The sequence below is a fragment of the Patulibacter ginsengiterrae genome, from assembly GCF_056269115.1.
Map to the genome: position 1 here is coordinate 1 of NZ_JBWDOG010000012.1, position 55580 is coordinate 55580.

The window sequence follows — 55580 nt, forward strand, 5'->3', positions numbered from 1 at the left end:
GGGCTGGTCCTGCCGACCGGGCTGGTCCTGCCGACCGGGCTGGTCCTGCCGACCGGGCTGGTCCTGCCGACCGGGCTGGTCCTGCCGACCGGGCTGGTCCTGCCGACCGCGCTGGTCCTGCCGACCGCGCTGGTCCTGCCGACCGGGCTGGTCCTACCGACCCGGGCCGGTCCTACCCACCGGGCTGGTCTGAGTCCGACCCCGGGCCGGTCCCGGAGCTCGGCGCCGTTTCACGCCTGGCAGGTCGGGTACACGAGAAAGCGTGAGCGACAAGGAGCCGATCTCGTGACCAGCGCCCAGACCTACGTGACCCGCAAGGCGGCCAAGGCGACCCTTCGCCACGCCCGTCACGGCACCATCTCCAAGGCTCGACGTCAGCCCCTGCGGGCGGTGACCCTGCTGACCGTCGGTGGACTGATCGGCGTGCTGGTGACCCTGATCGTCGACCCGCGACGGCGCGGCCATCGCCGCCAGCAGGCGGAGCAGGCCGCCGCCCAGGCCCGCCGGACGGCGAGCGGGGTCGCCGACGCCACGGCCCACGCGGCCCGCCGCGCCAAGGGCAGCGTCGCCGAGGCGACCGCCCCCGTTCGTCACGCCCTGCGCGAGGACCCGGACGGCCGCACGCTCTCGGACCGCGTCAAGAGCGAGGTGCTCCGGTCGCACGACCTGCCGAAGGGCGACATCGTGATCGATGCCGTCGACGGGATCGTGACCCTGCGCGGGGCGGTCGAGTCGGTCGAGCAGCGCGAGCAGCTGGTCACTGGGGCGGCCGAGGTCGACGGGGTCGACCGGGTCGAGTGCCTGCTGCACGTGCGGGGGCAGGGCGAGAACGGGGTGGGGCCGGCCGCGGCGTAGCGCGGGCCTTGGGTGCCTCGGGTTCGGGGGGGCGGGTTGGGCTTCGGGTTCGGGTTCGGCGCGCGTCCTCACGTGACGGCGCGGGGTTCGGGCGCGGGGCGCGTCGTGACGTCACGGCGCGCGCGGCCGATCGAGGCAGGCGGGGCCGTCACGGGGCGGCCCGGGGCGACTGATGCGGATTTACGGCCTATATGGCGGTAAATCCGCATCAGTCGCCCCTCCCGCGCCCCTCGTCCCTCAGCTCGTCCGGCGCTCGCCTCAGTCGCCGCTGACCGGCGCCGTGCCCGCCGCCGGGCCGCCGGCTTCGTCCGGCAGCGCCCCGACCGCCAGGTCGCGCGGGCGTCGCACCTGCCGCAGCGTGGCGACGCCGATCACGCCGACGACGCCCGCGGCGACGAAGTCCGCGGTGGGGGAGAAGCACATCGGCCGTCGATGATCCCCGAGCGGGCGGATGCTCGGCGTGACGACTTCGGAGACACCCCTGCTGACACCGGCGTCGCGTTCGTCGGTGCGGGGTAGAGTGCCCCGGGTGCAGAAGCATCCGTCGTCCGAACGTCGAACCGCTGCGGGGCGTCGACCAGGCCGACGCCGACCAGCGCTGATGCGTCTGCTGGCGCTGTTGGTCGCGCTGCTGGGGACGCTCGCGGTGAGCGCCCCGGCGCACGCCGCGTCCGCCTCGATCTCGGTGACGCTCTCCGCCGACCCGACCGAGGGGAAGCCGGTGACGGTGACGGTGACGGGAACGACCGCCGCGGCGCGCACGCTGTGGGTCTACACCTCGGCCAACGGCTGCTCGAGCTTCCCCGGTCCGACGCGGGGCGACGAGTTGACGGGGCCGCTCGGTGAGGCGGTAGTGGGCACCTTCTCGCGGTCGTACTCGATCACGGCTCAGCGTCAATGGCAGACGAACTACGTCTGTGCCTACGTCGGGGAGAACCGCATGGCCTACGCCGATGCGGACGCGTACGTCGAGGTCATGCCGCGCCCCGCCTACGGAGACGTCGCGGTCACGCTCGCGTCCGACGCAGCGGTGGGGAAGCCGCTGGCGGTGACGGTCTCGGGAACGACGGATGTCCCGCGGCAGCTGTGGGTCTTCTACTCGACCCTCGGGTACTGCGAGCCCCGGGTGCCCAGCGCGGGCGGGATCGAGCTGTCGCCGAAGGCCGGCGAAGCGGTCGACGGAGCGTTCACGAAGTCGTACTCGATCACCCCGACCAGCGAGGGGCAGCAGAAGGTCTGCGCCTACCTGGGAACCAACCGCACGGCTCCCGTCAACGCCACCGCGTCGGCCGAGCTCGTCTTCCCCCGGCCGCCGGTCGTCCCGCAGGATCCGCCGCCGGCGCCGCCCCAGATCCACGTCCCGGGACCGAAGACGCTGCCGCCGGCCGCGCTGGTGGCCCCCGCGAACGGCGTGGCCACGCCGCTGAACCTGAGCTTCGCCTGGACGAGCGCGGCGCCGGAACGCGACGTCCTGGTCCTGTCCCGCCAGGACCCCAAGCGCGGCTGGGTCCCCCGCCTGACGGTCGCCTCCTACGGGTACCGGGAGCTGGATCCAGCGAAGCGATACGCGACGGACAACCTGCTGACGACGTTGGGTCAGCTGCTGTCCCCGACCGAGGAGATCGCGAGCTTCGAGGTCGCGGGGCCGAACGTCGCGGTCCGGTTGGGCGCGTCGCTGGAGCCCGGGCGCTACCGCTGGTCGGTGCTCAACGGCACGACCACGCCGGCGGCCTCCGAGGAGCGGGAGCTCACGGTCCAGCCGCCGCTGCTCAGCACGCTGCGGGTCACGACGAAGGCCCGGTTCGGAAGCTCGCTCCGGTCGCCGGGGCAGACCGAGATGCGGGTGACCGTCACGCCCTACGCGCAGGTGCGCGTCGAGCTGCGCCGGAACGGCCGCCGGACCGCCACCCAGTTCGCCGGCGACAGCCGGAGCTCGCTGCGGTTCTCCGTCCCGTGGAGCTGCCGCAAGCCGGGCGGGAGCTACCGCTACAAGGTCACCGCGCGCGACGCGACGGGCAAGACGATGACCCGCTCGGGCTCGTTCCGCCCGATCACCACGCGAGAGTGCGGCCAGATGCGGGCCTTCGAGATTCGGCTTGCGCGGTACAAGGCGGCGTGCGAGCGGAGCGGCAGGCGGCTGAAGGAGACCCGCACGAAGAAGGGCTCCGTGTGGAAGTGCGTACCCCGCTGAGGTCGTGACGGCCGGCGACCGGGACCGATGCGGACCTGGCTTCGCGCGGAGCCATATCCGCATCGGCCCGCCTGGTCGCCCGAGGTGAGCCCCGCCCCCGCGCTCAGGCGTCGGGCGCCGGCTTGCGCGCCTCGCGTAGGGGGTCGCCGGCGGCGTCCGCGTCGAGCCGGCCCGGCCACGGGCCGGCCCAGTTGTCGCGGGCACCGTCGAGGGTCAGGACCGAGCCGCTGAAGAAGTCGCCCGCGGGCGAGGCGAGGAAGGCGACCAGCCAGCCGAACTCCTCGGCGGTGCCGAGCCGCTGGAGCGGGACCTGGCCGGCGGCGGCCTCGACCAGCGGCTTCGGGTACTTCGACATGAACGTGTCGGTGCCGAACTGGCCGGCGGCGATCGCGTTGAGCTTGATCCCGTAGCGCGCCCACTCGATCGAGAGCACCCGGGTCAGGTTCTCGACCGCCGCGCGGGCGGCCGAGCTGTGGGCCATGCCCGGCAGGCCCTGGTGCGGTGAGAGCGTGACGCTGACGATCTTGCCGCCGCGCGGGGCGCCGTCGTCGCCGGGCACGATCATCGCCTTGGTCGCGACCGCGTGGGTCATCAGCCAGGTGCCCTCGGCGTTCAGTCGCATCACCGTCCGGAAGCCCTTGGGGCTGATCGTCTCGGCCGGGGCGAGGAACTGGCCGCCGGCGTTGTTGACGAGCAGGTCGATCCGGCCGTGCCGCGCGAGGATCCCGTCGACCAGCGCGTCGACCTGGTCCTCCTCGCGGATGTCGCAGATCTCGGCCTCGCAGCGGTCGGCGCCGACCAGCGCGACGGTCTCCGCCAGCGGCTCCTCGCGGCGTCCGCAGACCACCACGTAGGCGCCGCCGGCCGCCAGCTCGAGCGCGGCGGCACGACCGAGCCCGGTGCCGCCGCCGCTGACCAGCGCGACCTGGCCGTCGAGGATGCCGGGCGCGAAGAGGGTCGAGCGGGGTGGCGTGGGGGCGGACATGCGGGTCTCCGTCGGGGCGGATCGCCGGTGGTCGGCGATCGGGGGTGGGGCGGGAGCGACCGGCGGACGGGCCGGTTCCTACGGGAGCGTAGCCGTCGCTGCTCGACCTGGGCCGGCTCCGGGGCCGCCGCCCGCCCTCAGCCGGTCAGGTAGCGGGTCAGCATCGTCACGGTCTCCTCGACGTAGACCTCCGGCGACGGCCCCGCGCGGGGGTGGATGACGAGCCCGTGGGTGACGCTCTCGGCGGTCTGGACCACCAGCTGCGCCGCCAGCCGCTGGTCGTGGACGGTCACCTCGGGGCGGGCGGCGAGGTAGGCGGCGACGGCGGCGACCGCGAGGTCGGTCGTCTGGTCGAGCCGTTGGCGCAGGGGCTCCGGCCGCGGCGCCTCCTCGAACAGGACCCGGTGGAGCGTCGGCTGGTGGCGGTGCAGCTCGAGCAGCGCGTGCAGGATCCGGCCGAGGCCGTCGGCGATCGGCGGCGGCGCGGTCGTGAGCTCGACCATCAACGGCACCAGCTCCGTGCTGGCCTGCTCGAGGTGGCGCTCGATCAGGGCGACGAGGATCGCGTCCTTGTCCGGGAAGTACTGGTAGAGCGTGCCGATCGAGACCCCCGCCCGCGCGGCGATCCGGTTGGTGGTGCCGGCGGCGTAGCCGTGGCGCTCGAAGACCTGAGCGGCGGCCTCGACGACCGCGTCGACGGTCTCGACCGAGCGTCGCTGGACCGGCTTGCGCCGGGGGTTCGCACCCCGCTCCGGGCTCACCGCGAACGCCGACCCGAACGCGAGTAGAAGAACCTGAGCATTTGCTCATACTAGAGGGGGACCCACCGAGAGGATCCCGATGACGAAGACCGTGGCCGTGACGACCGCGCTGCCGATCACCGCCGAGGCCGCCTGCGCCCTGGCCAAGAAGCCCGCGATGATCGAGCACGTGCTCTGGCCGTGGGTGGCGATGGTCCCGGACGGGCCGCTGCCCGAGGCGGTCGGCCCGGACGATGAGATCGCGACCCGCCTGCGGTTCTTCGGCGTCGTGCCCGGCTGGACCCACACGCTGCGGGTGCTGCGGATCGGCGAGCGCGAGCTGGCCACCCGCGAGTGGGGCGGGCCGGTCGCGGCCTGGAACCACACCCTCAGCTTCGCGTCGACGTCCGCGGACTCGTGCCGCTACACCGACCGCGTCGAGATCGGCGCCGGCCCGCTGACCCCGCTGCTGGCGCTGCTCGCGCGCGGGCTCTTCCTCTACCGCCAGGCGCGCTGGCGGCGGCTGACGCGGATCCTCGCCTGAGCCCGAGGGGCCACGCCTGGCGCGGCCGTATCCTCGACCCGGTGCGCTTCGCGAACAGGGGACGCTGGGTCGCCGCCGGTGGCGGTCTTCTGGCTGTCGCGACGATCGTCGTCGTGCTGTTGCTCGTCCTGCCGAGCCGCGAGCGCTTCCACGAGCCCGCGAGCGTCGACGACCTGGCCGGACGCGTCGATCGGGCGGTCGTGGCCGCGCTCCCGGCGGCGCACGTGCCCGACGCGCAGGTGGCGCTCGTCCACGATGGACGGGTGGTCTGGACCCGCGCCTACGGGCGGGCCGACGGACGCACGCAGTTCCGGGTCGGCTCGGTCTCCAAGTCGGTCGCTGCGCTGGGCCTGCTGCGTCTGGCCCGCGAGCGGGGCGTCGCGCTCGACCGGCCGCTGACGATCGGAGGTTGGCCGGCGTCGGCGCCGGTCACGCTCGGTCAGCTGCTCAGCCACACGGCGGGTCTCTCGGTCCCCGGCTACCTCGGCCTGCCGCCCGATCGGCCGCTGCCGAGCACCCGCGACGAGGTCGCGGGCCGGGGCGAGCAGCCGCGGCTGGAGCAGGTCGCGTCGCCGGGCGGCGGCTACCGCTACTCCGGGGGCGGCTTCACCCTCGCCCAGCTGTGGGCGGAGCAGGCGACGGGCGAGCCGTTCGATGCGGCGATGCGGCGGCGGGTCCTCGGGCCGCTGGGGATGCGGGACAGCAGCTTCGCGGCGGCCGAGACACCGGCGCGAGCGGCCCGCGGGCACGACGCATCCGGGCACCCGTCGCCGGACTACCGCTACGCCGCCACCGCAGCCGCCGGGCTCTGGTCGACGGCGGCCGACATCGGGCGGTTCGCCGCCGTGATCTCGTCGGCCGACCCGCTCGCGCGGGAGATGCGCCGGCCGGCCCCGGCGACCGACGGGGTCTACGGCCATGGGCTCGAGCTGCGGACCCTCACCGACGGCACCCGGATGGTCTGGCATCCCGGGGTCGACCGGGGCTGGCAGGCCCTGATCGCGGCGTTCCCGGAACGGCGGTGGGGCCTGGTCGTCCTCACCGACGGCGACGGCGGCGGCGCGGTCGCCGACGCCGCCCTCCGCACGCTCGTGCGCTGACCCGCCCGTCCGCGGAGCCGGGGCGTCGCCGCACGGCGAGTCGCTCGGGGCGGGGCTGCGGTCCCGACCCCGGTTTCGGGCGGGGTGGGCGACCGGGGCGGGGCGGCCCGTAGGCGGCCGTCGCGGGCGACCGGGACAGGCGCACGAACGGGGGTGAGCGGCGTGTGATCTAGCGCACAGTGTATGTCTATTCTCGGATCCAAGTCTGAGGCTGAATGGATCCCAACTAGGCCAAAAAGCCGAATCAAAAGAAGTCTTGACATCTGGATTGGATCCGAGATAGGTTCCGCCCAACGATGGTGGACCAGCAGATCGAGCTCTTCGTCAACGGCACCCTGATGCGCGGCCTGCCGCTGCACGGCAACCTCGCCGGGGCCCGTCTCGTGGCCGAGGCGGCGACCGCGCCGGCGTACCGGCTGTACGCGGTCGGGGACGTCCATCCGGCGATGGTCCGCGACGACCAGGCCGGGGCGGCGATCGCCGGCGAGCTCTACGAGCTGCCGCTCTCGACGCTCGCCGCGGTCCTCGACGGCGAGCCCGCCGGACTCGGGATCGGCGTCGTCGAGCTCGACGGCCTCGGCCGCCGGCTCGGGGTCGTCTGGGTCGCGGGGGAGCTGCCCGCCGACGCGGTCGAGATCACCGCGCTCGGAGGCTGGCGCGCCCACGTCGCCACGCTCGGCGGAGAGGCGGTGACCGCATGACCACGCGTCCGGTCGACGACGGCCCGCGCAACACGATCGGCGGCGGGATGCGGGCCAACGGCCCGACCCCGGAGGCGTTCGCCCCGCCCGAGTCGATGCGCCCGACGCTGGTCGGCGAGCGCTACATGGTCGCCGCCGGGCACCCGCTGGTCGCCCAGGTCGCGGCCCGGGTCTTCGAGCGCGGCGGCAACGCGATCGACGCCGGGGTCGCCGCCGGCCTCGCCAGCAACGTCGTCCAGGCCGACCAGTGCAACCTCGGCGGGGTCGCCCCGATCGTCGTCCGCGCGGCCGGCGACAGCACCGTCCACAGCGTCGCCGGGCTCGGCTGGTGGGGCGCCGACGCGACCACCGAGGCGTTCGTCGAGCGCTTCGGCAGCGACATGCCGCTCGGCGCCCCGGTCGGCGTCGTGCCCGCCGCGATCTCGGCCTGGATCCGGTCGCTCCAGCGGTTCGGGACCTGGACCTTCGCCGACTGCGCCGCCGAGGCGATCACGCTCGCCCGCGAGGGCTTCGTCGTCGACCGGCGGCTGGCCGAGTCGCTCGAGGTGATGGGCGGCGGCTTCGGCAAGTGGGAGGCGTCGGCCGCGATCTACCGGCCGAACGGGCGCCCGATCCGGACCGGCGAGCGGCTGGTCCAGGACGCGCTCGGGCGGCTGCTCGAGCAGCTCGCCGCCGCCGAGCAGGGCGACACCCGCGAAGCGGCGCTGGACGCGGTCCACGACGCCTTCTACCGCGGGGAGCCGGCGCGGATCATCGCCCGCTACGCGGCCGAGAACGACGGCTGGCTGACGGTCGAGGACCTCGCCGGCTTCGAGGCCGAGATCGAGCCCGCCGTCCGCCGCCGCTTCGGCGACTGGGAGCTGTGGACGCCGACCACCTGGTGCCAGGGCCCCGCGATGCTGCAGGCGCTGGCGATCCTCGACGGCTACGACCTCGAGGCGCTCGGCCACAACTCGCCGGAGTACGTGCACGTCGTCGCCGAGGCGACCAAGCTCGCCTTCTACGACCGCGAGCGCTACTACGGCGACCCGCGCCACGTCGACGTCCCGCTCGAGCGGCTGCTCTCCGACGAGCACGCCGGCGAGCTGCGCGAGCGGATCGAGCCGGGCCTCGCGATGCCGGGCCTCAGCAGCGGCGGCGACGGCTACGGCGGGCGCTTCGACACGACCTACCTCTGCACGATCGACGCCGAGGGCAACGCGTTCTCGGCGATGCCGTCCGACACCCTCGACGGCTCGCCGATCATCCCCGAGCTGGGGATGTTCATCTCCCCGCGCGGGGTCCAGAGCCGGCTCGACCCTGCCCACCCGGCGGCGATCGCGCCCGGCAAGCGGCCGCGGATGACGCCCGCCCCGGCGATCGCGATCGCGGCCGACGACGCCCCGGGCGACCCACGCGTGATCGCGTTCGGCTGCCCCGGCGGCGACGTGATCCTGCAGGGGATGCTCCAGGCGTTCCTCAACCTGACGACCTTCGGGATGACCCCGCAGCAGGCGGTCGAGGCCCCGCGCTTCGCGGCCTTCGCGTGGCCGGACTCGTTCTACCCCCACGGCGAGGTGCCCGCACGGGTCTCGCTCGAGGGGCGGGTCGACGAGGCCGTCGCCGAGGCCCTCACGGCCTGGGGTCACGACGTGCGCCGCTGGCCGGACTTCGAGTTCGACGCCGGGGCGGTCTCGATGGTGCTGGACGCGGAGCGGCCGGCGGACGGGCGGCGGGTACTGGCGGCGGGCGCCGACCCGCGACGGATCAACTACGCGCTCGGGCGCTAGGCAGACATCAAGGAGATGGCGATGGGACCTGACGGGATCAACCAGCGAATCACCCGGCGCGGAGCGCTGCGGGTAGCCGGTACCGGCGCCGCACTGCTCGGCGGCGGCAGCCTGCTGATGGCGTGCGGCGGCAACTCGTCGTCCGGCGGGGGCTCGTCCTCCGGCGGCGGCGGAACCGAGGTCACCGACCAGATGGGGTGGCTGAAGCTCTCCCAGTTCGCGGGCTTCTTCGCCGCCCAGGAGCGCGGCTACTACAAGGACGCCGGCCTGACGGTCGACATCCGCGCCGGCGGCCCGAACATCATCGCGTCGCAGATCGTCTCCAACGACAAGGCGACGGTCGGCAACGACGACAACGGCACCGTCCTCCAGGCGATCGCCAAGGGCACCAAGGTCGTGATCTACGGGACGATCTTCCAGAAGTCGCCGTACGCGGTGATGAGCCTGCCCGGCAACCCGATCCGCACGCTCCAGGACTTCAAGGGCAAGAAGATCGCTCTGACGCCGGCGACCCGGCCGCTGCTGCTGCCGCTGCTGAACAAGGCCGGCGTCAAGGCCGGCGACGTCAAGTTCCTGCCCGCCGGGCCCGACCCGTCGCAGCTGGTCAACAAGCAGGTCGACGGCTACTTCGGCTACGCGACCCAGCAGGGCGTCAGCCTCCAGGCGCAGGGCGTCGACGTCATCAGCGTGCTGCTCGACGACCTCGGCCTGCCCAACTACGGCAACGTCCTGATCACGACCCCGGACCGGATCGAGAACGAGCGCGACCTGCTGGTCAAGCACCTGCGCGGATCGATCCAGGGCTGGGAGTACGCGATCGCGCACCCCGACGAGATGGGCAAGCTCGTCGCCACCAAGTACGGCCCGAAGGGGCTCAAGGTCCCGACCGAGGTCGCGGTCAACAAGGCCCAGGCCCCGCTCGTCGCCAACCCCAAGGGTGTGATGCGGATCGACGAGGAGCGGATGCAGCAGATCATCGACTCGTACGTGGCGGCGAAGGCGCTCGCCAAGCCGCTGAAGGCGTCGGACGTGATGACGACCGAGATCGTCGACGCCGCCTTCGGCACCAAGACCACGCTCGCGGAGGCCTGATCCCGATGGTGATCGACGCGTACAACAACGCCTGGCCGGGCGCCGGCAACTCCGACTACCTGGCCGGCGACGGCTTCAGCGTCGAGCGGATGCTGGAGACGATGGACGCCGGTGGCGTCGACCGGGCCGTCGTCTGCTCGCTCGGGCAGATGATCGACAACGACTACATCCGCAAGATCCAGGAGCGCTTCCCGGACCGGCTGATCGGCTTCGGCCAGGTCAACCCGCGCGCGGAGGACGCGGTCGAGGAGATCGCCCGCTGCGCGGCGGCGGGCCTGCGCGGCCTGAAGCTGCACCCGACGATGCACGGGTACCACTTCTGCGACCACGCGCTGCTCGATCCGATCATGGAGGCGGCGGCCGAGCACGGCCTGATGGTGCTGGTGAACGCGCTCGACGACCCGTTCTGCGCGCCGCTCTCGATCGAGGAGATCGTCCGCGGCTTCCCGACGGTCCCGGTCCTGATCGCCCACATGGGCACGATCTGGAACCTGATGGAGGCGATCCTGGTCGCCAGCCGCACGCCCAACGTATACCTGGAGACCTCGGGCACCCAGCTGCTCGACGTGCGGACCGCCTACGAGCAGGTCGGGGCCGATCGGATCGTGCTCGGGACCGACTGGCCCGGCAACGACTTCGACCTCGAGCGGGCCAAGATCGCCCGCGCGATCCCGGACCCGGAGGACCGCGCCAAGGTCGAGGGCGGCAACCTCGCCCGGCTGCTGCGGATCGGAGAGGACTGAGCACATGACCAAGACGAAGCCGATCGACCGCGTCGACGGTCCGACCGCGGAGGCCGCCGTCGCGGCGATCGACGTCCACGGCGTCAGCCAGCGGTTCGACATCGACGGAGACACCTTCACGGCGCTCCAGGAGATCGCCCTCAGCATCCGGGCCGGCGAGTTCGTCTCGCTCGTCGGTCCCTCGGGCTGCGGGAAGTCGACGCTGCTGCGGATCATCGCCGGGCTGCTCGCGCCGACCGGCGGCGAGGTCCGGATCGGCGGCCAGAGCGCCGCCGCGGCGCGGACCGCGCGCGAGTTCGGCTTCGTCTTCCAGGACCCGGTGCTGCTGCCCTGGCGCACGGCGCTGGAGAACGTCGAGCTGCCGATGGTGGTGGCCAAGCAGGGCAACGCCAGCGAGCGTCGCGAGCGGGCCCGGGCGCTGCTCGACCTGGTCGGCCTGGCCGACTTCGAGCGGGCGGCGCCGTCGAAGCTCTCCGGCGGCATGCAGCGACGCGTCGGGATCGCTCGGGCGCTCGCGCTCGACCCCTCGATCCTGCTGCTCGACGAGCCGTTCGGCGCGCTCGACGAGATCACCCGCCAGCGGATGAACGCCGAGCTGCTGCGGATCTGGTCCGAGCGCCAGACGACCGCGCTGCTGGTCACCCACAACGTCGGCGAGGCGGTCTACCTCTCCGACCGGGTCTTCGTGATGGCCGCCCGCCCGGGTCGGATCGTCGCCGAGGTCCCGATCGAGCTGCCGCGCCCGCGGACGCTGGAGATGCTGGAGGGCGAGCGGTTCTTCCAGTACACCCGCGAGCTGACGCGGCTGCTGCTGCACGACGAATCCGGGGAGCAGGCACCGTGAGCCGGACCCGTTCGCGCCTGATCGCGGCGTCCTCCTACCTGCTGCTGTTCGCGGCCTGGTGGGGGCTGGCGCTGGCCAACGACCACCCCGGCACGCTCTGGCCCGCCCCGCCGGAGGTCGCCCAGGCGATCTGGGACGGGCGCTCGGCGCTGGCCGAGAACGCCGCCGCGACGATGACCGAGGCGGCGCTCGGGTTCGCCTGCGGCGTGCTGCTCGCGACCGTGATCGCGCTCGTCGCCGACCGCTTCCGGGCCGTCGGCGAGGGCCTTCAGCAGATCGCGCTGGCGGTCTACTCGCTGCCGCTGATCGCGCTCGCTCCGGTGCTGGTGATCTGGTTCGGCGCGGGGATGTCGACCAAGGTGATCATCGCCGCGCTGGCCTCGTTCTTCCCGGTCCTGATCAACCTCTCGCAGGCGCTCCGCCAGACCGACCCGCGGACGCTCGAGATGATGGCCGTCGCCGGGGGCAGCGGCTGGCAGGCGTTCCGCCGGATCAAGCTGCCCTACGCGCTGCCGCCGCTGTTCGCCGCCTTCACCGTCGCCGCTCCGGCCGCGATCGTCGGCGCGATGCTGGCCGAGTGGGTCGGGGCGGAGAAGGGCCTCGGCCTGATGATCCTGTTCTCGATGACGAGCTACGACGTGCCCGGGATCTGGGCCTCGCTGATCGTCGCCTCGGGGATCTCGCTCGCCGTCTACGGCCTGTTCGCGTTCTCCGGACGCCGCCTGTTCGGCTGGCATCCGTCCGTCCAGCCGATCCGCGTGGAGGCCTGAGATGAGCACCGTCGACGTCGCCGCCCCGCGCGGCCGGGCGCGCTCGCGCTCGCAGAGCCTCCGCCGGCTGCTCCCGAGCGCGCTCGCCGCGCTGTTCGTGCTCGGCGCCTGGGTCGGCGTCAAGCTGATCTTCCAGCCCGACGACCAGATCCTGCCCTCGCCGCTGGCCGTGCTCGACGAGGCCGGCGCCCAGTCCTCGACGCTGCTCTCGGCGGCCAAGACGACCCTGATCGGGGCCTTCGGCGGCTTCGTGGTCGGCAACGTGGTCGGGATCGCCGGGGCGATGATCGTCGCCGGCTCGGCGACCGCCGCCCGCGTGATCCTGCCGCTGGCGCTGGTCGTCCGCGTGATCCCGGTGATCGCGCTGGCGCCGTTCCTGACCCTCGTGCTGGGCAGCGGGGGCGCGACGGTGATCGCGATCTCGGCCCTGATCGTGTTCTTCCCGACCCTGATCAACGGGGTGCTCGGCTTCCGCTCGGTCCCCCGCGAGATGCTCGAGCTGATGGAGATCTCGGGCGCGAGCACCTGGGACGTCTTCCGTCACGTGCGTGGTCCGGCGGCGCTGCCGTACCTCTTCGCCGCCTTCCAGGTCGGCGCGGCCGCCTGCATCCTCGGCGCGATGATCGCCGAGTGGGTGACCTCGAGCGAGGGGCTCGGCTACTTGATCCTCCAGTCCGGCGTCCAGTTCGACGTCGAGCTGATGTGGGCCGGGGTCGTGCTCGCCGCGCTGCTGGCGCTGGTCGCCTTCGGGATCACCGGCTGGCTCGCCCGCCGCTACGCGTCGTACCTGGAGGACTGATGATCGTCGATGCCCACCAGCACCTCGGCGACTGCCGGGTGTTCGACGCCGACATCGCGGAGCAGACCGTGCTCGACTGCGTCGCCGAGCACGATCTCCACCGCGTGCTGGTGATGCCGTTCCCGGGGGCGGAGGATCCCGAGGGCGTCCACGACCGGATCGCCGCGCTCGGCGACCGCTCCGGCGGACGGGTCCGGGGGATCGTCAACATCAGCCCCCACCGCGACCGCGGCGCCTACGCCGCCGAGGCCGAGCGCTGCGTCCGCGAGCTGGGCTTCGTGGCGCTGAAGCTGCACACGATCGGCCACGCGGTCGAGCCGGACTCGCGCGACGGCCGGACGGTCTTCGCGGAGGCCGAGCGGCTCGGCGTGCCGGTGATGGTCCACACCGGCGGGGTCGGCGAGCCGTTCGCCAGCCCGACCCACTGCCTGCCGCTCGCGCGGGCCTACCCCGAGGTCACGATCGTGCTCGCCCACGCCGGCATGGGCGTGGCCACCCGGCAGGCGGGGATCGTCGCGATCGAGTGCCCGAACGTGGTCCTGGAGACCTCCTGGTGCCCGGTCCTCGACACCGGCTGGCTGCTCTCCGAGCTGGGGCCCGAGCGGGTGATGCTCGGCTCCGACGCGGTCGAGAACCTGCCGGTCGAGCTGGCCAAGTTCCGCGCGCTCGGGCTCGACGACGCGGCGCTCGAGCGCTGCCTGTCGGGCACGGCGATCGAGGTCTTCGGGCTGTGAGCGCCACGCTCCTGATCCGGGCGTCGGTCGTGCTGATCGACGCCGACGCGCCGCCGCTGCGGGAGGCGGCGGTGGTCGTCGCCGACGGTGCGATCGTCGCCGTCGGGCCGGCGGCGGAGCTGCGGGCCGCCCACCCCGAGGCGGCCGACGGCGGCCGCTTCGACGTCCTGCTCCCGGGACTGATCGACGCCCACTCGCACGCCCGCCGGACCCCGCTGGCGGCGCACGGGATCCACGGTGGACCGCTGGAGCGGTTCCTGGTCGCGCTCGGCACGATGACGCCGACCGACCCGGAGGACGAGGCGCTGCTGGCCGGGGCCGACGCGGTCGCGACCGGCGTCACCACGACCCAGGCGCTCGTGCACGGCTTCGGCGGACCGGACGACTACCGCGACGGTGCGCTGGCCGTGCTCGCCGGGCTCGGTGCGTCCGGGGCGCGGGCGCAGCTCGCGCTCGGGCTGACCGACCGCGACGAGTGGGGGCCGGACGACGTGCTCGCCCCGACCCGCGGCGTCGACCCCACGACCTTCACCGCGCTCGCCGGCGGGCTCCAGGGCCGCCGCGTCGGCCAGGCCACGATCGACGCCGTCGGCCCGGTCGCGCCGCAGTGGTGCTCCGACGCCGCGCTGCGCGCGATCGCCGCGGTCGGGGCCGCGCGGATCCACGCGCACCTGCTGGAGAGCCCGCGCCAGCGGCTGCTCGCCGACGTCGCCGGCGACCCGATCGCGCGGCTCGCCGCGGCCGGCCTGCTCGACGCGCGCACGTCACTCGCGCACGGGGTCTGGGTCGACGACGCGGGCGCCGAGCGGCTGGCGGCGGCCGGGGCGGTCGTCGTCCACAACCCGGGCTCGAACGAGCTGATCGGGGTCGGCACGCTGCCGCTCCGCGAGCGGCTCGACGCCGGCCTGACCGTCGCCTTCGGGCTCGACTCGCACACCCCCTCGGAGCCGCCGGACGCGTTCGCCGAGCTGCGCCGGAGCATCTCGGCGGCGGCCGGCCGCGGGACCACGGCATCCCCGCGCGAGGCGCTGCGGATGGCGTTGGCCGGCGGGGCGGCGGCGCTCCGTCGCGACGACCTCGGGCGGCTGGCCGCGGGCGCGCGGGCCGACATCGTCGGGTTGCGGCTGCCGGCCGCGGCGGAGACCGGCGACCCGCTGACGGTCGTCGTCGGCGCCGCCGACCGCGAGGCGATCGAGCGGGTCTGGGTCGACGGGGCGGTCGCGTTCCCGCGGCCCCCGGCGGTCGCCGCCGCGGTCGTGGCCGCCGAGGCCCGGATCGACGCCCGGCTGGCCGAGGATGCCGCGGGGCGCGAGGCACGGCAGGCTCGCGCCGACAGGACGTGGACGATGGTCGACGAAGCGTGGGGGCGTCTGGCCGAGCGGGCCGGGCGTCACGAACCAGGTGTGGAGGTCACGGAATGAGCAGTGAAGACCAGGGCAACGGGGAGTCGGTCGTGGAGCGGCTGACCGGCGAGATCGCGCACGCGATCATGGTCGGCGAGTTCGCCTACGGCACGTGGCTGCGGCAGGACAGGCTCGCGGGCCACTACGGCACCAGTCGTCAACCGATCCGCGAGGCGCTGCGGCGGCTCGAGGTGATCGGGATGGTCGAGTCGCTGCCCAACCGCGGCTCGCGCGTGACCGGCCCCGACCCGGCCTCGATCCGCGACGGCTACGTGATCCGGGCCGAGCTGGAGGCGCTCGCCGCCGGCCTCGCCGCCCAGCGGATCACCGGCGACGAGCTGGCCACGCTCGGCGCCGCGGTGGCCGCGTTCCGGACCGAGATCGTGCGCGACTTCGAGAGCGAGGGCACGATCCCCGAGGCCCGCGCCGCCTGGATCGCCGCCCACGACCGCTTCCACGAGCTGATCCTCGAGGCGTCGCACAACGAGCGGCTGGCGCACATGGTCCAGACCCTCAACGTCTCGCTGCCCCGCAACGTGACGATGGACGCGATCAGCGACCGCGGCGAGCTGGAGGAGGACGTCCGCCGGCACGAGGTGATCCTGCAGGCGCTCCAGCTCCGCTCCGAGCAGCTCGCGAGCCTGGCGATGCGCGAGCACGTCCGCCGCAGCGGCGTCCTGATCGCCACCTGGTTCTCGCGTCAACGCGACCTCGACGGTCGCTGATCCCGGACTCCGCATGACCACGCATCCCCCGACCGACCATCCGTCGACGACGTCGACGGCCACCCCCGGCGTGCCCGCGACCGAAGCGCGCCCGGCCTTCCGGCTGGCGCACTGCTCGCTGGCCGTCCGCGACCTCGACCGCGCCGTCGGCTTCTACGCCGCCGCCTTCGGGGCCGAGCTGGCCTTCGCCGACCACGGCATGACCGACCTGATCCGTCCGACCGTCGGGCTGCCCGAGGTCGTCTGCGACCTCGCCCAGCTGACCCTTCCGGGCACCCGTCAGCGGCTCGAGCTGATCGCCTTCCGCGACGTGCCCGCCGGGCGCGAGGACGAGGCCCCGGTGCGGGTCGGCCACGGCCACGTCTGCTTCGAGGTCGACGACCTCGACGTCGCGCTCGAGCAGGTCCGGGCGCTGGGGGCGGAGCCGATCGGGGAGGTCGTCCGGTTCCCGGAGGGCCGCGCCGTCTACGTCCGCGAGCCGGCCGGCAGCGTCATCGAACTCGAGGAGGTTCCGCAAGCATGAGCCAGACCACGCCCATCGACCGCTACCGCTGGATGGCCCGGATGCGGGAGTTCGACCTCGCCTGCCTGGAGGGCGTCCCGACCCGCGAGATCCACGGCGAGCTGCACACCGGGATCGGCCAGGAGGCGATCGCCGCCGGGATGGCCGGCGTCCTGCGCCCCACCGACGCGCTCGTCTCGACCCACCGCAACCACGGCCACGGGCTGGTCAAGGGGACCGACCCGCGGGCGCTGCTGGCCGAGATCTACGAGCGCTCGACCGGCCTCTGCGGCGGCTACGGCGGCCACATGCACCCGTTCGACCCGAGCGTCAACTTCTCGGCGACGGGGATCGTCGGCGCCTCGCTGCCGGTCGCCCTCGGCTACGCCTACGCGATCCGGCTGGAGGGGCGCGACGACGTCGCGGTCGCGCTGACCGGCGACGCCGGCACCAACCACGGCACCTTCCACGAGTGCATGACGATGGCCGCGGCCTGGGAGCTGCCGCTGATCATCGTGGTCGAGAACAACCGCTACGGGATCAGCGTCTCCAGCGACGACGTGATCCCGACCGCCACGATCGCCGAGCGCGCCGTCGCCTACGACTGCCTGGGGGAGACGATCGACGGGACCGACGCCGAGACCGTCGCCGAGGCGTTCGCGCGGCTGGTCGACGAGACCCGCCGCGACCCGGCGCCGTGCGTGCTGGAGGCGACCTGCTTCCGCTTCCAGGGCCACTACGAGGGCGACGCCCAGACCTACCGCACGAAGGACGAGCACGAGCGGATCCGCCGCGACGGCGATCCGCTGCTGATCGCCCGCGCCAACCTGACCGCCGCCGGGACCGCCGACGCGGCCGCGCTCGACGCGATCGACGGCGAGGCCCGCGCCGAGATGCAGGCGCTGCTCGCCGCCGTCCGCGAGGACCCGATGCCCGATCCCGCCCGCGCCCTCGACCACGTCTTCGCCGCATGACCCCCGGGAGCACCGTGACCGACCCGACCACCACCGTCGTCCGCAACCGGCCGACCTCGGCCTTCGTCGCCGAGGCGATCGGGCTCGAGATGGAGCGCGACGAGAAGGTCCTCGTGCTCGGCGAGGACGTCGGCCGGATGGGCGGCGTCTTCGGGTCGACCCGCGACCTCCAGAAGCGCTTCGGCGAGCAGCGGGTGCGCGACACCCCGATCGCCGAGATGGGCTTCACCGGGATGGGCGTCGGGCTGGCGATGGCCGGCTACCGCCCGCTGGTCGAGATCATGTTCGCCGACTTCATCGGCGTCTGCCTCGAGCAGGTCTACAACGCCGCGGCCAAGAACCGCTACATGTCGGGCGGCAACGTCGCGATGCCGATGGTCTTCAAGACCGCCGGCGGGATCCTCGGCGCCGGCGCCCAGCACTCGCAGTGCCTGTGGGGGACGTTCGCGCACCTGCCGGGCCTCAAGGTCGTCGTGCCGTCGTGCCCGTACGACTACAAGGGCCTGATGGCGGCCAGCCTCGAGTCGCCCGATCCGGTCGTCTACATCGAGCACAAGAGCCTGCTGGTCCGGCGGGCCGACCAGTTCCGCCACGGGGCCGCGGTGCCGGAGGAGCGCTACACGGTCCCGCTCGGCCAGGCCGCGGTCGTCCGCGAGGGGAGCGACGTCACGATCGCGACCCTCGGGTTGAGCGTGACCAGCGCCCTGGAGGCGGCCGAGACGCTGGCCGCCGAGGGGATCGAGGCCGAGGTCGTCGACCTCCGGACCGTCGTCCCGCTCGACGTCGAGACCGTCGCTGCCTCGGTCGGGCGGACGGGGCGACTGCTGGTTGTCGACGAGGACTACCGCAGCTTCGGCCTCTCCGGCGAGCTGATCACCCGGGTCGTCGAGCAGGTCGGCCTCGACGGGCTGCGCGGCGTCGCCCGCCACGCGGTCCCGGACGTGCCGATCCCGGCCGCGCTGACGCTCGAGCAGGCCGTGATCCCCTCCGCGGACTCGATCCGCGACGCCGTCACGGAGCTGCTGGCATGAGCGGCCTGACGCTCGATCCCGCGTTCCGCGCGGTCGTCGTCGGCGCCGCCGGCGCGCTCGGCGCCGCGATCAGCCTCGGGTTCGCCGAGGCCGGCGCCCGGGTCGTCGCACTCGACCTCGACGCGGAGACCGCGGCGGCGGTCGTCGCCGGCCTGCCCGGGAGCGGCCACGCGGCGGACGCGATCGACGTCACCGACGGCGAGGCCGTCGCCCGCGTCGCCCGCGAGATCGGCGCCGCCGACGCGGTCGTCTACGCCGCCGGGATCGCCCCGACGGCGGAGATCCTCGCCTTCGACTGGGCCGCCTACCACCAGACGATCGCCGTCAACCTGACCGGCGCGCTGCACGTCGCCCAGGCCTTCGGCCGGACGATGCGCGACGCCCAGCGGCCCGGCGCGTTCGTCTTCCTCTCCTCGACCGCCGGCAAGCGCGGCGAGGCCGGGGCGGGCGCCTACTGCGCCTCGAAGTTCGCGCTCCAGGGCGTGGTCGAGACCTTCGCCGCCGAGGTCGGCGTGCACGGGATCCGGGTCAACGCGATCTGCCCCGGCGACGTCGACACGCCGATGATCGAGCGCGTCGCGCGGGCCCAGGCCGCCCGTGAGGGCAGCGACCCCGCGACCGTCCTCCACGGCTACGCCCAGCAGACGGCGGTTCGCCGACTGGTGACCGTCGCCGAGGTCGGCCGGACCGCCGTCTGGCTCGCCTCACCCCTCGCCTCCGGGATCACCGGAGAGTCCGTCAACGTCGACGCAGGAGCCCTGACCGGATGACCGTCAGCGTCAGCACCGAAACCGTGATCCGCGACCTCCAGCAGCTGGTCCGGATCGACTCGCAGAGCCCCGGCCCGCGGGAGGCCGAGGTCATCGCCTGGCTGGCGAACCGGCTCGACCGACCCGGCATCCGCGTCCAGCGGCAGCCCGTTCCCGGCGGCGGCGAGAACCTGATCTTCACCGTCCCCGGCACCGGCGAGGCGCCGCGGCTGGTGCTCTCGGCGCACATGGACACCGTGCCGGTCGGCGACCACTGGACCGTCGATCCGCTCGGCGGCGAGCTCCGCGACGGCGCGATCTGGGGCCGCGGCTCCTGCGACATGAAGGCCGGCCTGGCCGTCGCGATCGCGCAGCTGGAGGCGACCGCCGACGGTCCCGCGCCCCCGGGCGACCTGATCCTGGCCGCGACCGTCGACGAGGAGGGGCCGTCGATGCGCGGCGTCCACGCGCTGGTCGATGGCGGCCTCGTCGACAAGCAGGACCAGGTCGTCGCGCTCGAGCCGACCGGGCTGCGGCTGCGGATCGCCCAGGTCGGCCTGCGCTGGCTGGAGCTGGTCGTGCACGGGCGGATGTCGCACGCCGGCCGCGCCCACCGCGACGGGATCGACGCCAACCACCTGGCCGCGCTGATCGTCTGCGAGCTGAAGCAGCGGGTCGGCGAGCTGGCCGGCGAGCACCCGCTGCTCGGGCCGCCGCGGACGACCTGCGGCGTGATCGCCGGCGGGGTCGCGACCAACGTGATCCCCGGCTCGTGCCGGATGGAGCTGGACGTGCGCGTGGTGCCGCCGGCCGCGCCCGAGGACGCGACCGCGCTGGTGCGGGAGATCGCCGACGGCGTGATCGCGCGCTTCCCGGGCAGCCGCTACGAGCTGCGCGGGCTCGGCGTCGGCCGGCCCCCGGTCGTCGCCGACCCGGACGCCCGGATCGTGCAGGGCCTGCGCGCCGCGTGGGAGGACGTGCACGACGGCGAACGCCTGCCGCAGGGCGGCGAGGACGGCCACGAGGCCTACACCGACGCGTCGATGATCGCGGCCCTGACCGGCTCGCGGACCTGCACCGTCTGGGGGCCGGGGCTGCCGAGGCACGCCCACGTCGCCGACGAGCACGTGACCGTCGCGCAGCTCGAGACCGCCGTTCGCGTGCTCGAACGGCTCGTGGCGCAGTGGGGCGAGACGATCACCGGACGGGAGCCCGCATGACCACCAGCATCGGAACGAGCACCACCACCGACAGCGGGCGCCACCGGGCGACGCTGCCCGTGATCGGGGTCGTCGGCGGCTTCATGTCCGGCCTGCTGGGGATCGGCGGCGGGACGGTGATGGTGCCGCTGATGGTGCTCTTCGCCGGGATCAGCCAGCGGGCCGCCCACGCGATCAGCCTGGCGGCGATCATCCCGATCAGCATCGCCTCGATCGCCGTCTACGGCGGGGCGGGGCACGGTGCCGTGGTGCCCGCGCTGTGCCTGGCCGTCGGCGCGATCGTCGGCGCGCGGATGGGCGCGGGCCTGCTGGCCAACGCGCCCGAGCGGACGCTGAAGCTGGCCTTCGGCGTCTTCATGCTGGTCGCCGCGGTGGCCACGATCACGATGGGGGACTGAGCGATGGACGTGAATCTGCTCGAGGCGCTGGCGCTGATCGCGTTCGGCTTCCTGACCGGCACCCTCTCGGGGCTGCTGGGGGTCGGCGGCGGGATCTTCATCGTCCCGTTCCTGGTCCTGATCTTCGGGATGGTCCAGCAGGACGCCCAGGCGACCTCGCTGCTGGTGGTGCTGCCGACGGCGATCGTCGCCAGCCAGCGGCTGAACAAGCAGGGCGTCGGCGACCTCCGCGGGGGCCTCGTGATGGGCCTGTTCGGGATCGTCGGCAGCGTCGTCAGCACGCTGCTGGCGCTCCAGCTCTCCGGCGCGACGCTGCAGGTGCTGTTCGCGATCCTGCTCGTGATCGTCGGCGTCAAGCTGCTGCGCGACGGGCTCAAGCAGCCCGAGGAGGCACACTCGTGAGCACCCCCACGACGACCGGCGCGGTCGACGTCCCGATGCCGCTGCTCTCCGACGCGATGGAGGAGGGCACCGTGCTGGCCTGGCTGAAGGCCGACGGCGACGCCGTCGCCCGCGGCGACGAGCTGGTCGAGATCGAGACCGACAAGGCGACGATGGTCCACGAGGCCGAGGCCGACGGGGTCCTGCGGATCGTGGCCGAGGCCGGCGACACGCTCGCGGTCGGCGCGCTGATCGCGCGGATCGAGGGCGGCGCGGGTGGCTCGGCCGCGGCCCCGGCGGGCTCCGGCGGCGACGCGCCCCCGGCCACCGGCGCGGCGACGAACGGGACGGAGGCCGGCGCCGCGAGCGCGGGTGGTCCCGCCCCGACGGCCGCGGTCGCGAGCACGACGGTGGCGGCGGCCAACGCCGCCCCCGCCGGATCGGCCGCGGTGCCGCCGCTGTCCGCCGCCGACGCCGCGATCCCGGCCTCGCCGCTCGCCCGGCGGCTGGCGGCCGCGCTCGGGATCCCGCTGGTCGGGCTCGCCGGTCGCGGGCCCGGTGGCCGCGTCACCGCCGGCGACGTCCGGGACGAGGCCGGCCTGACCGTGGCGGCCGGGCCGGTGCCGAGCGCGCCGGCCGGGGTCTCGGCCTCGCCCGTCGCCCGCCGGATGGCGGCCCGGGCCGGCGTCGACCTGACGACCCTCCGGGGCAGCGGCCCGCGTGGCCGGATCGTCAAGCTCGACGTGCAGGCGGCGATCGACGCCGCGCTGGCGGCCACGCCGGCACCGGTCGTCGCGGCGTCCGCTCCGTCGGTCGCCGCGGGCGCCCCGGAGTCGGCGAAGGGCACGACCACCGTCGTCGCTCCCTCGCGGGCCCAGCAGGTCGTCGCGCGGCGGATGGACGAGGCGAAGTCGACCGTCCCCGAGTTCACCGTCAGCAGCGACGTCGACATGGGCGCCTGCGTCGAGCTGCGCGGCCGGCTCAAGCGGCTGGCCGAGGAGGGGGCGAGCGTGCCGTCCTACAACGACATGGTCATCAAGGCGGTCGCGCTCGCCCTGCGGGAGCACCCGCGGGTCAACGGCGCCTACCGCGAGGGCGCGTTCGAGCTCTACTCGCGGGTCAACGTCGGCGTCGCGGTGGCGGCCGGTGACGGCCTGGTCGTGCCGACGGTCTTCGACGCCGACCGGACCCCGCTGGCGGAGATCGCGACCCGCGGCCGCGAGCTGATCGAGGCGGTCCGGACCGGGCGGATCACTCCGGCCGAGCTGGGCGGCGGGACCTTCACCGTCTCCAACCTGGGGATGTTCGGGGTCACGCACTTCACCGCGGTCCTCAACGTCCCGCAGGCGGCGATCCTCGCCGTCGGCGCGCTCGAGCCGCGGCCGGTCGTGCGCGACGGCGCACTGGTCGCCGGCCACGCGATGAGCCTGACCCTGACCTGCGACCACCGGATCATCTACGGCGCCGACGCCGCCCGGTTCCTTGCGCGGGTCCGTCAGCTGCTCGAGGAGCCGCTGGCGCTGCTGGTCTGAGCGGAGAGCCTCCCGGGCACCGTTGCGGCGGCGGTGCCCCGGAGCCGGCCGGCGTCCGACGGCTGCACGATCTGCTCGATGCGTCTGACGGCCTCCGCGACAGGCGGGAGCCGCGCGTTCGCTTCTGCGAGCCGACGCGCCGCCAGCGCGTAGCTTGGGGCGTCGAGCACCGTGGTCACCGCCCGTGCGATGTCCGTGGGTGTCGCCGTGCTCGCGTCGAGGGCGACGCCGACGCCGAGCTCCACACAGCGGGCGGCGTTGGCCGGCTGATCCGCACCCATCGGCAGACAGACGACGGGTACTCCGCGTGCGAGCGCGCCCGTGACCGTGCCCGAACCGCCGTGGCAGACGACAGCGGCGCACTGCTCCAGCAGGCGCTCCTGGTCTGCCCACGTCACGACGTGGACCGACGGCGGCTGAGGACCAAGATCGATCGGGCGGCGCCCCCGACCGACGGCGCCAACCACCCGGACCGGAAGCTTGGAGACCCCGGTGAGGACCCGGTCGAACAGGTCTCCTGACTCGGTGTTGAAGATGGTCCCGAGCGTTGCGTAGACCAGCGGCGGAGCCGCACCGTGACGGACGAGCCCGTCTCCGGCCGCGATCGCCGGAGACGAGCGGTATCCGAAGCCCACGCCGACGTCCGCACGGCGGAACGCCGGGAAGGGGCTCAGCACCAGGTGTCGCCTCAGCATCTCGAGCCCGGGGTCGGCAGACAGGCCGTGGGCCGCTCGCAGCCGTCCCAGGGGTGCACCGATCGTCTCGCGGTCGGCGAACCCGCCTGCGGCGATGACCACGACGCTGGCGTGCGGAAGGCCGCACCGCTCGGCGGCGACCGCTGCGCCGAAGTCCATCTCGTCCCATACGAGGACGTCGGGCTGAAGACGGCGGCAGATCGAGACGAGGGCTGCCGCCCGGGCCGAAGCGGCCGTGCCCGCGAACCAGTCACGGACGACCGCCTGCTCCCGCAGCTCGTCGATCGGCATGAGCTCGCGGTGATGGGGGCGCACGTCGGGGCCGGACGGCGCGTAGGCGAACGGAGCGGCAGCGTCACGCAGCGCTGGAGCGCCGCTCACCGTGACCTCGTGACCGGCGGCCACCGCCGCGCGCGCGAGCGGCAGCAGCGGGCGGAGGTGGCCCTCCCCGCCAGTGAACGTGAACAGGATCCGCACCGAGAGAATGTCGCTGTCCACGCTGCACGGTGTCAAGCCGCTCGGGGCCGCCTCCACGGGCATGGCGAACGGCCGGCGGAGAGCGACAGGTGTGACCAGGCCGGTCTCCGACCCCCCCCCCGCGATGAGGGGCCGGAGGCCAGGCTTGGTCGTGGGCGCAACGCCTACCGCAGCCGGAGCTTGCGCAGCACGTTCACGTGCCGCTGCTCGACGCCGGTCACGAAGTACGTCCGCACGATCAGCTTCGCCTTCGGGTGACGGGCGAGGAGCGCGCGGCCGTGACCGCTGATCCGGAACGTGATCCGGGAGCTGCCGGCCTTCGTGGCGGTCCACTTCGCGCTGCCGATCGCCGTGGTCCGTCGCGACGCGCCGCTGCCGGTCCGGACGCTCAGGCCGTAGGTCGCGCGCCCGGCCTCGGGCACGCTGTCGGTGAACGTCAGCCGGCGGCGGTCGCGGCTGAGGCGGACGTTCCTGGGCGGCTTGGCGAGCGCGGCCCGGACGACCTTGGTCGTCAGCGGATCACGCGCCAGCGTCGGGGTCGGAACGGGCAGCGGCGCCGGTAGCGTCTCGGCCGGCGGGGTCGGGACCACGACCGGCGGCGTCACCGGCGGCTCCGCCGGGCGGGCATCGCGGGCGAACGCGTAGCCGGCCGGGAGGATCTTCGCCGCCGGCTCCCGGACCAGGCCGCCCAGCGCCCCGGGCGTCTCGATCGTCGGCAGCCGCAGCTCCAGCCCCGAGACCGTGATCGGCTGCTGGCCGGTGGCCGGCAGCACGTAGGGCGCGTCCTGGCCGAGCAGCTCGAGCTTGACCACGTGGCCGGCGGCCACGGCGTAGGCCTGCGGGAACAGCTGGAAGACCTGGCGCGTGGGCCCCTGGCCGACTCCGGTCGGGCGGTAGACCCCGCGGGCGATCAGCTTCTCGGTCCCGGCGACCGGGTCGACGTCGTAGAGCCGGCTGATCAGGGCGTCGTTGGCGCCGGCGACGGTCAGGTCGGCGACGACCGTCGGCGAGCCGGCGATCGTGAAGCCGGCGGACGGCGCCGGGTCGGTGGTGTAGACCGCCGCCCCGTTGGTCGGGGCGGCTGGCCCCTCGCTGCAGACGTTCGTGGTCGGCGTCTGGAACGAGGTCGCCGGGGCGCTGCTCGGGCTGACCGTCTTGGTCGCGTCGTCGCGGACACGGATCTCGCCCGGGGCGAGCGAGGCCCAGTTCTTCGCGTGGTAGCGGGTGCCGGCCGCGGGGGTGGTCCCGGTGCAGGCGCTGGTCAGGACGTCGACGCCACCCTCGGCGTCGGCCGGCACGTCGCCGTTGCCCTTCACGTAGTGGTCGAACCAGGCGTTCTCGGCCGCGACCAGCTGGAGGTAGTCGGTCGGTGCCGTGCCGCCGCCGCGCGGCGAGTGCCCGAAGCCGAGGTGGAACATCGTGATCGGCGCGTCCGGGTGGGCGGTGCGGACCCGGTTGTAGAAGCGGATCGCCTCGTCGACCGGGAACAGGTCGTCGTTCCAGCCGTTCGAGAGCAGTGTCGGCGCGGGCGCGGTGCGGTCGTCGGTGTACGCCGCGCCGTGGTTGGGGAACTCGGCGATCTGCTGGTCGACGAGCGGGTTGCCGTCGTAGGGGCCGCCGGTGTCGTTGACGCCCTTCCAGGCGGTGATGTTGGAGGTCGGGTCGGGGAAGCCGGGGCCGGAGACCGGCGCGTAGTAGCCCGGCCTGGGCGCCGCCGGCGTAGAGCTGGCCGGTGAAGAGCTGCTTCTCGATCCCGAAGCGGCGGTCGCCGCCGGGGCCGACGTAGGGGTTCTCGGCCGCATAGTCGAGCGTGCTGCCGTTCGGCTGCAGCGACGAGAGCAGGTCGGACCAGCCGTACTCCGGGGCCGCGGCGGCGATCCGCATCGGCGTGCCGTTCGGGCTCTTCCACGGGATCAGCGTGCCGCCGGGCAGCTGGACGCGGTCCTTCAGCGCGGCGAGCTGGAGCGACATCCCGCCGCCGTAGCTGCCGCCGTTGGCGCCGATCCGCTGGGGGTCGATCACGCCCTGGTCGGCGAGCAGGCCGAGCAGGTACTGGGCGTCGCGGACCTCGTAGGCGTTGCTCATCAGGTGGATGTAGCCCTTGGCGCACGACGCGGGCTTCGCCGGGACGAACACCCCGCACGAGCCCCAGAAGCCGCGGTCGGTGATCGAGTAGACCGCGTAGCCCTGGGCCAGCCAGCGCTGGGCGGCGGTGTCGGTCGGCTTGATCTTGCTGCCGCCGTAGCCGTGGAAGAGGCCGACGACGGGGAAGCTCCCGTCGGGGCCGCTCGCGGGCGCGGGCGGCAGGGCGACCGAGACGTCGATCGGGGTGCCGTCCCAGCTGGCGACCGTCGAGAGGGTCGTCGGGGAGGTCGAGGCCCCGGAGCAGAACCGCTGCCCGTCGATTGGGCCGCCGCTCTGGACGGTGCAGCTGATCGGTGTCCCGGTGTCGCTGAACACCGCTGGCACCGTCGCGGCGGCGGCGGGGGCGAACGCCAGCGTGGTCGCCAACGCCGCCCCGAGGACCAGAACTCTTCGCATCTCGTGCTCCCTCGTCTGCGTGCCTCTCGGGCCGTTGCGAAACGCGTCCGACCCGGGACCGATGCGGCATCCTACGCCCGCCTCCGAACGGGTTGTCGGAACTTTCAGTTCGACCAATCGTTCGTCGAGGAACGGGCGGCGGGCGATGTGCTGGGGCCCTGGTAGACGGGGGTTTGGGCGTTTAGGTGGTGTTCGACGCGACGCGATCCGGGGGCGGTGGGGGCGGCCCGGAACGGCGTCCGGTGCGGCCGCTCGGGGCGGTCGCCGGTGTTCCCGGAGATTGCCCTGGCCAAACCGCTGGTCGGGCGGTAGGGTCACCGGTGTGCCGTACGCGGCATGCTGCATACCGCACACCGCTAGCCCTTCCGGAGGCTCTGGATGACCCAGTCGTTCCCCCAAGCGCAACCCACGACCACGGCCCCGACGGCGCCCGCGGAGACGGCGCTCTGGCACCCGTTCGCCGACATGGCCGCCGTCCGCGGCCACGAGTTCGTGGTCGACCGCGCCGAGGGCGTCTGGGTCTATGACCGCGCCGGGCAGCCCTACCTCGACGCGACCGCCAGCCTCTGGTGCGTCAACGTCGGCCACGGCCGGCCCGAGATCGGTGCCGCGATCGCCCGCCAGCTGGCGCGGCTGGACAGCTTCTCGACCTTCGGCGACTACGCCAACGGCCCCGCGGGCGAGCTGGCCGACCGGCTGGCCGCGGTCGCGCCGGTCGACGACGCGCGGATCCTGCTCGGCAGCGGCGGCGGCGACGGGATCGACACCGCCGCGCGGCTCGCCCGGCAGTACTTCCACGCCGTCGGCCAGCCCGAGCGGACCCACCTGATCGCGCGCCGCGAGGCCTACCACGGGACCCACGGCTGGGGCATCAGCCTGGCCGGGATCGCGGCCAACCGCAGCGGCAACGGCCCCGCGATCGGCGACGTCTCGCACGTGCCGCACGACGACGCCGAGGCGCTCGAAGCCGAGCTGCTGCGGGTCGGCCCGGAGCGGGTCGCCGCCTTCTTCTGCGAGCCGGTGATCGGGGCCGGGGGCGTCCATCCGCCCACGGCGGGGTACCTCGAGCGGGTCGCCGAGATCTGCCGCCGCCACGGCGTGCTGTTCGTCGTCGACGCCGTGATCTGCGGCTTCGGCCGGCTCGGGACCTGGTTCGGGATCGACCGCTGGGACGTCCGCCCCGACATGGTCGTCTTCGCCAAGGGCGTCACCAGCGGCTACCTGCCGCTCGGCGGCGTCGCCGTCTCCGGGACCGTCGCCGCGCCGTTCTGGGACGAGCCGGGACGGGCCTTCCGCCACGGCGCGACCTACGCCGGCCACCCGGTCTGCTGCGCCGCGGCGCTGGCCAACCTCGACCTGCTGGAGCAGGACGGCCTGCTCGAGCGCGGACGCGAGCTGGAGGGACCGCTCGCCGCGCGACTGGAGACCCTCGCCGGCCACCCCGCCGTCGCCGGGATCCGGGCCGGGACCGGCCTGCTCGGCGCGGTCGAGCTGGCTCCCGAGCTGCTGGCCGAGCGGCCCGGCGCGGGCGCGATCGCGTTCGCCGCCGCACGCGAGGCCGGCGTGCTGCTGCGCCCGCTCGGCAGCTCGCTGGCCGTCTCGCCGCCGTTGACGATCTCGGACGCGGAGCTCGACACGATGCTCGACGGGATCCGCGCCGGACTCGACGAGGTCGCCTGATGCCCGCCGTCGAGACCGCCCTGCCGCTGCTGATCGGCGGCGAGTGGCGCGCGACCGGATCGGTCCTCGCCAGCTACGACCCGAGCCGCCCCGACCGGGTCGTCGGCCGTGTCGCCGTCGCCTCGGTCGCCGACGTCCGTGATGCCTTCGCCGCCGCCCGCGCCGCCGCCGATGGCTGGCGACGGACGCCCGGCCCGGCCCGCGGCGAGATCCTCTTCCGGGCCGCCGAGATCCTCGCCGGCCGTGCCGGCGAGCTGGCCGAGGAGCTCTCGCGTGAGGAGGGCAAGACCCTCCGCGAGGCCCGGGCCGAGCTCGCCCGCGGCGTCGCCGTGCTGCGCTTCCACGCCGGTGAGGCGTCGCGCCAGGGCGGCAGCGTCCACCCCAGCGGCACCCCCGACCGACTGCTCTACTCGGCCCGCGAGCCGCTCGGCGTGGTCGGCGTGATCACCCCGTGGAACTTCCCGATCGCGATCCCGCTGTGGAAGATCGCCCCGGCCCTCGCCCACGGCAACGCGGTCGTCTTCAAGCCGTCGGAGGTGACCCCGCTCGGCGGCTACCGGGTCGCCGAGGTCCTGACCGAGGCCGGCCTCCCGCCCGGCGTGCTCAACGTCGTCTGCGGCGACCCGAGCGAGATCGGCGGTGCCGTCAGCGGCGACCCCGAGCTCGACGGGCTCAGCTTCACCGGCTCGCTGCGGGTCGGCGACCTGCTCCGCCAGCGGGCGGCGGCGACGCGGACCAAGCTCCAGCTCGAGCTGGGCGGCAAGAACCCGGTGATCGTGCTCGACGACGCCGACCTCGACCAGGCGGTCGAGGAGACGATCAAGGGCGCGATGCACGCGACCGGGCAGAAGTGCACGGCGACCAGCCGCGTGCTGGTCACGCCCGGGATCGCCGACGCCTTCGTCGAGCGACTGGTCGCCGCCGCCGGTCGCCTGCGGGTCGGTGATCCGCTCGACCCCGCCGTCGACCTCGGGCCGCTCGTCAACGGCGCCCAGCACGCGCGGGTCGACGCGTACCTGGCGGTGGCCGCGAGCGAAGGTCACGAGCTGGCGCTCGGCGGCCCCCGCGAGCGGGCCGACGGCGACGGCTGGTACGTCACGCCGACGGTCTACCTCGACGTGCCGCCGGACTCGCGGATCGGGCAGGAGGAGATCTTCGGCCCGGTCGTCGCGGTGATGCCGGCCGACGACCTCGACGCCGCGCTGGCGATCGCCAACGACGTCGAGTTCGGCCTCTCGGCGTCCGTCTTCACGCGCGACATCGAGCGCGCCTGGCGGTTCATCCGCGAGATCCGCGCCGGGGTCGTCCACGTCAACTCGGAGACCACCGGCGCCGAGCCGCAGGTGCCGTTCGGCGGGGTCAAGGCGTCGAGCGCCGGCTACCGCGAGCAGGGCGAGGCGGCGGCGGAGTTCTTCACGCAGGTCAAGACCGTGTACGTCGACCCGCCCCGGTCGGCGTAGCGCACGGAACGAGCCCGGGGACATGGAGGAGAGAGACATGCAACCGACGGACAACGGCAAGCGATCCGGATCGCGATCGTTCCTGTTCACCCGCGACAAGGAGCTGAGCGCGGAGGCGGCGGAGGACTACGCGATCCGCAAGGTGCCGTACCACTGGAAGCGCTCACCGGCGAGCTTCGTGGTGCTCGTGTTCGGGCTGGTGACCTCGGTCTTCGCGTTCGCGCTGGGCGGGCAGGTCGCGCTCTCGTACGGGATGCCGACGCTCGTCTGGGCGCTCGTGATCGGGTTCCTGATCGGGGCTCCGCTGGCGGCGATCGTCGCCTGGCAGACCGCCAACTCGAGCATCGACAGCGACCTGCTCTCGCGCGGGGCCGGCTACGGCTTCATGGGCTCGACGGTGACCGCCGCGCTCTACGGCCTCAACTGGATCATGTACGCGGGCTTCGAGACCGCCTTCCTCGGGGCGGCGGTCCACGCCCAGTGGGCGGCGCCGCCGTTGTGGCTGCTGTACCTGGTCGCGGCGGTGATCCTGGTCCCGCTCAACTGGTACGGCGTCAGCCAGATGCACTGGATCCAGAAGTGGACGGTGCCGCTGTTCGTCGTCGGCCTGGTCTGGCTCCTGATCGCGGCGCTCGGCGAGCCCGCCGTCGACCTGCCCAGCGCGCCGGTCAGCGCCAAGACGCTGCTGCCGGCGCTCGCCGCGGTGCTCGGCAACGTGGCGATCTGGGTCCTGCTGGTCGGTGACTTCGCCCGCTTCGCCCGCAAGGAGGACCGCCGCCGGGTCGTCACGCTGACGGTGATCGTCGCGATGGGCGGGGAGTTCCTGCTGCTGGCGATGCTCGGCGGCCTGCTGGCCAAGCACACCGGCTCCGCCAACCCGGGCACCTACGCCGTCGGGCTGATGGGGATCCCCGGCCTGCTCTGGATCGTGGTCACCCAGATGCGGGTGCAGGAGGGCAACTACTACTCCGGCTCGCTCTCGCTGGTCAACTTCTCCGCGCGGGTCTTCCACTGGATGCCCGGCCGGCGGACGTTCGTGATCGTCGTGGCGGGCCTCGCCTTCCTGCTCGCGCAGCTGAAGATCGTCGACCACCTGACCCAGGTCCTGACGTTCATGGCGGTCTTCCTGTTCGCCTGGGTCGGGACGATGGTCTACAGCCTGCTCGGTCGCCGGCGGCTGCTCCAGACCGGCGAGGTCTGGGTCGAGCACCGCCGCGGCTACCTCCGCAACTGGGGCTGGCCCGCCGTCGCCGGACTCTTCGTCGGCAGCGCGGTCGGCCTGCCGCTGGCGCTCAGCGGCGACCCGCAGCCGTACGGCGGCTTCCTCGGGATCGTGCTCGCGTTCCTGATCGCCCCGGCGGTCTTCGCGGTGCTCGACAAGCTCTTCGTCAACGACCCGCAGTACCTGATCGCGCGGGTCCCCGAGCCCGACTGGCGCGATACCAACAACCGCACCGACCGCGAGCTGGAGGATCCGTCGATGCAGGTCGTCTGCGGGACCTGCGGCAGCACCGTGATGAAGCCCGACGCGCTGACCTGCCCGGTCACCCCCGGCGGCGTGATCTGCTCCGCCTGCTGCCAGTCGCACTCGACCTGCCGTGACGTCTGCAAGACCCCGGACGGCCTCCGGCAGCTCGCCGAGATGCAGGCGGCCGCGGCCGCCGACGACCCCACCAACGAGCGCCCGCTCGAGCGTGCGTAGGAGGATCTGATGACCACCACCCAGCCCACCCCGGCCGCGTCCGCCGCCCCCGCGGCGGACGACGGGACCTGCGTCGTCGCCGTCGACGTCGGCGGCACCTTCACCGACGTCTGCGTGCTCTCGTCGGGCGGCGGCCTGGCCGTCGCCAAGGTCCCGTCGACCCCGAGCGACCCGATGATCGGCGTGCTCAACGGGATCGAGCGCTCCGGGGTCGACCTCGGCCGCGTCTCGCTGATCTCGCACGGGACGACGGTCGCCACCAACGCCCTGATCACCCGTCGCTTCCCGCCCTCGGCGATGATCACGACCGCCGGCTTCCGGGACGTGATCGAGATCGGCCGCGGGACCCGCGACGACCTCTGGGACGCCTACAAGGACAACGCCAAGCCGTACGTCCGCCGCCGCGACCGGCTCGAGGTCGGCGAGCGCGTCGACTTCTCGGGCACGGTCCTCGAGCCGCTCGACGAGGACGGTGCGCGCGAGGTCGCGCGGGTCCTCCGCGAGCGCGAGATCCAGACGATCGCCGTCTGCTTCCTCAACTCGTTCGCCAACCCGGCCAACGAGCAGCGGATGCGGGAGATCCTCGAGCAGGAGCTGCCGGGGGTCCGGATCTCGCTCTCCAGCGACGTGCTGCCGGAGATCTTCGAGCACGAGCGGTTCTCGACCACGGTCGCCAACGCGGTCCTCTCGCCGCTGGTCGCCGACTACGTCAGCCGGCTCGGGACCTCGCTGAAGGACCGCGGCTACGCCGGCGACCTGGTGATCCTGCACTCCGGCGGCGGCGTGATGACCCCGCGCACGGTCGAGCGCTACGCCGTCCGGCTCGCCGCCTCCGGGCTCGCCGCGGGCGCGATCGCCAACCAGCACATCGCCGCGCTCTGCGGGCACCAGAACGCGATCGGGCTCGACGTCGGCGGCACCAGCACCGACATCTCGCTGGTCCACGACGGCGAGGTCCTGACCACCAAGGAGTGGTCGGTCGAGTACGGCTACCCGATCCGGTTCCCCTCGATCGAGGTCCTGACGGTCGGGGCCGGCGGCGGCTCGCTGGCCTGGATCGACGAGGCCGGGGCGCTCCGCAACGGCCCCCAGTCGGCGGGCGCCGACCCCGGGCCCGCGTGCTACGGCGGAGGCGGCGCGGAGCCGACCAACACCGACGCCAACGTCGTGCTCGGGCGGCTCGGGACCGAGCTGCTGGCCGGGGCGATGTCGCTCGACGGCGAGGCCGCCGCGACCGCCGTTCGCGAGCAGGTCGCCGAGCCGCTCGGGCTCGACGTCGTCGAGGCCGCCCAGGCGGTCCTCCAGGTCGCCAACGCGAACATGGCCGACGCGGTCCGGCTGATGTCGATCCGGCGCGGCTACGACCCGCGCGACTTCGCGCTGCTGGCGTTCGGCGGCGCCGGTCCGCTGCACGGCGCGGCGGTCGCCCAGGAGCTGGGGATCCCGACCGTCGTGGTCCCGCCCAACCCGGGCGTGACCTCGGCGTTCGGCTGCCTGCTGGTCGACGTCCGCCACGACTTCTCGGCGATGTTCGGTGGCGAGGCCGCGACCACCGACGTGGCCGCCGTCGAGCGCGACTTCCGTGCGCTGGAGGAGACCGCCCGCGAGCGGCTGCGGGCCGAGGGCGTGCCCGAGCACGACATCGTCCTGACCCGCTCGATCGACATGCGCTACCGCGGTCAGTGGCGGTCGCTGCCGGTGACCGTCGACGCCGAGCTGACCGGGCTCGACGCCGCCGTCGAGGAGTTCCACCGCGAGCACGAGCGCGAGCACGCCTTCCGCCACGACACGCCGGTCGAGCTCTACCAGCTGAACCTGCGCGCGGTCGGCCTGACGACCAAGCCCGAGCTGCCCCGTCACGAGCCGGTCGACGGCCCACCGCCGCCGCCCGACGCGCTCCGGGCCGTGGTCTGGGACGACAGCAGCGAGCGGGTCGAGACCCCGGTCTACCGTCGCGACCGGCTGCCGGCGGGAACCCGCCTGCTCGGCCCGACGATCATCGAACAGCTGGACTCCACCGTCGTCGTCCCCCCGGGAGTCCGGGTCGAGGTCGACGAGTGGCTCAACATCCGCATGCAGCTCCCGGAGGCCGACGATGCCCGCTAGCACCCCGTCCCGTCCGTACACCCTCGACCCCGTCACCTTCGAGGTCCTGAAGAACGCGTTCGGCACGCTCGTCGACCAGATGGGCGAGCAGATCCTGCGGACCTGCCACTCGTTCGTGATCTACAACCGCGACTTCTCCTCGGCGATCTGCGATCCCGAGGGGAACACGATCGCCCAGGGCAGCCAGGACCTCGCCTCGCACGTCGGGACCCTGCACCTGACCGCGAAGGCCGTGATCGAGGCGTTCGGCGACGACGTCCACGAGGGCGACGTCTTCATGATCAACGACCCCTACCTCGGGGGCACGCACTTCAGCGACGTGCGGCTGATCCGGCCGATCTTCGCCGACGGCCGGCTGATCGCCTACGCCCAGTCCGCCGGGCACTGGGCGGACATCGGCGGCGCGGTCCCGGGGTCGTTCGACACCGCCGCCAGCGACCACTTCGGCGAGGGCGTCCGGATCCCGCCGCTGCGGGTCGTCGACCGCGGCGTCACCCGCCACGACGTGGTCGCGCTGATCAGCTCCAACACCCGCGTGCCCGAGGACGTCGAGGGCGACATGCGGGCGCAGATCGCCGCGACCGCCGTCGCCGAGCGCGAGCTCCACCGGCTCTGCGCCAAGTACGGGCGCGAGACGGTCGTGACCGGCTTCGCCGAGGTCCAGGACTACGTCGAGCGGATGGCCCGCAAGCGGATCGCCGAGCTGCCCGACGGGACCTGGGAGGCGGTCGACCATATCGACCAGGACCCGGCCGGCGAGGAGGGCCTGATCCCGATCCACGTCAAGCTGACGATCGACGGCGACCAGCTCCACTACGACCTCTCGGGCTCGCACGGGGTGATCGGGACGATCCTCAACGCCGGCTTCGGCGGGACCTTCTCGGCGGTGACCGCGGGGACCAAGACGTTCTTCCCCGAGATCCCGCTGAACTCCGGCTTCTACCGCGCGGTGACCGTCGACTACGGCGACGAGCCGAGCGTCGTCAACGCGGCCTGGCCGGCGTCGGTCACCGGCTTCTGCGCCGGGGTCTACGAGAAGGTGATGAACGCGACCTTCCTGCTCTGGTCGGAGCTGATGCCCGAGCGGGCGATGGCCTGCTCGTTCAACCTCGAGTACCTGCTGGTCGGCGGCCACGACGGCCGGACCGTCGATCGGCCCGTGTTCATGTGGTACGACTGGATGGCCGGCGGCTGGGGCGGTCGCAACGGCAAGGACGGCCACACCGCGACGGCACCGGTCTTCGGCGTCGGGCTCGCGGTCCAGCCGGTCGAGGGCCAGGAGCGGCTGACTCCGGTCGTCACCACCAACCACGCGATCATCGCCGACTCCGGCGGTCCCGGACGCTGGCGCGGGGGCTGTGGGGTCGAGAAGGGCGGGACCCTGACCGCCGTCGCCGACGCGGTGATGTCGTACTGCTGCGACCGTGCGCGCTCGGTGCCGTGGGGGATCGAGGGCGGCCTGCCGTCGATGCCGCACGGGGTCTGGCTGACCCGCGAGGGCGGCGAGCCGGAGTTCCTCGGCGCGCAGTTCTCGAACCTGCCGGTCAGCGACGGCGACCACTTCACCCGGCCCTCTGCCGGCGGCGGCGGCTTCGGGGATCCCCTGACCCGCGCCGTCGCGGATGTCGTGGAGGACGTCGTCGACGAGTACGTGACGGTCGAGCGGGCCGCCCGCGACTACGGCGTCGTGCTGCGGCTGGTCAACGCGGACCGGGCCGAGTACGAGGTCGACGAGCCGGCGACGGCGGCGCTGCGGGCGGAGATCGCCGCCGCCCGCCGCGGCTGGCTGAGCGAGGACGCCGCCGGCGTCGCCGCGCGCTACCGCTCGGGCGAGCTCGACCTGCTCGACGTCGTGCGCCGCTACGCGGTGATCCTCGACTGGGGCAGCGGCGAGCTGCTGGAGCAGACGACCCGCACCTACCGGGCCCTGATCGGCGAGCGCGCCGCGGCGGCGTGGGGGGATCCGGCATGAGCGCCGGGGCCGCCCGGCCGTTGGAGGGGGTCCGCGTGCTCGACTTCACGCGGATCCTCTCGGGGCCGTACTGCACGCTGCTGCTGAGCGACCTCGGCGCCGACGTGATCAAGGTCGAGCGACCGGGGGTCGGCGACGACACCCGCCACTGGGGCCCGCCGTACCTCGACGAGCAGGCGGCGGTCTCGACCTACTTCGCGGCGATGAACCGCGGCAAGCGCAGCATTGAGCTCGACCTCGCCGGCGAGCAGGGGCGGGCGCTGCTCGACCGGCTCGTCGCGGAGGTCGACGTGGTGATCGAGAACTTCCGGCCCGAGGCCGCCGAGCAGCTCGGGCTCTCGCACGAGCGGCTGGCGGCGATCAACCCGGCGATCGTCACCTGCTCGGTCTCCGGCTACGGGCGGACCGGCCCCTACGCGGGGCTGGCCGGGACCGAGATCGTGGTCGAGGCGATGTCGGGGCTGATGGACATCACCGGTCCGGCCGAGGGCGAGCCGGTCCGGATGGGGATCGCGATGGTTGACATCGCGACCGGTCTGACCGCCGCGACCCGGATCACCGCGGCGCTGCTCCAGGCCCGCAGCTCCGGGGTCGGGGCGTCGGTCGACGTCTCGCTCTACGGGACCGCGATCGGGGCGCTGGGGACGCTGGTCACCAACTACTCGGCGACGGGCGAGCAGCCGCGGCGGTGGGGGTCGCACCACCCGACGATCGCCCCCTACGGTGGCTTCGCCTGCGCCGACGGGCACCTGATCACGGGGGTCATCAACGACGCCCGCTGGCGGCCGTTCTGCGTCGCGATCGAGCTGCCGGCGCTCGCCGACCGGCCCGAGTTCGCGACCAACGCGCTGCGGGTCGGGCACCGCGAGGAGCTGGAGGCGGCGATCACCGCCCAGACCGCGACCCGGCCGGTCGCCCACTGGCTCGAGCGACTCCAGGCGGCGGGCCTGCTGGCCGCGCCGATCCGGCGGGTCGGGGACGCCGTCGACGATCCGGTCACCCGCGAGATGGGCCTGTTCGTCGAGATCGAGGGCCATCCCGGGGTGCTCTCGCCGCGGCTCGACGGGGTCGCCCACGAGGGCGGCCCGCAGGCCGTTCCGCGACTCGGCGAGCACCAGGACGCGGTGCTGGCCGAGCTGCTGGGTGAGGTCAGCGTTGGGTGAGGTCAGCGCTCGCGCGTGAGCAGCGTCGTCAGCTGGGCGCCGCGCTCGGTCTCGACCTGCGCGGGCCAGCCGTCGGCGGCGTTGCGCCGCAGGGTGCGGGTGGTCAGACGGGCGAGCGCGGGGTTGGCGGCCGGCGCCTTCGCGGTCTCGCGGGCGAGCGCGACGACCTCGTCGGCCGGGGCGTGGGCCCAGGCCAGGCCGAGCTCGACGGCGCGCTGACCGTCGATTGCCTGGTCGAAGAGGCCGATCGCGGCCGCCGCGTTGCTGCCGGCCCGGCGCCGCAGCAGGTGCAGGTGGCCGCCACCCGGGTGGATCCCGATCCGGGCGAAGCCGGAGATCAGCGGCGCGTCGCTGGCGGCGATCGTGACGTCAGCGGCGAGCGCGAGGTTGAGTCCCGCGCCGACCGCCGCCCCGTTGACCGCGGCGATCGTGGGGACCTCGGCGGTGCCGAGCACGAGGAACAGGTCGTAGATCGCCTCGAGCTCACGGCGGGCCGCGTCGTCGGCCGGGTCGCCCGCGCGCTGGAGCACCGAGCGGACGGCGCCGGCGCAGAAGGCGGGGGCGGTGCCGGTGAGCACGATCGCGCCGACCTCGGGCGTCGCGCTGGCGGTCCGGATCGCCGCCGCGCAGGCGAGCGCACTCTCGCCGTCGAGCGCGTTGCGTCGCTCGGGGGCGTTGAGGGTGATCGTGGCGATGCCGTCGGCGACCTCGGTCTCGATGCTCATGGTATGCAGTATACTGGGCGCATGTCGATCCCCCAGGAGGCGGCCGTGGCGCCGGTGCAGAGCGAGCGCGTCGGCGACGTGCTGGTCGTGACGCTGGCCCGGCCGGAGGCCCGCAACGCGCTCTCGCCCGAGCTGATGCGGGCGCTCGCCGACGCGCTCGAGGCGGCCGACGCCGATCCCGGGATCGGCTGCGTCGTGCTCACCGGCGGCGACGAGATCTTCGCCGCGGGGGCCGACCTCAAGTGGATGCGCGACCAGGGCCGCGAGGGCCTGCTGCGGTTCGGGGCCGGCGACTGGCCGCGGGTCCGCGCGATCGAGGTCCCGCTGATCGCCGCCGTCTCCGGTCTCGCGCTTGGCGGCGGCTGCGAGCTGGCCCTGACCTGCGACATGATCGTCGCCTCCGAGACCGCCTCGTTCGGGCAGCCGGAGATCCTGCTCGGCCTGATCCCCGGGGCCGGCGGCACCCAGCGCCTGAGCCACCTGCTCGGGCGTCAGCGGGCGACCGAGCTGGTCCTGACCGGCCGCCGGGTCGACGCCGCCGAGGCGCTGGCGATCGGGCTCGTGAACCGGGTCGTGCCGGTCGCGCGGCTGCGCGAGGAGGCGCTGGAGCTGGCGGCCGAGATCGCGAAGCGTCCACGGCTCGCCGCGCGGCTGGCCAAGCGGGCGGTGCGGGCAGCCGAGCGGATGCCGTTCGACGCCGGGATCGAGTACGAGCGGCGGCTGTTCGAGCAGGCGCGCGCGACCGACGACTGCGCCGAGGGGATCGAGGCCTTCCTCGCCAAGCGGCGCCCGCAGTTCGCGTCCGTCCGGGGGGCCGGGAAGGATTCCGCGGACCAGTGATGCGCGTGAGCACGACGAGAAGCGGCCGGCGATGACCGGCGTGGCGGACAGCGCGGCGACCGGCCGGGCGACTCGCCGGGCGGACCGCCTGGCGGCTGGCCGGGCGGAGCGCGTCCGATGACCAGCGCGGCGGCAGGCCGCGGGGCCGGCGGCAGTGCCCGTCCGGTCCGGGTCACGCTCGCGGAGCAGACCGCGCAGATCCTGCGTGAGCGGATCGTCTGGGGCGAGCTGCCGCCGGAGTCGTGGCTGGTCGAGAACGAGATCGCCCGCGACCTCGGCGTCAGCCGGACCCCTGTCCGCGAGGCGCTGCAGCGGCTGGAGACCGACGGGCTCGTGGTCCGTCAGGGCACCAGCCTGCTGGTCGCCCCGTTCGACCAGGGCGTCGCGGTCGAGACCCTGATCATGCGCGAGCTGCTCGAGCCGTTCGCGGCCTGCGAGAGCGTCCAGCGGATGGAGGCCGACGACGTCGCGCGGCTGCGGGCGGTGCTGGCGGAGATGGAGGCCGGCCTCGACGACCCGGCCCAGAGCCCCAAGCGCGGCGCCCAGCTCAACATCGAGTTCCACAACCTGCTCAACTCGCGCTGCCCGTACCGGCGGATCGTCGAGTCGATCCAGGTCGCGCGCGACGCCTACTCGGCCCTGCGTCTCTACTCGTCGTACTCGGCCGAGGACCTTCGCCGCGTCCACGACGAGCACGTCGAGATCGTCGAGGCGACCGCCGCCGCCGCGGGCGACGCGAAGGCGGCCGAGCGCGTCGGCGACCTGATCCGCGAGCACATGAAGGCCGCGCGCGAGGCGCTGATCCGGAACACCGCGCCGGGCTGACGCGGGGGCCTGGGTCGTCGTCGGCGGCTCGGGCGGTTTCGGCCGGGCGGGGCCGGGGCGGGTCGGGCGAGGTCGGCCGGGCGGGCGGGCGAGGTCGGTCCGGGCGAGGTTGGGCGAGGTTGGCGGGGCGAGGCGAGGCGGGCCGGAGGGCGCCTGATGCGGATAGTGGGTCGTATAGGCCCTAAATCCGCATCAGGCGCCCGGCGACTGATGCGGATCTACCGTCGTATAGGCCCCAAATCCGCATCAGTCGGCCTCGCCCGAGGAGCTGATGCGGAATACCGTTCCCCGGGAACGCCAAGCTGCATCAGCCCCGCGCCGCCCCGCCCGACTTGCGGCGCCGCCGACCGCCCACCGCCGACCGCCGCGCCGCTACCCGCCGCGCGCCCACCCGCCCCTCGCGCCACGGCTCGTCCTTGCCGCGACCGCCGCCGCTTGCGACGATGGCCGCAGTTCGACCTCGACGAGCAGCCTCGCCGGGCACCCGCGAAGGAGCCACACGATGCACGACTACGGACGACCGCTGGCCTTCGGGATCTCGGTGATCCCCGAGGCGAGTCGGATCGACGCGATCCGCGCCGAGGTCCGTGCCGCCGATCGCGCGGGCCTCGACCTGGTCGGGATCCAGGATCACCCGTACCAGCGGCGGTTCCTCGACACCTTCGCGCTGCTCGCGAGCCTGGCGACCGAGACCGACCGGATCCACCTGTTCCCCGACGTGGCGAACCTGCCGCTGCGGCCGGCGCCGCTGCTGGCGAAGGCGGCGGCCTCGATCGACGTGATCAGCGGCGGGCGGTTCGAGCTCGGCCTCGGGGCGGGGGCGTTCTGGGACGCGATCGTGGCGATGGGCGGCGAGCGGAAGACGCCGAAGCAGTCGGTCGACGCGCTCGAGGAGGCGTTGATCGTGATGCAGACGATCTGGGCCGCCGAGGGATCGGCCAACGTCGAGGGCGAGCACTACCGGCTGCACGGGCACCAGCCGGGGCCGAAGCCCCCGCACGAGATCGCGATCTGGCTCGGTGCGCAGGGCCCGCGGATGCTGCGGATCCTCGGCCGCCACGCCGACGGCTGGATCCCGTCGCGCTCGTGGATGCCGCCCGAGAAGCTGCCGGAGCTCCACCAGCGGATCGACGACGCTGCGAACGGCGCGGACCGCGATCCGGCCGACATCCGGCGGCTCTACAACATCAGCGGCACGATCACCGACGGCACGACCGGCGACGACGTGCTCCAGGGCCCCGCGAGCCAGTGGGTCGACGCGCTGAGCATGTGGGTGCTCGAGTCCGGTGTCGACACCTTCGTCTTCTGGCCCGACGACCCCTCGACGGTCCAGATCGAGCGGTTCGCCCACGAGGTCGCCCCGGCGGTCCGGGAGCGGGTGGCGGCGGCGCGGGGGTAGGACGCTCGCTACTGGCACCGCCCACGCGCACCGCTACTTGCGCCGCCCACGCGCACCGCTACTCGCGCCGCCCGCTCGCGCCGCCCACGCGCGCCGGGGGCTCGCACCGCCCGCTCGCGCCGGGGTGCGCGCCGCCATCCCGGCCGGGACTCACCCGCCTCAGGCCGGGATCCGGACGGCCTCGGGGACCACATCCTGTGTGGGCTCGGTCGAAGGGAAGCCGTGCCGGCGAGCGGACCAGACGACCAGCAGCGCAGCCAGCGCGAACGCGAGCGCCACCCACGGCAGGGACCGCGGACCGGCGCTGTCGACGACGGCCCCGCCGAGCAGGGCCCCGATCGCGATCGCGACGTTCCAGACCGTGACGACCATCGATTGGGCGACGTCGGCGGTCGGGCCGGCGGCGTTCGCCGAGGCGGCCTGGAAGAACGTCCCGGCGCCGCCGAAGGCGAGACCCCAGCCGGCGGCTGCGAGCAGCGCCATCGGGAAGCTCGAGCCGGCGGTGCCGAGCAGCAGCAGGGAGCCGGCGAACAGCGCCGTCGCGGCGAGCACCAGCGTGCGCAGGCGGTGATCGACGTGGCGGGCGGCGAGCGCGACGCCCGCGAGCGAGACGAAGCCGAAGACGAACAGGACCAGGCTGACGCGATCGGCGTTGCCGTCGAGCTCCAGCAGCGGCGCGATGTAGGTGTAGAGGAGGTTGTGGGCGAGCACGAAGGCGCCTGTCGCGAGCAGGACCGGCGCGAGTCCGGGGAGCGCGAGGACCCGGCGGATCGGCAGACGGCGGTCTCCGGCCTCGCCCGGGAACGGCGGGACGGTGCGCAGCAACCACGCGATCAGCACGAGCGCGGCAGCGCTCATGGCGCCGAAGGCGACGCGCCAGTCGGAGAGCTGCCCGAGCAGCGTGGCCGCCGGGATGCCGGCCGACAGGGCGACGGGCGCGCCGGCCATGGCGACGGCGAGCGCGCGTCCCTTGGCCTCCGGCGCGACCATCCGCATCGCGTAGCCGGCGAGCAGCGCCCACAACAGTCCCGCGGCGACGCCGGCCACCAGCCGGGCGGCGATCGTCAGCGCGTAGTCGTGCGAGAGCGTGGTGACGGCATTGGCGACGGCGAAGCCGAGGATCGTGCCGATCAGCAGCCTGCGCCGGGGCACGCCGCGGGTCAGGGCGGTCAGGGGGATCGCGGTGATCGCCGAGCCGACCGCGTAGACGGTGACGAGCATTCCGATCCGGGCCTCGGAGACGCCGAGGTCGGCGCTCATCTCCGGCAGCAGGCCGGCCGGCAGCGCTTCGGTCAGGATCGTGATGAACGCGGCGGCGGCGAGCGCGATCAGGCCTGGGAGCGGGAGCCGTCCCGCTTGCCGGGGCGACGGCGCGGGGGACGGACGCTCCGCTCGCGGGAGCGGGGCTTCGAGGGGCGAGTGGTCCATGACGCTATGGTCAGCCCTCACATCGGTGTGAAGGTCAAGGAGGCCGGATGTGCGGTGCGTCACATGAGGATCGGTGAGCTGGCGGAGGCGACCGGCGTGTCGCGGCGGTTGCTGCGCTACTACGAGGAGCAGCGGCTGATCGCCCCGGGGCGCGACGCCAACGGCTACCGCGACTACTGCGCGGAGGCCGTCGATCTGATCGCGCAGATCCGCGGGCTGCTCGACGCGGGCCTGCCGACCGCCATCATCCGCGACATGCTGCCCTGCCTCGACCGCCCCGAGGCGCTGCATCCGCCGTACGTGGACCCGGAGATGATGGATCGGCTGCGGCGCGAGCGCGACGCGATGGCCCGCCGCGTGCAGTGCCTGACGCGGAACCGCGACGCGATCGACGCGTACCTCGCGGCGGCGGTCGTCCGCGACGGGACGGCCGGCTGAGCGACCACCCCCGGCCGGCACGACGCCGTTTTTCACCCCACGAGCGGCCGTCTGCGCAAGGATCACCGCATGCATCCCTTCCGCGCGGCCGTCGAGGCCCAGGACTTCGAGGCCATCCACGCGATGCTGGCCGAGGACGTCGTCTTCCACAGCCCGGTCGCCTTCAAGCCCTACCAGGGGCGGGACCTCGTCTCGGGGATCCTGCTCGGGGTCTCGCGGGTCTTCGAGGACTTCCGCTACGAGGTCGAGATCGGTGCCGAGGACGCGGACGACCACGCGCTCGTCTTCGCGGCCCGGGTCAACGACCTCGACCTCCAGGGCGTCGACTTCCTGCACACCCGCGAGGACGGCCTGATCGACCGGTTCACCGTGATGGTCCGTCCGCTCTCGGCGGCCAAGGCGCTGGCCGAGCGGATGGCGGTCGAGTTCGCCGCCGTCCAGCAGGAGCTGCAGGGCGACGCGGGGGCCTGAGCCCTCGGGTGGGCCGCTGGGCGCGCAGCGGGCGACCGATGCGGATTGCCGTTGCCGGCGAACGGCATGCTGCATCGGGGTGGGGACGGCTGGGGACTGATGCGGATTGCCGTTGCCCGCGAACGGCAATCCGCCCGCGGCGTCCCCGCCCTCAGTCGCCGAGCGCCCGCTCCATCTCGTCGGCCAGCGTCGGGTTGCGGTAGGGGCCGGGGGCGCGGAGGGCGGCGAGCACCTGCTGTTGGCTCTCGGGCTTCTTGTTCGCGCTCATCTTGACCTTGCAGACGAAGCGGGCGATCGGCAGCCGGATCCCGACCGTGCCCTTGGCGAGCAGCGCGCCGAACTCCTGGTCGAGCAGGACCGGGCGCTCGACGTGCTGCTCGAAGTGCTCGACCAGGCGGGTCAGGACGCGCAGGTTCTCGTCGGGATCGAGCACCTCCGGCACGCCGTAGCAGTGGGCGACGCTGAAGTTCCAGGTCGGCGCCGGGGTGTCGTCCTCGACGTACCAGCTGGGCGACACGTAGCCGTGCGGCCCGCTGACGATCAGCAGCAGCTCGCCGCCCGCGAGGTCGTGCTGGAGGTCGTCGGGGCGGCCGAGGTGGGTGACGACGGCCAGCTCGTCGCCGCGGTCGTCGAGCAGCACCGGGCAGTGGGTGGCGATCAGCCCGTCGTCGCCGTGGCTGACGAGCGTCGCCCACGGGTGCTCGGCGATCAGGCTGCGCACTACGGCCGGATCGGTGACCGCGTGGTCGGGGGAGTGCCGCATGCGGGCAGTATCGCGTCCGGCCCCGACGGCCACGCCCGCCGTGACGTTGGACTATCGTTCTGTTACGACGTTGTCACAGGCGGAAGCGATAGGCATACAGGCATGAGCGACTCTCCACACTCGCGGGCGGTCTCTGCGGCCGCGGCCCGGCCGGGCGCGGCACAGGTCGACGCGGCGGCCGCGCGTCTCGAGGGCGTCGTCGTGCGAACTCCGCTGGAGCGCAACGCCCGACTGTCGGAGATCGCGGGCGGGGAGGTCTGGCTGAAGCGCGAGGACCTCCAGCCGGTCCGCTCGTACAAGCTGCGCGGGGCGTACAACCTGATGGCGCAGCTCGAGGACGTATCGGCGGGCGTGGTCTGCGCCAGCGCCGGCAACCACGCCCAGGGCGTCGCCTATGCCTGCGCCGCGCTGCGGGTGCCCGGCCGCGTCTACCTCCCGCGGACGACCCCGCGTCAGAAGCGCGACCGGATCGCGGCGATCGGCGGGAGCTGGATCGAGATCGCGGTCGAGGGCGACACCTACGACGCGGCCTCCGCGGCGGCCACGGCCGACGCGGCGCGTACGGGCGCCCACCTCGTGCCGGCCTTCGACGACCCGCGGACGGTCGCGGGGCAGGGCACGGTCGTGCGCGAGATCGTCGAGCAGCTCGGGCGGGTGCCCGACCGGGTCGTCGTTCCCGTAGGCGGCGGCGGGCTGCTGGCCGGCACGCTGGCGTGGCTCCACGATCGTCACCCCGAGGTCGAGGTGGTCGGCGTCGAGCCGGCCGGCGCCGCCAGCATGGCCGCGGCGCTGGAGGCGGGGGCGCCGGTGACGCTCGCCGAGCTCGACGGGTTCGTCGACGGCGCGGCGGTGCGGACGGTGGGGGCGAGCCCCTTCTCGATCGTGCAGGAGAGCGGCGTGCGGATGGTCGCCGTGGAGACGGGCGCCGTCTGCGAGGAGATGCTCGCGCTCTACCAGACGGACGGCATCATCGCCGAGCCGGCGGGGGCGCTCGCGAGCAGCGCGATCGGCCGCTCGGTGGCGCCGACGCCGGGCACGGTCACGGTCTGCGTGCTGTCCGGTGGCAACAACGACGTCAGCCGCTACGGCGAGATCCTCGAGCGCGCCCTGATCCACGGCGGCGTCAAGCACTACTTCCTCGTCGACTTCCCCCAGGAGCCGGGCGCGCTCCGGCGGTTCCTCGACGAGGTGCTCGGTCCGGACGAGGACATCACCCTCTTCGAGTACGTCAAGCGCAACAGCCGCGAGACCGGGCCGGCGCTGGTCGGGATCGAGATCGCCCGCGCCGACGACTTCCCGGCCCTGCTCGCACGGATGGCCGAGTCGCCGCTCCACATCGAGCCGGTCGACCCGAGCAGCGCGGCGTTCCGGTTCCTGATCTGAGCTGCGCGCGCGGGCTCGCTAACGCGCCCGGGCGACGCGGCGAGCCGCCGGTCCCGCGCCCTGCCCGGCGACGCGGTCCGCGGCAATCCCGTCCAGCGCGCGGCGAGAGGCCTTCGCCTTCGCGCGAGAGCGGAGACGAGGGCCAGCGTGGCTACCGGGCCTTGGGTGGCGCGAGGACCCAGAGGTAGAGGGTGGCCACCGGGCCGGGCACGCCGGTGGTGGAGACGGGCGCGACGCGCAGCCGGTAGCGGCCGGGGGCGAGGCGCGTGGCCTGCAGATCGCGCAGGAGCCTGAGGGTGTGCGCGCCGGCCGTCTGGGTGCGGGTGAGCACGAGTGGCCTCGCGGCGCGGGTGCGCGCGGCGCGGGTGGCGGCCCGCGTCGAGGTGGCGGTGACGTAGATGGGCTGCTCGCCGCCGTCGCCGACCGGTTGCGGGCCTGGGCAGCGGGTGTACGTCGCCGTCTTGGGGGCGGTGCGGCGCTGGAGCGTGAACGTCGTCGTCGCGGCCTGGTTGGTGCGATAGCGGACCGTGATGTCCTTGCGCGCGCGGCGGCCGGTGCCGATGCAGGTGGCGTTGCTCGTGAGAGCGGTGACCTTCGCTGCCGGCGCAGGCTCGGGCCGCGGCTCCGGTGCTCGCGGGGCGGGCGGCACCACGGGCTCGGGTTGCGGCTGCGGCCGCGGCTGCTCGTTGCGGTACGTCAGGCGGGACGAGCACGGCGAGATGTTGCCGGCCGCGTCGGTGGCGTTCGCGTGGACGGTCGTCGTCGCGTCGGCGGCGACGGTGATCGCCAGGCCCGGCGCGGCGAACCTGCTCGCGTCCCCGCTGGCCAGCGGCGTGCCGGTGCACGTCGCGTTGGCGTACAACGTGACGGTGGCGCCCGCCTCGGCGGTGCCCTTCACGTGGGGATCGGTGCTCGCCGACGGCGAGGCGGGCGTCGTCGCCAGGTCACTGGGCGCGAGGGGGGCGGTCCGGTCGTTGACGTAGGTGACGGTGCTCGTCGAGCAGGCGGAGACGTTTCCGAGATCGTCCGCCGCGGTTGCGTGGACGGTGGTGGTCGTGTCCGCCGGAACCGTGATCGTCAGGCCGGGCGACGCGAGGTCGGAGGCCGAGCCCGACGCGAGCGGGGTGCCGGTGCAGGTCGCGTTGTCGTACAGGTCGACGGTGGAGCCCGCCTCGGCGATCCCGGTGACGAGGGGCGTGAGCGAGCGGCTCGGGGAGCCGGGCGTGGTAGCCAGGCCGCCGGGCACGGCCGGCGGGGTACGGTCGTTGACGTAGGTGACGCTGCTCGTCGAGCAGGCGGACGTGTTGCCGGCCGCGTCGGTCGCGGTCGCGTGGACGGTGGTCGTCGCGTCCGCCGGAACGGTGATCGTCAGGCCGGGGTCCGCGTAGCCGGCGGCCGAGCCCGACGCCAGTGGCGTGCCCGTGCAGGTCGCGTTGTCGTACAGGTCGACCGTCGAGCCGGCCTCGGCGGTCCCGGTGGCGAGGGGCGTGAGCGAACGGCCCCGGGGGGCCGGCGTCGTCGCCAGGTCACTGGGCGCGACGGGGGCGGTCCGGTCGTTGACGTAGGTGACGGTGCTCGTGGAGCACGCCGAGACGTTTCCGAGATCGTCGGTCGCGGTTGCGTGGACCGTGGTGGTCGTGTCCGCCGGAACGGTGATCGTCAGGCCGGGGTCCCCGAGAGCAGCGGCCGAGCCCGACGCGAGCGGGGTGCCGGTGCAGGTCGCGTTGTCGTACAGGTCGACCGTCGAGTTGGCCTCGGCGGTGCCGGTGACGAGGGGCGTGAGCGAGCGGCTCGGTGACGCGGGCGTGGTCGCCAGGCCGCCGGGCACGGCCGGCGGGGTCACGTCGACGTGGAGCGTGAACGTCTGCGTGTCGTTGGGCCCGAAGAGGTCGTTGGTGGCGGTGACCGTCGCGGTGTAGTCGCCGCTGGTGATCGGGGCGCCGGACAGCCCGCCGGTCGCGCCGTCGAGGGTCAGGCCGGGAGGCAGCGAGCCGGCGCTGACGAAGAAGCGCGCGGTGGGGCGGGCGGCCGGGCCGGCGGTGAAGGTGTGCGTGTACGCGCCCGGTCCGATGGTCGCGCCCGGGTCTGGGCTGGTGATCGTCGGCGTGCCGCCGAGCTGCTGGTAGCCGTCGTATCCCCAACAGACGATCGCGCCGGCGACCTGGACCGCACAGGTGTGGTCGGAACCGGTGGACAGCTTGGTGACGGTGCCGGTGCCGGCCGGGACCGCGCTGTGGTCGCCCCAGCAGACCGGCGTCCCGTCGGCCTGGAGCGCGCACGACCGGCTCGAACCGGCGCCGATCTGGGTGACGGGGCCGATGCCGGCCGGGATCGCGGTGCCGCCACTGGCCGTGTCGCCCCAGCAGACGGGAGCGCCGTCGGCCTGCACCGCGCAGACGTGTTGGTAGCCGACGGCGATCTCGGTGACGGCGCCGATCCCGGTGGGGATCGTGTTCTGTCCCTCGCTGTTCTGGCCCCAGCAGATGGGGGTGCCGTCCGCCTTGATCGCGCACGTGTTGTACTGCCCGGCGGCGATCTTGGTGACGGCGCCGATCCCGATGGGGATGTTGAGCTGCCCGCCGAAGTTCGACCCCCAGCAGACGGGGGTGCCGTCCGCCTGGATCGCGCAGCCGTGGAACGGGCCCGCGGCAATCTGCCGGATCAGGCCGAGGCCGGTCGGTATGTCCGTCGCGCCGGCTTCGTTCGACCCCCAGCAGCGGGCGGTGCCGCCGACCTGGATCGCGCACGCGAAGCGCGCGCCGGCGGCGATCTGCGTGAGAGCCGGGGTGCCGGCGGGGACACCGAGCGAGCCCCAGCAGCCCGGCAGGCCGCTGGCCTTGATCGCGCACGACCCCTGGCCACCGGCGCTGATCTGCGGGAGCGCGACCGTCCCGAGGCTGGTGGGGACCGCGCTCTGGCCTTCGTCGTTCCCGCCCCAGCAGGTAGGGGTGCCGTTGGTCTTGACCGCGCACGTGTGGTACAGGCCGGCGGAGATCTGGGTGACGGCGCCGGTGCCGGCCGGGCCGGTGCTCTGCCCCGAGGTGCCGTAGCCCCAGCAGGTGGGTATGCCGTCGGTCTTGATGGCGCACGTGCGGTAATTGCCGGTGGAGATCTGGGTGACGGTGCCAATGCCGTTCGGGATCGTGCGCTGCCCCAGGTCGTCCAGGCCCCAGCAGGTGGGGGTGCCGTTCGCCTTGACCGCGCATGCGTGGAAGGCGCCGGCGGAGATCTGGGTGACGGTGCCGGTGCCGGCCGGGATCCCGGTCTGCCCGACGTCGTTCATGCCCCAGCAGGTGGGGGTGCCGTCCGTCTTGACCGCGCACGTGAAGAAGGTGCCGGTGGAGATCTGGGTGACGGTGCCGGTGCCGGCCGGGATCGTGCCCTGGCCTTCGTCGTTCCGGCCCCAGCAGGTCGGGGTGCCGTCGGTCTTGACCGCGCACGTGTGGTACAGGCCGGCGGAGATCTGGATGACCGTGCCGGTGCCGGCCGGGACGCTGCTCTGCCCGGCCTCGTTCCGGCCCCAGCAGGTCGGGGTGCCGTCCGTCTTGACCGCGCACGTGTGGAACTGCCCGGCGGCGATCTGGGTGACGGTGCCGGTGCCGGCCGGGATCGCGGTCTGCCCCCAGGCGTTGCTCCCCCAGCAGGCCGGGGTGCCGTCGGTCTTGATCGCGCACGTGTGGAGGTTGCCGGTGGTGATGCGCCCGTCCTGCGCCGCCCCGGCAATCGGGGCGGCCGCCGCCGTGCCGGCCGTGACGCCGCCGATGGCGCCGGTGAGCAGGACCAAGCCCAACGCCAAGACGCTCCACATCCGGATACTGCGCCACACACCTGCGAACACTGGTTGCACCGTCGTCTCCCCTACGAGCATGGACGGTGTATCCCGCCAGGGCGGACACGGTACATGGAACAGGTCTCTCGCCGGGACTTCACGGGCGAGCTCGGCGATCTCGAGGACCGCGACGAGCGCGTGCGTCTCGCCGTGGTGGCGCCGGCCGTCCGCTGCCGACGGCCTCGCGGAGTCGGCCCCGGAAACGAGAAAAGCCTCCGGATGGAGGCTTTTCGTCACGCGCCCGAAAGGATTCGAACCTTTGACCTTCGGTTCCGTAGACCGACGCTCTATCCAGCTGAGCTACGGGCGCGGGCTGCGCGAACTGCGCGCTGCCCGTCCATGGTAGGCGAAGCGGCGCCGGCGCGACGGGCGACCTGCCGTCGGGTTGGTCGGGCCGGGGGCGGGCGGCGCAGCGAGGCACCTCGACGGCGGCCTCGTCGTCGACCGGTCGGCCTCCCCGCGTCGCCAGGCGATCGAGATCGTCGCGGTCCACGGCCCGGATGCAGGCCCTGAGGTGCACCGCTTCCTGCGCCGCACGGTCGACCACGCGCTGGCCGCATCCGCCGCTGCGCAGGAGTCGCAGAAACGAGAAAGGCCTCCGTGAGGAGATCTTCGTGACACGCCCGAAAGGACTCGCACCTTTGACCCTCGGTCCCGTAGCCGCCGGTTCATCAAGCCGATGCCCGTGGACCGCTGGTTTGTCGTGTCGGTGGCCTCTATCCTGGGGGCATGTCCCTTCTGGAGCGCATCACGGTCGACGGCGACGTCGTGCATGGCCGTCCCGTGGTGCGGGGCACGCGGATGCGCGTGTCCGACGTGCTGTCGTTGCTTGCGGCGGGCGCGTCCGAGGGCGAGATCCTCGAGGACTACCCGTACCTCACGCGTGATGACATCGGCGCGTGCCTCCAGTACGCCGCTGCGCAGGCCGATCACGCGATCGTGATCGCCGCGTAGGGTGCGGTTCCTCGTCGACGCCCAGCTGCCGCCCGCGCTGGCGCGGCTGCTCGCCGCACACGGACACCACGCTGAGCACGTCACCGACGTCACCCGGGGCGACGCTCCTGATCGCGAGCTCTGGGCCTACGCGGTGGAGCACGGTGCGGTGCTCGTCACGAAGGACGAGGACTTCTCCGACATGGTGCTGCTCGGCGATCCGGCTCCCGTCGTGGTCTGGGTTCGGGTCGGGAACACGCGCAAGCACGCTCTGGTCGAGTGGTTCGACCCGTTGATCGACCGGATCGTCGCGATGGTCGATGCGGGGCACCGGCTGATCGAGCTTCGGTAGCCCGGAGAGGCGTACTCCACGACACGAGGGCGTGATACGGGCACTCGCCCGTCGGCCGTTGTCGGCCGCACGGCCCAGAACGGGCCACCCCGGATCGGGACGGCCCCAGAACGAGGCAGTCCCGGACCGAGACAGCCCAGAAACGAGAAAAGCCTCCGGATGGAGGCTTTTCGTCACGCGCCCGAAAGGATTCGAACCTTTGACCTTCGGTTCCGTAGACCGACGCTCTATCCAGCTGAGCTACGGGCGCAACGAAGGAGCAGCTTAGCGACCGGCGGTGCGCGCCGTCGTGAGAGCCGCCACGCGGGCGGCCGACTGTGCCCTCGCGGGAGGCCGCAACGCCCGTTGCCAAGGGGCGTTCCGGCTCGTGTGACCACGTCCACATCCCGACCCCCTTGCGGAGCGCTTGGCTCTCGCTACATTGAATGAAGCGAAGGGGTTGCCCTTTGGGCGCGGCGACCGGCAACTGCTGGCGAAGCCCGGAGGGACCTGCGACCCGCTCGCACCGGCAGACGTCGGTGGCGCGCGGGTCGTCGTCGTGCTTCCGCACGCGCACTGTCGGCGATCAGTGCGGTGCGGCGACACCGCCCCGTCGTCGACCCATGCCTGAACACCACTTCCCCCGTGCCGTCTATGTTTCTCGTTTCCGTCTTCTCTGCTGTGGCCATCGCCTTCGGGATCGGGGCCAACCTGCCCCAGATCAGCCGCATGCTCCGCACCCGTTCCGCCGCCGGCCAGAGCCCGGTCGGCTGGATGATGGGGGCGATCACCAATCTCTGCATGGCCTACGTCAACCTCGTCGGCCTCGGCGCGACGTTCCTCGGCGTGGCCAACCTCGGCACCGTCGTGCTCTGCTCGATCGCGATCTCGCTGACCCTGCGCTACGGCGCCTCGCACGGGCAGCCGACCGTGGTCGCCGCGACGCCCGCCCACGACACGATGGTCTCGATGCCGACCCAGGAGTTCGCGCTGCTCCACGAGGCGGTCACCGCCGCCGAGCAGCGCCGCTCCGAATGGCGCGCCCGCGAGCTCGAGGACGACCAGCAGCAGGCCCCGGCCGCCCCGGTCCTGGCCGGCGTCGCCGCCTGACCCGCAGATCGCCTCCCCGGCGCGCGGTCCGCGTGTCAGGCTGGGGCATGAGCCTCACCCTGGGAACCGGGCCGCTGGGCCGCACCGACGGACGCTTCAACTTCGACATCGAGGCGGCGAGTCCGGCCCACCGCCTCTTCCTCCAGCCGTACGGGCTGCAGGTGCGCGCGGCGATCGGCGGCATGATGGTGCTCGACACGTTCCGTGCGCAGCTGCTCTACGAGACCGGGATCCCGCCCCGCGTCTACGCCCCGCTGGCGGACTTCCGCCGCGACCTCTTCGAGCGCAGCGGCACCTCGACCCACTGCCCGTTCAAGGGCGACGCCTCCTACTGGAACGTCCAGGCCAGCGGGGGCTCGGTGGCCGACGCGGTCTGGGCCTACGAGCGACCGCTCACCGAGGCCTCGTGGCTGCGGGGCCTCGCCGCGCCCGACCCCGCCCACGTCGACGCCTGGTTCGTGGAGGAGGAGCGGGTCGTCGGCGGCCCCAAGGACCCGTACCACCGAGTCGACGTCTTCACCGCCACGCGCCCGGTCGAGGTCCGGATCTGGGGCCAGCTGGTCGCCCGCTCCGGTCACGCCAAGCTGGTCGCCGAGACCGGGCTGGCTCCGCGCCCGTACCTGCCCGCGGTCGCGCTCCAGATCCCGGCCGGCCCCGGCTCCGGGCTGCGGACGGTCTGCCCCTACAAGGGCGAGGCGTCGTACTGGACGGTCGCCGGCATCAGCGACGTCGCCTGGAGCTACGAGCTGCCGCTGGCCGAGGTGTCCGCGATCCAGGGCCACTGGGCCTTCGACGACAGCAAGGACGGCGTCGAGGTCCACTTCTGCTGATCCGCGAATCCGCGCAATCGACCCTCTAGCCGGACGCCCGCGGCAGCCGGACCTCGACGACCAGTCCGCCCTCGGGCCGGGCAGTCAGCAGGACGGTTCCGCCGTGGGCGCGGGCGATCGAGTCGACGATCGAGAGGCCGAGGCCGAAGCCGCCGTGCCCGGTCCGGCCCGCGGCCCGCTGGAACGGGCGCAGCAGCGCCTCGGGCTGCTCGATCGGGGGCAGCGGCCCGTCGTTCTCGACCCGCAGCAGCAGCCAGCCGTCGCGGTCGCGGTCGTGACCGACGGTCACCCACAGCCGTCCGGCGGCCCGGTTGTAGAGGACGGCGTTGTCGAGCAGGTTGCCGACCAACGTGCCGAGCAGGACGGCGTCGCCGCTGACCGTCAGGTCATCGACGTTGCGCTGCTCGACCGTGACCGCGAGGTCGCCCGCGCGTCCGCCGCCGAGCCGCTCCTCGACGGTCTCGGCGACGATCCGCCCGAGCGGCACCGGGACGGCGGTCTCGATCCCACGGTCGCTGCGGGCGAGGGTCAGCAGCCGATCGACCAGCTGCTCGGCGCGGGTCAGCGCGCGGCGGATCGCGGCGACCATCGTGCGGGTCTCGTCGTCGAGCGGACCGCCGTCCTCGGCGACGTCGATCGCGGTCCGGACGACGGCCAGCGGGGTCCGCAGCTCGTGCGAGGCGTTCGCCACGAACCGTCGTTCGCTCTCGAACGCGACGTCGAGCTTGTCGAGCATCCCGTCGAAGGTGTCGGCCAGCTCCCGCAGCTCGTCGCGCGGGCCGCCGAGGGCGATCCGCTCGTGGAGGTTGCGCTCGGTGACCCCGCGGGCCGCCGCGGTGATCCGGGCGACCGGAGCCAGTGCGCGCCCGGCGAGCAGCCAGCCGATCCAGGCGGAGATCAGCGTCACCAGCAGCAGCGCCGCGCCGAGCGCGAGCAGGACGTTGCGGAGGACCTGCTGGTCGCGGACCTGGACCGCCTGGAGGACCTTGACCGCGACGTCGCGGGTGGCGGTCGTGCGCGCCAGCTCGACGGCCGGCAGCGCCGGCAGCGCCGCGATCCCGGGCAGCGGCTCGACGGTCGCTGCGGGGGTCGAGAGCACGTCGGCGAGCGCCTCGCCGGAGAGCGGCGAGACCGGGGCCATCTGGAACATGGCGTCGGGGCGAGCGGTCCCGGCGGCGTTCTCGGTCGGCGCGAAGCCGCGGGTGGTCAGGTACCGCGGGGTCGCCTTCGGGGTCAGCTCGTGGCGGATCACCACGTAGGCGAAGCTCAGCAGCAGGGCTCCGGTGACGAAGGCGACGATCGCGTAGCGGGTCGCCAGCCGCGAGCGGACCGAGTGCCGCGAGCGGCGCCAGCGCAGGACGCCGCTCATGCGATCCGGTAGCCGACGCCGACGACGGTCTCGATCGGGTCCGGCTCGCCGAGCTTGCGCCGCAGCCGCATGACGGTCACGCGGACGGTGTTGGTGAACGGGTCGGTGTGCTCGTCCCAGACCCGCTCCAGCAACGTCTCGGAGCTGATCGGGTCGCCGGGACGACCGAGCAGGACCTCGAGTACGCCGAACTCCTTGTTGTTGAGGTCGACCGGGATGCCCTCGCGACGGACGGAGCGGGCCGCGGGATCGAGCTCGATCCCGGCGTGCGCGATCAGCGGCGGGCGGTACGGCCCCGAGCGGCGGGCCAGCGCCTCCAGCCGCGCGACCAGCTCGCGGAACGCGAACGGCTTGGGCAGGTAGTCGTCGGCACCGAGCCGGAGGCCGTCGACGCGGTCGTCGATGCTGCCCGAGGCGGTCAGCATCAGGATCTTGCCCGGCCACGCACGATCGCCGTCGCGGAGCCGCCGGCAGACCTCGTCGCCGTGGACCTCTGGCAGGTCGCGGTCGAGCACGACGACGTCGTAGTCGACCGCTCCCGCCTTGGCCAGCGCCACGGCGCCGTCGGCGGCCACGTCGACGGCGAACCCGCGTCCCCGCAGGCCCTTGGCGACCAGGGTCGCGAGATCGCGCTGGTCCTCGACGAGCAGTACGCGCATACGGGAGGTCATTCAAGCGATGGCCGCATAACACCCACGTATGGTCGCGGCGGCCTGTGACGGTCGTGTTAGGGGAGCGGGCCTACGGTCGGCGTCCGTACCCCGATTCCGGAGGACCGAGATGTCCCGTTCCACCAGGCTCCGTCACGGCCTGACCCTGCTCCTGACCACCACCGCGCTCGTCGCCGCCACCGGCTGCGGCGGCAGCGGAGACGACGACCCGCCGAAGGACAAGGGCGCCGCGGTCCAGGCCCAGGCGATCAAGTTCGCCAAGTGCATGCGCGAGCACGGCGTCGACATGCCCGACCCGAAGGTCAGCGCCGACGGCAACCAGATGAGCGTGGTGCGCGGGGCGGACGCCGAGGGCGCCGCGCCGGTCGACGGGGCGTTCAAGGCCTGCGAGAAGCTCGCGCCGAAGGCGCCGGCGATGAGCGCGGAGGAGAAGCAGGCGGCGACCGACGAGGCGATCAAGACCGCCAAGTGCATGCGCGAGCACGGCGTCGACATGCCCGATCCGACGGCGAGCGGCGCGACCAAGATGATCGACATCGATCCCGAGTCGCCGACCTTCAAGGCCGCGATCAAGGCCTGCGGCGGACCGGGCGGCCGCGTGACGATGGCGGCGCCGACGGCGGCGCCGAGCCAGTGAGCCGGCGGGCACGTCGGCGGGCGGTCGCGCTGGCGCTGGTCGTCGCGATCGCGGCGACGGCGACGATCGTGCTCTGGCCGGGGTCCGGGCGACCGGGCGCGGAGGCCCAGGCCGGCGCGCCCTCGAGCACGGCGACGGTCGAGCGGCGGACGCTGCGCGAGAGCGAGATCGTCGGCGGGACCTACGGCTACGGGGAGGCGGTCGCGCTGGTCCACCGGGCCGGGTCCCCGAGTCTGGGGTCGGGCGACGGCGGTTCGGGGTCCGGAACCGGCGGTTCGGGCTCGGGGTCCGGAGGGGGCTCCGGGGCCGGTGGCTCCGGCTCCGGCTCGTCGGGCGACGGATCGAACGAGGGCCAGGGAGCCGGCAACGGGCGTGGGGGCGGAACGTCCGGCTCCGGCACCCTGACCGAGACCGCCGCCGTCGGAGACGTCGTCCGGCGCGGGGGCGTGCTCTACCGCGTCGACCAGCGCCCGGTCCGGCTGCTGTACGGCACTATCCCCGCCTGGCGGACGCTCCGTGCGGGCCTGCGCGGGCGCGACGTCCGGCAGCTCCAGCTGAACCTGGCCGCGCTCGGCTACGGCCCGCTCACCGTCGACGGGGTCTTCAGCAGCGGGACCGCCGACGCCGTCCGCCGCTGGCAGCGAGCCACGGATCGGGCGGAGACCGGCGGGGTCGTGCTCGGCGAGGTGGTCTTCGCCGACGGCGCGCGCCGGATCGCGTCGGTCGAGGCGGCCGTCGGCGTCCCGCTCGGCGACGGCACCACCGTCCTGGAGGCGACCTCGACGGTGCGGCTGGTCCGGGTCCCGCTCGACGCGGCCAAGCAGCAGCTCGCCCGGCGCGGGGCGCGCGTCACCGTGACGCTGCCGAACCAGCGGACCGTCGGCGGCCGGATCGTCGACGTCGGCCCGGTCACCTCGAGCGGGAGCGGCGACGGCGGCGGAGGCGGGGCGGGCGGCGGCTCGGGCGAGGAGAAGGCGAAGCTGGACGTGCTCGTGCGGCTGCGGAGCTCGGAGGCCGCCG

52 protein-coding genes, 2 tRNA genes and 1 pseudogene (1 of these 55 running past the window's edge) are annotated in these 55580 nt (G+C 73.8%); 41 read left to right on the top strand and 14 right to left on the bottom strand.

Annotated features, from left to right (window positions below; translation table 11 throughout):
* A partial coding sequence (locus ACVUH9_RS15395; protein WP_475758431.1) for a BON domain-containing protein occupies window positions 1-855 on the top strand: 855 nt, incomplete at its 5' end.
* A gap of 258 nt (window positions 856-1113) precedes the next feature.
* Here the strand turns inward: ACVUH9_RS15395 and ACVUH9_RS15400 are convergent.
* Window positions 1114-1278 (bottom strand): DUF6629 family protein, encoded by a 165-nt coding sequence (locus ACVUH9_RS15400; protein ID WP_475758433.1) that lies wholly within the window; start codon window positions 1276-1278, stop codon window positions 1114-1116.
* A gap of 178 nt (window positions 1279-1456) precedes the next feature.
* Here ACVUH9_RS15400 and ACVUH9_RS15405 point away from each other — a divergent pair, with 178 nt between their 5' ends.
* Complete coding sequence (locus ACVUH9_RS15405; protein ID WP_475758435.1) at window positions 1457-3046, top strand: hypothetical protein; 1590 nt, start codon at window positions 1457-1459, stop codon at window positions 3044-3046.
* Window positions 3047-3149: 103 nt separating this feature from the next.
* Here ACVUH9_RS15405 and ACVUH9_RS15410 read toward each other — a convergent pair whose 3' ends face one another.
* Entirely contained in the window at window positions 3150-4031 is an 882-nt protein-coding gene (locus ACVUH9_RS15410) for an SDR family oxidoreductase (protein WP_475758437.1), read from the bottom strand.
* A gap of 137 nt (window positions 4032-4168) precedes the next feature.
* Complete coding sequence (locus tag ACVUH9_RS15415) at window positions 4169-4792, bottom strand: TetR/AcrR family transcriptional regulator (protein WP_475758439.1); 624 nt, start codon at window positions 4790-4792, stop codon at window positions 4169-4171.
* A gap of 79 nt (window positions 4793-4871) precedes the next feature.
* Here ACVUH9_RS15415 and ACVUH9_RS15420 point away from each other — a divergent pair, with 79 nt between their 5' ends.
* The 20 genes from ACVUH9_RS15420 to ACVUH9_RS15515 all read left to right on the top strand — a co-directional run bounded on the left by ACVUH9_RS15420 (window position 4872) and on the right by ACVUH9_RS15515 (window position 22782).
* Window positions 4872-5315 carry a hypothetical protein gene (locus ACVUH9_RS15420; RefSeq protein ID WP_475758441.1) on the top strand — a complete coding sequence of 148 codons (444 nt, stop codon included), beginning with the start codon at window positions 4872-4874 and terminating at the stop codon, window positions 5313-5315.
* 41 nt (window positions 5316-5356) lie between these two features.
* Window positions 5357-6415, top strand: coding sequence for a serine hydrolase domain-containing protein (locus tag ACVUH9_RS15425; protein WP_475758443.1), 1059 nt, complete (start codon window positions 5357-5359; stop codon window positions 6413-6415).
* Between the two features lie 296 nt (window positions 6416-6711).
* A complete protein-coding gene (locus ACVUH9_RS15430) occupies window positions 6712-7116 on the top strand; it encodes an allophanate hydrolase-related protein (RefSeq protein WP_475758445.1) in 405 nt (134 codons plus the stop codon).
* Entirely contained in the window at window positions 7113-8885 is a 1773-nt protein-coding gene (locus tag ACVUH9_RS15435; RefSeq protein ID WP_475758447.1) for a gamma-glutamyltransferase family protein, read from the top strand. Before ACVUH9_RS15430 ends, ACVUH9_RS15435 begins: the two co-directional genes overlap by 4 nt.
* Window positions 8886-8906: 21 nt before the next feature.
* Entirely contained in the window at window positions 8907-9977 is a 1071-nt protein-coding gene (locus ACVUH9_RS15440; RefSeq protein ID WP_475758449.1) for an ABC transporter substrate-binding protein, read from the top strand.
* Between the two features lie 5 nt (window positions 9978-9982).
* Window positions 9983-10720, top strand: a complete 738-nt coding sequence (locus ACVUH9_RS15445) for an amidohydrolase family protein (protein WP_475758451.1) — start codon at window positions 9983-9985, stop codon at window positions 10718-10720.
* A 4-nt stretch (window positions 10721-10724) separates the two neighbouring features.
* Window positions 10725-11564 (top strand): ABC transporter ATP-binding protein, encoded by an 840-nt coding sequence (locus ACVUH9_RS15450; protein ID WP_475758452.1) that lies wholly within the window; start codon window positions 10725-10727, stop codon window positions 11562-11564.
* Window positions 11561-12334, top strand: a complete 774-nt coding sequence (locus ACVUH9_RS15455; protein WP_475758454.1) for an ABC transporter permease — start codon at window positions 11561-11563, stop codon at window positions 12332-12334. Before ACVUH9_RS15450 ends, ACVUH9_RS15455 begins: the two co-directional genes overlap by 4 nt.
* A 1-nt stretch (window position 12335) precedes the next feature.
* Window positions 12336-13133, top strand: a complete 798-nt coding sequence (locus tag ACVUH9_RS15460; protein ID WP_475758456.1) for an ABC transporter permease — start codon at window positions 12336-12338, stop codon at window positions 13131-13133.
* The gene (locus ACVUH9_RS15465) at window positions 13133-13867 is read left to right on the top strand and encodes an amidohydrolase family protein (protein ID WP_475758458.1); all 735 of its coding nucleotides are present in this window, start codon (window positions 13133-13135) and stop codon (window positions 13865-13867) included. Before ACVUH9_RS15460 ends, ACVUH9_RS15465 begins: the two co-directional genes overlap by 1 nt.
* Complete coding sequence (locus ACVUH9_RS15470) at window positions 13864-15288, top strand: amidohydrolase family protein (RefSeq protein WP_475758460.1); 1425 nt, start codon at window positions 13864-13866, stop codon at window positions 15286-15288. Before ACVUH9_RS15465 ends, ACVUH9_RS15470 begins: the two co-directional genes overlap by 4 nt.
* Window positions 15285-15995: a GntR family transcriptional regulator gene (locus tag ACVUH9_RS15475; protein WP_475758462.1), complete on the top strand. Its 711-nt coding sequence runs from the start codon at window positions 15285-15287 to the stop codon at window positions 15993-15995. The genes ACVUH9_RS15470 and ACVUH9_RS15475 overlap by 4 nt, the downstream gene beginning before the upstream one ends.
* 13 nt (window positions 15996-16008) lie before the next feature.
* On the top strand, window positions 16009-16518 hold the full coding sequence (locus ACVUH9_RS15480; RefSeq protein WP_475758464.1) for a VOC family protein: 510 nt from the start codon (window positions 16009-16011) through the stop codon (window positions 16516-16518).
* Window positions 16515-17471 (top strand): thiamine pyrophosphate-dependent dehydrogenase E1 component subunit alpha, encoded by a 957-nt coding sequence (locus ACVUH9_RS15485; protein ID WP_475758466.1) that lies wholly within the window; start codon window positions 16515-16517, stop codon window positions 17469-17471. Before ACVUH9_RS15480 ends, ACVUH9_RS15485 begins: the two co-directional genes overlap by 4 nt.
* Window positions 17468-18502: an alpha-ketoacid dehydrogenase subunit beta gene (locus tag ACVUH9_RS15490; RefSeq protein ID WP_475758468.1), complete on the top strand. Its 1035-nt coding sequence runs from the start codon at window positions 17468-17470 to the stop codon at window positions 18500-18502. Before ACVUH9_RS15485 ends, ACVUH9_RS15490 begins: the two co-directional genes overlap by 4 nt.
* On the top strand, window positions 18499-19272 hold the full coding sequence (locus ACVUH9_RS15495) for an SDR family NAD(P)-dependent oxidoreductase (protein ID WP_475758470.1): 774 nt from the start codon (window positions 18499-18501) through the stop codon (window positions 19270-19272). Before ACVUH9_RS15490 ends, ACVUH9_RS15495 begins: the two co-directional genes overlap by 4 nt.
* A complete protein-coding gene (locus tag ACVUH9_RS15500; protein WP_475758472.1) occupies window positions 19269-20471 on the top strand; it encodes a M20 family metallopeptidase in 1203 nt (400 codons plus the stop codon). The genes ACVUH9_RS15495 and ACVUH9_RS15500 overlap by 4 nt, the downstream gene beginning before the upstream one ends.
* Complete coding sequence (locus ACVUH9_RS15505; RefSeq protein WP_475758474.1) at window positions 20468-20869, top strand: TSUP family transporter; 402 nt, start codon at window positions 20468-20470, stop codon at window positions 20867-20869. The genes ACVUH9_RS15500 and ACVUH9_RS15505 overlap by 4 nt, the downstream gene beginning before the upstream one ends.
* Window positions 20870-20872: 3 nt before the next feature.
* Complete coding sequence (locus tag ACVUH9_RS15510; RefSeq protein ID WP_475758476.1) at window positions 20873-21271, top strand: TSUP family transporter; 399 nt, start codon at window positions 20873-20875, stop codon at window positions 21269-21271.
* Window positions 21268-22782, top strand: coding sequence for a 2-oxo acid dehydrogenase subunit E2 (locus ACVUH9_RS15515; RefSeq protein ID WP_475758478.1), 1515 nt, complete (start codon window positions 21268-21270; stop codon window positions 22780-22782). The genes ACVUH9_RS15510 and ACVUH9_RS15515 overlap by 4 nt, the downstream gene beginning before the upstream one ends.
* Here the strand turns inward: ACVUH9_RS15515 and ACVUH9_RS15520 are convergent.
* Together ACVUH9_RS15520 and ACVUH9_RS15525 are read right to left on the bottom strand one after the other, a co-directional pair.
* Window positions 22746-23975 carry a glycosyltransferase gene (locus ACVUH9_RS15520; RefSeq protein WP_475758480.1) on the bottom strand — a complete coding sequence of 410 codons (1230 nt, stop codon included), beginning with the start codon at window positions 23973-23975 and terminating at the stop codon, window positions 22746-22748. The two genes, ACVUH9_RS15515 and ACVUH9_RS15520, sit on opposite strands and share 37 nt — an antisense overlap.
* A 143-nt stretch (window positions 23976-24118) precedes the next feature.
* Complete coding sequence (locus tag ACVUH9_RS15525; RefSeq protein WP_475758482.1) at window positions 24119-25756, bottom strand: CocE/NonD family hydrolase C-terminal non-catalytic domain-containing protein; 1638 nt, start codon at window positions 25754-25756, stop codon at window positions 24119-24121.
* Between the two features lie 8 nt (window positions 25757-25764).
* Here ACVUH9_RS15525 and ACVUH9_RS15530 point away from each other — a divergent pair, with 8 nt between their 5' ends.
* Window positions 25765-25938, top strand: a complete 174-nt coding sequence (locus ACVUH9_RS15530) for a hypothetical protein (protein ID WP_475758484.1) — start codon at window positions 25765-25767, stop codon at window positions 25936-25938.
* An 8-nt stretch (window positions 25939-25946) separates the two neighbouring features.
* Here ACVUH9_RS15530 and ACVUH9_RS15535 read toward each other — a convergent pair.
* Window positions 25947-26840: pseudogene (locus tag ACVUH9_RS15535) on the bottom strand (alpha/beta hydrolase family protein); the annotation flags it as partial.
* 33 nt (window positions 26841-26873) lie between these two features.
* Here ACVUH9_RS15535 and ACVUH9_RS15540 point away from each other — a divergent pair.
* The 6 genes from ACVUH9_RS15540 to ACVUH9_RS15565 are packed head-to-tail and all read left to right on the top strand — an operon-like array spanning window position 26874 to window position 36578.
* Window positions 26874-28175: an aminotransferase family protein gene (locus ACVUH9_RS15540; protein ID WP_475758486.1), complete on the top strand. Its 1302-nt coding sequence runs from the start codon at window positions 26874-26876 to the stop codon at window positions 28173-28175.
* Complete coding sequence (locus ACVUH9_RS15545; protein WP_475758488.1) at window positions 28175-29635, top strand: aldehyde dehydrogenase family protein; 1461 nt, start codon at window positions 28175-28177, stop codon at window positions 29633-29635. The genes ACVUH9_RS15540 and ACVUH9_RS15545 overlap by 1 nt, the downstream gene beginning before the upstream one ends.
* Window positions 29636-29672: 37 nt before the next feature.
* Window positions 29673-31337, top strand: coding sequence for a purine-cytosine permease family protein (locus ACVUH9_RS15550; protein ID WP_475758490.1), 1665 nt, complete (start codon window positions 29673-29675; stop codon window positions 31335-31337).
* Window positions 31338-31346: 9 nt separating this feature from the next.
* The gene (locus ACVUH9_RS15555) at window positions 31347-33443 is read left to right on the top strand and encodes a hydantoinase/oxoprolinase family protein (protein WP_475758491.1); all 2097 of its coding nucleotides are present in this window, start codon (window positions 31347-31349) and stop codon (window positions 33441-33443) included.
* Entirely contained in the window at window positions 33433-35415 is a 1983-nt protein-coding gene (locus ACVUH9_RS15560) for a hydantoinase B/oxoprolinase family protein (RefSeq protein WP_475758493.1), read from the top strand. The genes ACVUH9_RS15555 and ACVUH9_RS15560 overlap by 11 nt, the downstream gene beginning before the upstream one ends.
* The gene (locus tag ACVUH9_RS15565) at window positions 35412-36578 is read left to right on the top strand and encodes a CaiB/BaiF CoA transferase family protein (protein WP_475758495.1); all 1167 of its coding nucleotides are present in this window, start codon (window positions 35412-35414) and stop codon (window positions 36576-36578) included. The genes ACVUH9_RS15560 and ACVUH9_RS15565 overlap by 4 nt, the downstream gene beginning before the upstream one ends.
* Before the next feature lie 2 nt (window positions 36579-36580).
* Here ACVUH9_RS15565 and ACVUH9_RS15570 read toward each other — a convergent pair whose 3' ends face one another.
* Window positions 36581-37303: an enoyl-CoA hydratase-related protein gene (locus tag ACVUH9_RS15570; protein ID WP_475758497.1), complete on the bottom strand. Its 723-nt coding sequence runs from the start codon at window positions 37301-37303 to the stop codon at window positions 36581-36583.
* Between the two features lie 21 nt (window positions 37304-37324).
* Between ACVUH9_RS15570 and ACVUH9_RS15575 the strand changes: the two genes are divergently transcribed.
* From ACVUH9_RS15575 to ACVUH9_RS15585, 3 genes are all read left to right on the top strand, one after another.
* Complete coding sequence (locus ACVUH9_RS15575; RefSeq protein ID WP_475758499.1) at window positions 37325-38143, top strand: enoyl-CoA hydratase/isomerase family protein; 819 nt, start codon at window positions 37325-37327, stop codon at window positions 38141-38143.
* A gap of 117 nt (window positions 38144-38260) precedes the next feature.
* On the top strand, window positions 38261-38968 hold the full coding sequence (locus ACVUH9_RS15580) for a GntR family transcriptional regulator (protein ID WP_475758501.1): 708 nt from the start codon (window positions 38261-38263) through the stop codon (window positions 38966-38968).
* A gap of 502 nt (window positions 38969-39470) precedes the next feature.
* Window positions 39471-40367 carry an LLM class flavin-dependent oxidoreductase gene (locus tag ACVUH9_RS15585; protein WP_475758503.1) on the top strand — a complete coding sequence of 299 codons (897 nt, stop codon included), beginning with the start codon at window positions 39471-39473 and terminating at the stop codon, window positions 40365-40367.
* A gap of 159 nt (window positions 40368-40526) precedes the next feature.
* On the opposite strand, the gene ACVUH9_RS15590 is transcribed toward ACVUH9_RS15585, so the two are convergent.
* Window positions 40527-41795, bottom strand: coding sequence for an MFS transporter (locus ACVUH9_RS15590; RefSeq protein WP_475758505.1), 1269 nt, complete (start codon window positions 41793-41795; stop codon window positions 40527-40529).
* A gap of 63 nt (window positions 41796-41858) precedes the next feature.
* Between ACVUH9_RS15590 and ACVUH9_RS15595 the strand changes: the two genes are divergently transcribed.
* Window positions 41859-42233 carry a MerR family transcriptional regulator gene (locus ACVUH9_RS15595; protein WP_475758506.1) on the top strand — a complete coding sequence of 125 codons (375 nt, stop codon included), beginning with the start codon at window positions 41859-41861 and terminating at the stop codon, window positions 42231-42233.
* Window positions 42234-42302: 69 nt separating this feature from the next.
* A complete protein-coding gene (locus ACVUH9_RS15600; RefSeq protein ID WP_475758508.1) occupies window positions 42303-42704 on the top strand; it encodes a nuclear transport factor 2 family protein in 402 nt (133 codons plus the stop codon).
* A 151-nt stretch (window positions 42705-42855) separates the two neighbouring features.
* Here ACVUH9_RS15600 and ACVUH9_RS15605 read toward each other — a convergent pair whose 3' ends face one another.
* On the bottom strand, window positions 42856-43467 hold the full coding sequence (locus tag ACVUH9_RS15605; protein WP_475758510.1) for an FMN-binding negative transcriptional regulator: 612 nt from the start codon (window positions 43465-43467) through the stop codon (window positions 42856-42858).
* Window positions 43468-43569: 102 nt separating this feature from the next.
* On the opposite strand from ACVUH9_RS15605, the gene ilvA reads away from it, so the two are divergent.
* A complete protein-coding gene (gene ilvA, locus ACVUH9_RS15610; protein WP_475758512.1) occupies window positions 43570-44850 on the top strand; it encodes a threonine ammonia-lyase IlvA in 1281 nt (426 codons plus the stop codon).
* A 151-nt stretch (window positions 44851-45001) separates the two neighbouring features.
* On the opposite strand, the gene ACVUH9_RS15615 is transcribed toward ilvA, so the two are convergent.
* Window positions 45002-48658, bottom strand: a complete 3657-nt coding sequence (locus ACVUH9_RS15615; RefSeq protein WP_475758514.1) for a hypothetical protein — start codon at window positions 48656-48658, stop codon at window positions 45002-45004.
* Between the two features lie 257 nt (window positions 48659-48915).
* Window positions 48916-48989: transfer RNA gene (locus tag ACVUH9_RS15620), tRNA-Arg, on the bottom strand.
* 419 nt (window positions 48990-49408) lie between these two features.
* On the opposite strand from ACVUH9_RS15620, the gene ACVUH9_RS15625 reads away from it, so the two are divergent.
* Window positions 49409-49633, top strand: coding sequence for a DUF433 domain-containing protein (locus tag ACVUH9_RS15625; RefSeq protein ID WP_475758516.1), 225 nt, complete (start codon window positions 49409-49411; stop codon window positions 49631-49633).
* Between the two features lies 1 nt (window position 49634).
* Complete coding sequence (locus tag ACVUH9_RS15630) at window positions 49635-49964, top strand: DUF5615 family PIN-like protein (protein ID WP_475758518.1); 330 nt, start codon at window positions 49635-49637, stop codon at window positions 49962-49964.
* Window positions 49965-50140: 176 nt separating this feature from the next.
* Here the strand turns inward: ACVUH9_RS15630 and ACVUH9_RS15635 are convergent.
* Window positions 50141-50214 (bottom strand) — tRNA-Arg (locus ACVUH9_RS15635).
* A gap of 383 nt (window positions 50215-50597) precedes the next feature.
* Between ACVUH9_RS15635 and ACVUH9_RS15640 the strand changes: the two genes are divergently transcribed.
* Complete coding sequence (locus ACVUH9_RS15640; protein WP_475758520.1) at window positions 50598-51053, top strand: hypothetical protein; 456 nt, start codon at window positions 50598-50600, stop codon at window positions 51051-51053.
* A gap of 47 nt (window positions 51054-51100) precedes the next feature.
* A complete protein-coding gene (locus ACVUH9_RS15645; protein WP_475758522.1) occupies window positions 51101-51883 on the top strand; it encodes a DUF427 domain-containing protein in 783 nt (260 codons plus the stop codon).
* Window positions 51884-51908: 25 nt separating this feature from the next.
* On the opposite strand, the gene ACVUH9_RS15650 is transcribed toward ACVUH9_RS15645, so the two are convergent.
* Both ACVUH9_RS15650 and ACVUH9_RS15655 read right to left on the bottom strand, forming a co-directional pair.
* Window positions 51909-53252: a sensor histidine kinase gene (locus tag ACVUH9_RS15650; RefSeq protein ID WP_475758524.1), complete on the bottom strand. Its 1344-nt coding sequence runs from the start codon at window positions 53250-53252 to the stop codon at window positions 51909-51911.
* Window positions 53249-53911 carry a response regulator transcription factor gene (locus ACVUH9_RS15655; RefSeq protein ID WP_475758526.1) on the bottom strand — a complete coding sequence of 221 codons (663 nt, stop codon included), beginning with the start codon at window positions 53909-53911 and terminating at the stop codon, window positions 53249-53251. Before ACVUH9_RS15655 ends, ACVUH9_RS15650 begins: the two co-directional genes overlap by 4 nt.
* A 121-nt stretch (window positions 53912-54032) precedes the next feature.
* Here ACVUH9_RS15655 and ACVUH9_RS15660 point away from each other — a divergent pair, with 121 nt between their 5' ends.
* On the top strand, window positions 54033-54560 hold the full coding sequence (locus ACVUH9_RS15660; RefSeq protein ID WP_475758528.1) for a hypothetical protein: 528 nt from the start codon (window positions 54033-54035) through the stop codon (window positions 54558-54560).
* A protein-coding gene (locus tag ACVUH9_RS15665; protein ID WP_475758530.1) for a peptidoglycan-binding protein crosses the window boundary here: on the top strand, window positions 54557-55580 show its 5' portion. 242 nt of this gene lie beyond the right edge of the window; the window shows 1024 of its 1266 coding nt (coding positions 1-1024); the start codon lies at window positions 54557-54559; its stop codon lies off the right edge, out of view. Before ACVUH9_RS15660 ends, ACVUH9_RS15665 begins: the two co-directional genes overlap by 4 nt.

Coding starts and splice junctions, on each gene's coding strand:
- ACVUH9_RS15400 (WP_475758433.1), bottom strand. CDS start 1,278: ATGTGCTTCTCCCCCACCGCGGACTTCGTCGCCGCGGGCGTCGTCGGC.
- ACVUH9_RS15405 (WP_475758435.1), top strand. CDS start 1,457: ATGCGTCTGCTGGCGCTGTTGGTCGCGCTGCTGGGGACGCTCGCGGTG.
- ACVUH9_RS15410 (WP_475758437.1), bottom strand. CDS start 4,031: ATGTCCGCCCCCACGCCACCCCGCTCGACCCTCTTCGCGCCCGGCATC.
- ACVUH9_RS15420 (WP_475758441.1), top strand. CDS start 4,872: ATGACGAAGACCGTGGCCGTGACGACCGCGCTGCCGATCACCGCCGAG.
- ACVUH9_RS15430 (WP_475758445.1), top strand. CDS start 6,712: ATGGTGGACCAGCAGATCGAGCTCTTCGTCAACGGCACCCTGATGCGC.
- ACVUH9_RS15435 (WP_475758447.1), top strand. CDS start 7,113: ATGACCACGCGTCCGGTCGACGACGGCCCGCGCAACACGATCGGCGGC.
- ACVUH9_RS15440 (WP_475758449.1), top strand. CDS start 8,907: ATGGGACCTGACGGGATCAACCAGCGAATCACCCGGCGCGGAGCGCTG.
- ACVUH9_RS15445 (WP_475758451.1), top strand. CDS start 9,983: ATGGTGATCGACGCGTACAACAACGCCTGGCCGGGCGCCGGCAACTCC.
- ACVUH9_RS15450 (WP_475758452.1), top strand. CDS start 10,725: ATGACCAAGACGAAGCCGATCGACCGCGTCGACGGTCCGACCGCGGAG.
- ACVUH9_RS15460 (WP_475758456.1), top strand. CDS start 12,336: ATGAGCACCGTCGACGTCGCCGCCCCGCGCGGCCGGGCGCGCTCGCGC.
- ACVUH9_RS15465 (WP_475758458.1), top strand. CDS start 13,133: ATGATCGTCGATGCCCACCAGCACCTCGGCGACTGCCGGGTGTTCGAC.
- ACVUH9_RS15475 (WP_475758462.1), top strand. CDS start 15,285: ATGAGCAGTGAAGACCAGGGCAACGGGGAGTCGGTCGTGGAGCGGCTG.
- ACVUH9_RS15480 (WP_475758464.1), top strand. CDS start 16,009: ATGACCACGCATCCCCCGACCGACCATCCGTCGACGACGTCGACGGCC.
- ACVUH9_RS15485 (WP_475758466.1), top strand. CDS start 16,515: ATGAGCCAGACCACGCCCATCGACCGCTACCGCTGGATGGCCCGGATG.
- ACVUH9_RS15490 (WP_475758468.1), top strand. CDS start 17,468: ATGACCCCCGGGAGCACCGTGACCGACCCGACCACCACCGTCGTCCGC.
- ACVUH9_RS15495 (WP_475758470.1), top strand. CDS start 18,499: ATGAGCGGCCTGACGCTCGATCCCGCGTTCCGCGCGGTCGTCGTCGGC.
- ACVUH9_RS15500 (WP_475758472.1), top strand. CDS start 19,269: ATGACCGTCAGCGTCAGCACCGAAACCGTGATCCGCGACCTCCAGCAG.
- ACVUH9_RS15505 (WP_475758474.1), top strand. CDS start 20,468: ATGACCACCAGCATCGGAACGAGCACCACCACCGACAGCGGGCGCCAC.
- ACVUH9_RS15510 (WP_475758476.1), top strand. CDS start 20,873: ATGGACGTGAATCTGCTCGAGGCGCTGGCGCTGATCGCGTTCGGCTTC.
- ACVUH9_RS15525 (WP_475758482.1), bottom strand. CDS start 25,756: ATGCGGCCGAGAACCCCTACGTCGGCCCCGGCGGCGACCGCCGCTTCG.
- ACVUH9_RS15540 (WP_475758486.1), top strand. CDS start 26,874: ATGACCCAGTCGTTCCCCCAAGCGCAACCCACGACCACGGCCCCGACG.
- ACVUH9_RS15545 (WP_475758488.1), top strand. CDS start 28,175: ATGCCCGCCGTCGAGACCGCCCTGCCGCTGCTGATCGGCGGCGAGTGG.
- ACVUH9_RS15550 (WP_475758490.1), top strand. CDS start 29,673: ATGCAACCGACGGACAACGGCAAGCGATCCGGATCGCGATCGTTCCTG.
- ACVUH9_RS15555 (WP_475758491.1), top strand. CDS start 31,347: ATGACCACCACCCAGCCCACCCCGGCCGCGTCCGCCGCCCCCGCGGCG.
- ACVUH9_RS15560 (WP_475758493.1), top strand. CDS start 33,433: ATGCCCGCTAGCACCCCGTCCCGTCCGTACACCCTCGACCCCGTCACC.
- ACVUH9_RS15565 (WP_475758495.1), top strand. CDS start 35,412: ATGAGCGCCGGGGCCGCCCGGCCGTTGGAGGGGGTCCGCGTGCTCGAC.
- ACVUH9_RS15570 (WP_475758497.1), bottom strand. CDS start 37,303: ATGAGCATCGAGACCGAGGTCGCCGACGGCATCGCCACGATCACCCTC.
- ACVUH9_RS15575 (WP_475758499.1), top strand. CDS start 37,325: ATGTCGATCCCCCAGGAGGCGGCCGTGGCGCCGGTGCAGAGCGAGCGC.
- ACVUH9_RS15580 (WP_475758501.1), top strand. CDS start 38,261: ATGACCAGCGCGGCGGCAGGCCGCGGGGCCGGCGGCAGTGCCCGTCCG.
- ACVUH9_RS15585 (WP_475758503.1), top strand. CDS start 39,471: ATGCACGACTACGGACGACCGCTGGCCTTCGGGATCTCGGTGATCCCC.
- ACVUH9_RS15590 (WP_475758505.1), bottom strand. CDS start 41,795: ATGGACCACTCGCCCCTCGAAGCCCCGCTCCCGCGAGCGGAGCGTCCG.
- ACVUH9_RS15595 (WP_475758506.1), top strand. CDS start 41,859: ATGAGGATCGGTGAGCTGGCGGAGGCGACCGGCGTGTCGCGGCGGTTG.
- ACVUH9_RS15600 (WP_475758508.1), top strand. CDS start 42,303: ATGCATCCCTTCCGCGCGGCCGTCGAGGCCCAGGACTTCGAGGCCATC.
- ACVUH9_RS15605 (WP_475758510.1), bottom strand. CDS start 43,467: ATGCGGCACTCCCCCGACCACGCGGTCACCGATCCGGCCGTAGTGCGC.
- ilvA (WP_475758512.1), top strand. CDS start 43,570: ATGAGCGACTCTCCACACTCGCGGGCGGTCTCTGCGGCCGCGGCCCGG.
- ACVUH9_RS15615 (WP_475758514.1), bottom strand. CDS start 48,658: ATGTGGAGCGTCTTGGCGTTGGGCTTGGTCCTGCTCACCGGCGCCATC.
- ACVUH9_RS15625 (WP_475758516.1), top strand. CDS start 49,409: ATGTCCCTTCTGGAGCGCATCACGGTCGACGGCGACGTCGTGCATGGC.
- ACVUH9_RS15640 (WP_475758520.1), top strand. CDS start 50,598: ATGTTTCTCGTTTCCGTCTTCTCTGCTGTGGCCATCGCCTTCGGGATC.
- ACVUH9_RS15645 (WP_475758522.1), top strand. CDS start 51,101: ATGAGCCTCACCCTGGGAACCGGGCCGCTGGGCCGCACCGACGGACGC.
- ACVUH9_RS15650 (WP_475758524.1), bottom strand. CDS start 53,252: ATGAGCGGCGTCCTGCGCTGGCGCCGCTCGCGGCACTCGGTCCGCTCG.
- ACVUH9_RS15655 (WP_475758526.1), bottom strand. CDS start 53,911: ATGCGCGTACTGCTCGTCGAGGACCAGCGCGATCTCGCGACCCTGGTC.
- ACVUH9_RS15660 (WP_475758528.1), top strand. CDS start 54,033: ATGTCCCGTTCCACCAGGCTCCGTCACGGCCTGACCCTGCTCCTGACC.